This window comes from Pseudoxanthomonas sp. P4_B2 (assembly GCF_056402315.1).
Map to the genome: position 1 here is coordinate 594,312 of NZ_JBFUHQ010000002.1, position 55,954 is coordinate 650,265.

Genomic DNA, 55,954 nt, shown 5'->3' on the forward strand with positions numbered 1-55,954 from the left:
CTACAGGCGCGATGCCGCACGTGGTTCCGGTGATGCTTGAAGCGGGTTATTCCATTAACGCAGATACATTCAAAAGGTATTGCGCTTCAAGCGATCAACGCGAAGCCAGCTGCTGGGCCAGGGTAGCGGCACCGACGGCCACGATCTGCACGTCTTCCACCGACGGACGCACGGTCACGACCGGCATATCGACGATGCGAGCGGTGTTGTCGGCCAGGAAATAGGCCACGTCTTCAGCGGCAGGGCGTACCGTCACGGTGGCCAGATCGACGATCTTGTGCGACTGGTAGTACACCGCGTCTTGGAACGACGGGCGAACCGTGACGGTCGGCATGTCGACGATGGGGTTGGAAACCGGGGCGGAGGCCTTGGCGTTGGCTTCGGCATAGGACTGGCTGGAGATCAGCATGGAGCCGGCGCAGACGGCGAACAGGGCGGCGGCGGTCAGCGGGAGGAAGGTCTTGGTGTTCATGGTGTTGTGCCTCTTTAGTGTCGTTGTTGGGTGGTGTGGTAGTAATGTAGTACACCTAATCAGATCGGTCAAGTAGAACTTGCATTTGCAGTTCTTTTATTCAGCTATCAGTCAGATTCGATTGGGTCGGTTGTGCTTGCAGAGTAGTAATGCAGACGCCGTGCCAACTTTAAGTTATTGATTCAATTGAACTTGAGTTCAAGAAACTGGTGTCCGTCCGTCCGCCCGGGTGTCCGGTGGGTGACCGGATCGTTGTCAATGACGCTCGATCCCGCCGCATGTGACCCCCTTCTACGGACGAAGGAAAATCACCCGGCCAGCTTTCTGGACAGTGGTTGTGATGCGCTTCAGGGAGAAAAGGTTGAACGCAGGGGCCGAATCCGCGTCACCAGGGCAGGGTTTGTCCTTGCCAATCCAGGAAAGCGCCGGAGTCCTGCGCTTTCAGCCCGCCGATCACTTGCAACAGGCCGTGGGCCGATTCCTGCGGGCTGAGCGCGGCGCGGTCGGTGCCCATGTCGGTGCGCACCCAGCCGGGATGCAACGCCACCACCACGATGCCGCGCGGTACCAGCGCTCGCGCCAGCAACGAGGTCGCCATGTTCTGCGCGGCCTTGCCGATGGCGTAGCTTGGGGTGCGGAATTCTTGATGCGAGCCGGTCTGGCGCAGGCCGATCGATCCGATCTCCGAGGAGATGTTCGCTACGCGCGCTCCGTCCGCAAGTTGTGGAGTGAGGGTCTGCACCAGCAGAAACGGCCCCAGGGCATGGGTGCGGAAGCTGGTTTCCAGGTCGGCGGCCTGCACCTCGCCGTAGCGCTCGCCGCCGCGCAACACGCCGGCGTTGTTGATCAGCAGGTCCAGCGGTTCGCCTTCGGTCAGCAACGGCAATTCGCGGGCCAGCGCTGCATGGCTTTTGGGTTCGGCCACGTCCAGCGGCACCACGTGCAGGCGTCCGGGATATTCACCGGCCAGGGTATTGAGCGCGGTGGCCTTGCCGGGATGTCGGCAGGCAGCAATCACCCGGCCTCCCGCCGCCAGCAACTGCCGGCAAAGCTCCAGCCCCAGCCCGCGGTTGGCCCCCGTGACCAGGCTACGTTGCGCTGCCTTGCGTTCCATACCAGCACCTGCCTTACGACCATGCCTTGTGGCCTAGTGTAATGACCAGCCGTGGCCGCTAGCATCACAAGCCGACCTGCTGACCTATCTTTATATAAGGAATATCCGATGCGCCTTTCCCACCGTCCGCGTGCCGCTCTGCTCGCGGTTGCCCTGTCGACCGCCCTCACCGGACTGGTGGCGTCGCCGCAAGCCGCCCAGGCCAAGCCCGCCGGCAGCGCGCAGGTGGAGATCAAGTACGACGAATTCACCCTGCCCAACGGCTTGCGTGTGATCGTGCATACCGACCGCAAGGCGCCGGTGGTGGCGGTGAACCTGTGGTACCACGTGGGCAGCAAGAATGAGCAGCCCGGCCGCACCGGTTTCGCCCACTTGTTCGAGCATCTGATGTTCCAGGGCTCGGAAAATCACAAGGCCGAATACTTCGAGCCCTATGAACTGGTCGGCGTGACCGACCAGAACGGCACCACCAACCAGGATCGCACCAACTATTTCCAGAACGTGCCCACCACCGCGCTGGACATGGCGTTGTGGATGGAATCGGACCGCATGGGCCATCTGCTGGGCGCGATCGACCAGAAGTCGCTGGATGAGCAGCGCGGCGTGGTCCAGAACGAGAAGCGCCAGGGCGAGAATCAGCCCTACGGCCGCCGCATCAGCGCCAAGATTTTCGAAGCGCTGTATCCGGCCGGCCATCCGTACAGCTGGCAAACCATCGGTTCCATGGCCGACCTGGATGCGGCCACGCTGGACGACGTGAAGACCTGGTTCAAGAGCTGGTACGGACCCAACAACGCGGTACTGGTGCTGGCCGGCGACATCGACCTGAAAACCGCCAAGCAGAAGGTCGCCGAATACTTCGGCGACATTCCCGCCAGCGCCACCCTGGCCGACATGCCCACCAACATCCCCAAGCGCGACAAAGACACGCGCGAGACCGTACCGGACCGGGTCCCGCAGGTCCGCATCTATCGCGCCTGGCCGGTGGCCGAGCTCGGCAGTAAGGACGCGACCTTGCTGGACCTGTTCGCGCAGGTCCTGGGCGGCAGCGCGTCCTCGCGTTTCGACACGCGTCTGGTCCATCGCGACAAGATCGCCGACAACGCCAGCGCCTATGCCTGGAGCAGCGAACTGAGCGGCACCTTCTTCCTGGTGGCCACGGTCAAGGACGGCGTGGATACGGCCAAGGTCGAGAAGACCCTGGACGAGGAACTGCAACGCCTGATCAGCGAAGGTCCGACCGCCGAGGAACTCGAGCGCGCCAAGGTCACCACCCGGGCCAGCTTCGTGCGCGGCATCGAACGCATCGGCGGTTTCGGCGGCAAGTCCGACGTGCTGGCCCAGTGCGCCGTCTATTCCGGAAGGCCGGACTGCTACAAGACCGATCTGGCCGACATCGATGCGGCTACCCCAGCCAGCGTGCAGGCGGTGGCGAAGAAATGGCTGGGCGTCGGTTCACACACGCTGGTAGTGCAGCCCAGCGAAACCCCGGCTTCGTCGCTGCCGGAAACCGTGCAGGCGGCGCCTGCCAGCAAGCCCGCGGAAGTACCCGCAGTCGACCCGAAGTTCAAGACGGTCAAGACCGACATCGACCGCAGCACCGGCGTGCCGAAAACCACCCGCTTCCCCGCACTGAAGTTCCCCGCGCTGGAACGCGCCACGCTCTCCAACGGTATGCAGGTCGTGCTGGCCGAACGCCATGAGACGCCGGTGGTGCAGTTGTCGGTGGAATTCCCCGGCGGCTACACCGCGGACCTGGGCAAGAAGCTGGGCACCGCCAACTTCACCATGCAGATGCTCGACGAAGGCGCCGGCGCGTACAGCGCGCTGGAGCTGGCTGCACGCCAGGAGGATTTGGGTGCGCAGATCGGCGTCGGCGCCGGGCTGGATTACGCGGCCGTCGGCTTGTCCGCGCTCAGCGACAAGCTGCCCGAGTCGCTGGACCTGCTGGCCGACGTGCTGCGTCGTCCGACTTTTTCCCCGGAAGAGATGGAGCGCGTACGTGCGACTTGGATCGCCGGCATCAAACAGGAGAAGGCGCGGCCGCAGACCGCGGCGATGCGGATCATGCCGCCGCTGCTCTACGGCGAAGGCCATCCGTACGCCATTCCGTTTACCGGTAGCGGCACCGAGGCCTCGATCGCCTCACTGAGCCGCGACGATCTGGTCGCCTTTCACGACAACTGGCTGCAGCCGGACAAGGCCCGCATCGTGGTGGTCGGCGACACCACCCTCAAGCAAGTTCTGCCGTTGCTGGAGCAGCGCTTCGGCGACTGGAAAACGCCGACGGGCGCACCGGCCCTGCCGTCCATCTCTCAGGTCGCGGCGCCCACGGCCAACCATGTCTATTTGATCAATCAAGCGGGGGCAACCCAGTCCAACGTCTACGTCGGCCAGTTGGTTCCGCCGACCGGCGACGCCGGCACCATCGACTTCGACTTCGCCAACGGCGTGCTGGGCGGCGAATTCACTTCGCGCCTCAACAGCAACCTGCGCGAGGACAAGCATTGGGCCTACGGTTCCTACAGCAACGCCAGCAACACCCTGGGCCAGCGTCCGTGGTTCGCCTCGGCTGCGGTACAGACCGACAAGACCGCCGACTCGATCAAGGAGCTGCGTTCGGAAATCACCGCGTTCGCTAGCGGCCAGAAACCAGCCACCGCCGCCGAGATCGCCAAGATCCGCGCCAGCAACACGCTCAGCCTGCCCGGCGGCTACGAAACCGCATCGGCGGTGCAGGGCCAGATCAGCAGCAATCTGCGCTACGGCCGTCCGGACGACTACATCGTCCAGTACAAGGCCCGCAACGACGCGATGACCATCGCCGAGGTACAGGCCGCGGCCAAGACCCTCGTTCCCGGTTCGCTGATGTACGTGGTGGTGGGCGACCTGTCCAAGGTTGAGGCGCCGGTACGCGCCCTCAACCTGGGCGAAGTCAGCGTGCTGGACTCCGACGGCAAGCCGGTAAAACCTGCGAAGTAAACTCCTGCCCCCTCCCTTGCGAAGCAGGGGAGCTCGAAGCCGCCTTCGGGCGGCTGAGGGGGAGGGGTTGCTCTTGATTTTGCTTTTGCGGGCTTTTGTTCTTCAAACTTCCGCCAAACGCACTCTCTCCCAGCCCCTCTACTGCCACGGGGCAAGGGAGGAGACCAGCGTGGCTTCCTCCGAAGTTCAGAACTCTCGCCACATACTCCAACGCGCACCCCCGCAAACAGGATTCCCCCATGCGTCTGCCTTTGATCGCAATTTCCCTGATCCTGACCGTTTCCGGCTGTACTTGGGTGCAGATGGCTCCCGAAGCCAGCGGTGTGCGCGTGATCGCGGCCGGCGCCGCCCCTGCGGGCTGCGAGAAGCGCGGCGAGGTTTCGGTTTCGGTCAAGAACAGCGTGGTCTTCTACGAGCGCAACGCCTTGCGCGTGCGCGACGAACTGGAAACCCTGGCCCGCAACGAAGCTCCTGGCATCCAGGCCAATACCGTGCAACCGCTGGCCGATCCGGTCGACGGCGAACAGCGTTTCGCCGCCTACCGCTGCGCCAGCAGCTGACCTCTAAGAGCCGGCCCTGCCCGCAAGCTCTTCTTGCCGGGTAGGCGGGAAAAGCTCGCGGGCAGGGCCCGGTCCTACAGAGGCGCACTACGGCCTAGCGCCCAAAGGTGCGATAAGACACGGAAGCCGGTACCCTTGTCGCCCCTTCGGCCAGCCTCGGCGCTCACTTAGATGCTCTTCCAGAACGTCTCCATCGCGGGACTGGCGCATATCGATGCGCCGCACACCCTGACTTCCAAAGCCATCAACGAACAGTTGAAGCCCACCATGGACCGTTTGGGCATCCGCACCGACGTGCTGGGCGACATCGCCGGCATCCACGCCCGCCGCTTATGGGACGACGACCAGCAAGCTTCCGACGTGGCCACCCTGGCCGCGCGTCTGGCGCTGGCAGACGCCGGCGTGACCGCCGATCAGATCGGCCTGCTGGTCAACACTTCGGTCAGCCGCGATTTTCTGGAGCCGTCCACCGCCAGCATCGTGTCCGGCAACTTGGGCATGGGCGAGGACTGCCAGAACTTCGACGTCGCCAATGCCTGCCTGGCCTTCATCAACGGCATGGACATCGCCGCCCGTATGCTGGAACGCGGCGAGATCAACTACGCCCTGGTCGTGGATGGCGAAACCGCCAATCTGGCCTACAAGATGACCCTGGAGCGCATGCAGTCGCCGGACGTCACCGAAGAACAATTCCGCAACGAATTGGCCACCCTGACCCTGGGTTGCGGCGCCGCGGCCATGGTCATGTCGCGCAGCGAGCTGACCCCGGACGCACCCCGCTACAAGGGCGGCGTGACCAAGGCCGCGACCCAGTGGAACACCCTGTGCCGCGGCAACCTGGACCGCATGGTCACCGATACCCGCATGCTGCTGATCGAAGGTATGAAGCTGGCGCAGAAGACTTTCGGCGCGGCTAGGGTTGCGTTGGGCTGGGTGGTGGACGAGCTGGACCAGTTCGTTATCCATCAGGTCAGCCAGGTGCATACCCAGGCGTTCATCAAGGCCTTCGGCATCGACCCCAAGAAAGTGCTGACCATCTTCGGCGAGCACGGCAACATCGGACCGGCCAGCGTGCCGATCGTGCTGAGCAAGCTCAAGCAGCTGGGCCGGCTGAAAAAGGGCGACCGCATCGCGCTGCTGGGCATCGGTTCGGGTTTGAACTGCTCGATGGCCGAAGTCGTCTGGTAAGACGGCGGACCAGTATTCCTCGGGGCCGGTTCGCCGGCCCTTTCATTTTCTGCGGTAGGTCGCGATGAATCTCCCCGGCTATCCCTTCACGCCCAAGCGGTTCGAGGTGCGTCCCGGCCTGTCGATGAGTTATCTCGACGAAGGTCCGCCCGAGGGCGAAATAATAGTGATGCTGCACGGCAATCCGTCGTGGAGTTATTACTGGCGCAACCTGGTATCGGGGCTCAGCGACCCAGCCCTTGCGAAGCGTTACCGTTGCATCGTTCCCGACCACATCGGGATGGGCTACTCCGACAAGCCCGACGACCGCGACTACGACTACACGCTGCAATCGCGCATCGACGACCTCACCGCGCTGCTCGACCACCTTGGCATCGCCGGCCCGGTGACGCTGGCCGTGCACGACTGGGGCGGCATGATCGGCTTCGGCTGGGCGCTGACCCATGCCGCGCAGATCAAGCGGCTGGTGATCACCAACACCGCTGCCTTTCCGTTGCCGACGGCGAAGAAGATGCCGTGGCAGCTGTCGCTGGGTCGCCACTCCAAATTCGGCGCTTTCGTCATCCGCGCCTTCAATGCGTTTTCCAGCGGCGCCTCCTACCAGGGCGTAGAAACGAAAATGCCGGCCGACGTACGCCGTGCCTATGTGTCGCCCTACAACAATTGGGCCAACCGCATCAGCACGCTGCGCTTCATGCAGGACATCCCGCTGCATCCGGGCGACAAGGCATGGGCGCTGGTGGAAGCGGCCGGGCAGCGCCTGCCGCAGTTCGCCGACCGTCCCGCATTCATCGGCTGGGGGCTGCAGGATTTCGTGTTCGACAAGCACTTCCTCGCCGGTTTCACGAAAGCCCTGCCCAGCGCACAAGTGACCGCGTTCGAAGACGCGGGCCATTACGTGCTGGAAGACAAGCAAGCCGAGCTGGTGCCGGCAATCCGCAATTTCCTCGATACGCACCCGCTGGCATGAGCCGGATCTGCAACATCGCCGCCACGCTCCCGCACCTTGCGCGCGAGCGGCCCGAGCAGATCGCAATCCGCTGCCCCGGTTCGCGCGGCAGCGACGGTTTCGGCAAATACGATGTCGCCCTGACCTACGCCGAACTCGACGCGCGCAGCGATGCGATCGCCGCGGGCCTGGCCAAGCGCGGCATCGTCCGCGGCACGCGCGCGGTGATCATGGTGCGGCCGTCGCCGGAGTTCTTCCTGTTGATGTTCGCATTGTTCAAGACCGGCGCGGTGCCGGTGCTGGTCGATCCCGGCATCGACCGCAGCGCGTTGAAGCAGTGCCTGGACGAAGCGCAGCCGGAAGCCTTCATCGGCATTCCGCTCGCGCACATCGCAAGACTGGTACTTGGTTGGGCACGCAGCGCGAACAAACTGGTCACAGTGGGTTCGCGCTTCGGCTGGGGGGGAACCACGCTGGCCAAAATCGAGCGCCTGGGCGCGGGCGCAGGTGCGCAGCTTGCCGACACCCAGCCCGACGAAGTGGCCGGTATCCTCTTCACCAGCGGGTCCACCGGCGTGCCCAAGGGCGTGGTCTACCGGCACCGCCATTTCGTCGCCCAGATCGAACTGTTGCGTAACGCCTTCGGCATGCAGCCAGGCGGCGTCGATCTGCCGACGTTTCCTCCATTCGCCCTGTTCGATCCTGCGCTGGGACTGACTTCGATCATTCCCGACATGGATCCGACCCGGCCCGCCAGCGCGGATCCGCGCAAGCTGCTGCACGCGATCCGAACGTACGGGGTGACCCAGTTGTTCGGCTCGCCCGCGCTGATGCGTGTACTGGCCGATCACGGCGAGAACCTCGTGGGCGTGCAACGCGTCACTTCCGCCGGCGCCCCGGTGCCGCCGGAAGTGGTGGAGAAGATCCGCGCGCTGCTGCCCGACGAGGCGCAGTTCTGGACCCCCTACGGCGCCACCGAATGCCTGCCGGTCGCGGTGATCGAAGGCCGCGAACTGCAAAGCACCCGCACAGAAACCGAGCGTGGCGCAGGCACCTGCGTCGGCCGCCCGGTCGCGCCTAACCAAGTGCGCATCATCGCCATCGACGATGCGCCGATAGACCAATGGACGGACGGATTGCTCGTCGTCGACGGCGGAGTGGGGGAGATCACGGTGGCGGGCCCCACCGCGACCGACAGCTACTTCAACCGCGAATCGGCAACGCGCGCCGCGAAGATCCGCGAATCGCTACCCGATGGCGGCGAACGCGTAGTGCATCGCATGGGCGATGTGGGCTATTTCGATGCGCAAGGCCGGCTGTGGTTCTGCGGACGCAAGACGCAGCGTCTGGAGACAGCGGACGGCCCGTTGTACACGGAACAGGTCGAGCCCATCTTCAACACGCACCCTGACGTGAAACGAACCGCATTGGTTGGCGTCGGCGTGCACGACCGGCAAGAGCCAGTGCTCTGCTACGAACTTCAGCCGGGCGTTTCAGCTGACCATCGCGCCAGGGTCGTCGATGCGCTGCAGGCAATCGCGGCAGGTCATGCGCACACAGTAGGCATCCAACGATTCCACTGCCATCCGGCCTTCCCCGTCGACATCCGCCATAACGCGAAGATCGGGCGAGAGAAGCTGGCAGTGTGGGCGGCTAGCCAGAAAAACATCTGACGATGCAGCGCTTTCGCCCCCTCCCTTGCGAAGCAGGGGAGGGTTGCACTTGATCTTGCTTCTGCTTTGCTGCGGAATAGTCAACCAAGATAAAAAGCCAAGGCAGGACGCCATGGATGCACTTCGCCAAAGAGCACGCAAGCTCCGTAACTCGGCCACGGACGCCGAGCGCCACCTCTGGCAGCATCTCCGACTGAAACAACTGGGTCGCTTCAAGTTCAGAAGACAAGTTCCGATAGCGGGCTATATTGCTGACTTCCTATGCCACGAGTTGAAGTTGATCGTGGAATTGGATGGCGGTCAGCATGCCGAACAATCTGCGTACGATAAGCAGAGGACTCTTGTGTTGGAAGCTGAAGGTTATCGAGTCTTACGGTACTGGAATGACGATGTGTTACTGCGGACTTCCTATGTGCTTGAGGATATTCTGAGGACTTTGGAATTGACCCATAGCAAAAGCAAGATCAAAGGCACCCCTCCTCAATCCTCCCCTGCGCTTCGCGCAAGGGAGGAGGCTGACAGCAACAGCAACAGCAACAGCAACAGCAACAGCAACAGCAACAGCAACAGCAACAGCGAAGGCAACGACTAATGAAGATTCTGGTCACCGGCGGTGGTGGTTTCCTCGGACAGGCGCTATGCCGCGGCCTGATCGACCGCGGCCATCGGGTCATCAGTTTCAACCGTGGCCATTATCCGGCGTTGGCCGCGCTCGGCGTTGGCCAAGTGCAGGGCGATCTGGCCGACGCGCATGCGCTGATCCATGCGGCCGATGGGGTGGATGCGATATTTCACAACGCAGCCAAGGCCGGTGCGTGGGGTAGCTATAAAAGTTACTACTCGGCCAACGTGATCGGCACGCAGAACGTGCTCGATGCCTGCCGCACGCACGGGATCGGCAAGCTGGTCTACACCTCCACGCCCAGCGTCACCCATCGCGCTACCCATCCGGTCGAAGGCGGCACTGCCGATAACGTGCCGTATGGCGAGGACTTCCAAGCGCCTTATGCCGAGACCAAGGCCATCGCCGAGAAAGCGGTACTCGCCGCGAACAGCGCTGCGCTCGCTACCATCGCCCTACGCCCGCGCCTGATCTGGGGTCCGGGCGACCAGCAAATTCTGCCGCGCCTGATCGAACGCGCCAAAGCCGGACGCCTGCGCATCGTCGGCGATGGCAGCAATCGCGTCGACACCACTTATATCGACAATGCCGCACAGGCGCACTTCGACGCGTTCGAGCATCTCGCGGTCGGTGCGGCCTGTGCGGGCCGGGCTTACTTCATTTCCAACGGCGAACCCAAGCCGATGGGCGAATTGCTCAACGCGCTGCTGGAGGCCGCCGGCGCACCACACGTGGAAAAGCATCTCTCATTCAAGGCCGCCTATCGCATCGGCATGGTGTGCGAGACGCTGTGGAAAATATTGCCGCTGAAAGGCGAACCGCCGATGACGCGCTTTCTCGCCGAGCAACTCAGCACCGCGCACTGGTACGACATGGCGCCTGCCACGCGCGACTTCGGCTATCGGCCGCGGGTGAGCTTTGACGAGGGCCTCACAAGGCTGAAGCGCGCGTTGAAATAAAGGCGCCGCCATCACCTGAAAGCAACCTTTGCCTGCCGATGATAATCGTGTCGCCAATCCGGCGCGTCGATCAACGGAGGACACCATGCTGAACTACGCCATCATCTTTCTAGTCATCGCGGTCATTGCCGCCGTGCTCGGCTTCAGCGGCATCGCTGGCGCCGCCAGCAACATCGCCTGGATCCTGTTCGTCGTGTTCCTGATCCTGGCGGCGGTTACGTTCTTCCGCAAACGCGTCTGAGCCATTCGCGAGGGGCGGCCGTGGCGCGTCCTGCTTGACGACGCGCCACGGCCTGCCGCGCCAGCCGGTTAGAATGCCGGCATGGCGACTTCTCCTTTCGACTCCCTCAAACCGCTGGCGGGCCGTGCGCTCGAAGCTGCGCTCAACCGCGCCCTGGCGCTGGATCCCGACACGCGCGAGGCGTTGAAGCCGCTGGATGGCCGCAAGATCGCGCTCTCCCTTGAGGCCCCCGCACTGGCATTGCAGATCGACGTAGTCGGCGAGCGCCTGCGAGTGGGGCCGGTCGAGTCGTCGCAAGAGCCCGACTTGGCCGTGCGCAGCACTCTGGGCGGTTTGTTGGCGCAGCTTCCGGCTTTTATGGGAAATGCGCTGCGTAAGGACAACGCCGTGCCAGTCGGACGCGTGCGCGTTTCGGGAGATGCGGAACTCGCCCGTCGCCTGCAAACTCTGGCCGAGCGTTTCGATCCGGATTGGCAGCAGCCGTTCGTTGCCGTGTTCGGCGAAATCGTCGGCGTGCAGATCGCCCACGCCGCGCGTGGCGCATTGCGCCAGCTGCGCAGTGTGGGCGGGAACCTGGCCCAGAACGCGGCCGAGTTCGTCACCGAGGAATCGCGCGATGTGGTCGGTCGCGCCGAACTCAATGCCTTTCACGACGATGTCGATGCCTTGCGCGACGATGTGGAGCGTCTGCAGGCCAAGGTAGACCGCTTGCGTGGGAGCGTTGCGTGAGGGCCGCGCTGCGTGCGAGCAAGATCGGACGCGTGCTGCTGCGCTATCGGCTGGACGACCTGTTCGAAGACACGCCGGCTGAGCGCTGGTTGAAACTGGCGCGCCCGTTCGTGCCGCGCGCGTCTGCTTCCATCGCCGCGCAGTCGCGCGGCGCGCGTCTGCGTCTGGCGTTGCAGGAGCTCGGCCCGATCTTCGTCAAGTTCGGACAAATCCTGTCCACTCGCCGCGACCTGGTGCCGCCAGACGTGGCCGACGAGCTGTCGCAGCTTCAGGATCGGGTCAAGCCGTTCGACGGCGAAACCGCACGCACCATCGTGGAACAGGCATTGGGATTGCCGATCGGAGAGGCGTTCGAGACCTTCGACACCACTCCGCTGGCTTCCGCTTCCATCGCCCAGGTGCATGCGGCGACGCTGGCGGGCGGGCGCGAAGTGGTAGTGAAAGTGCTGCGCCCGAAGATCGAGAAGCAGATCGCCGCCGATATCTCCTTGCTCAGCTCGATCGCCGCACTGGTGGATCGCGCGCACCCCAGCGCCGACAAGATCCGCCCACGCGAGATCGTCGCCGAGATCGAGACCACGCTGGCCGCCGAACTCGACCTGCAGCGCGAGGGGGGCAACGCCAGCGTGATGCGGCGCATGTGGCTGGATTCGGACGACCTGTACGTGCCCGAGATCGTCTGGAGCCACACCGCCGAGCGCGCGCTGACCATGGAGCGGGTGCGCGGCATTCCGTCCGACGACATCGCCGCGCTCGATGCCGCCGGTATCGACCGCAAGGCGCTGGCGGCCAAGGGCGTGCGCGTGTTCTACACGCAGGTGTTCCGCGACAACTTCTTCCACGCCGATGCGCACGCAGGCAACATCTGGGTCGACGACGATCCGGCGCGCAAAGCCAATCCACGCTTCATCGCGCTGGACTTCGGCATCATGGGCCAGCTGTCGCAAGAAGATCAGTACTATCTGGCCGAGAATTTCATGGCCATCTTCAATAAGGATTACCGGCGCATCGCCGAACTGCACGTGGAAGCGGGCTGGATGCCGGCCACGGTGCGCATCGACGAGCTGGAAGCGGCGGCGCGTTCGGTGTGCGAGCCGTATTTCACCCGTCCGCTTTCGGAAATTTCTCTGGCCGAAGTGCTGGTGAAGCTGTTCCGCACCGCGCAGAAGTACGAGCTGACCCTGCAGCCGCAGCTGATCCTGCTGCAGAAGACCTTGCTCAACATCGAAGGCGTCGGCCGCCAACTGGATCCGCAGCTCGACATTTGGGCCGTGGCCAAGCCGGTGCTGGAACGCATCCTGTTGGAGCGCTACAGCCCGCAGCGCGCCGTGCAGGAACTGCGTAAGCGGTTGCCGGAAATCATGACCCATGCGCCCGACATGCCGCGGCTGGTGCACGCCTGGCTGAAGCAGCAGGTGGAAGGCAAGCACGAGCTCGCGTTGCGTTCGCGCGATCTCAACGAGCTGGCCCAGACCATGAAGGGCATGCAACGGCGCATCGTCGCCGCGATCCTGGGCACCGGCCTGTTGATCGTCGCGGCAGTGCTATACGGCTTCGAAGCCGGTGGGCCAAGCCTCATGTCGGTCCCCGCCTCGTCCTGGATCGCCGGTATCGGCGGTCTTTGGGCCTTGTTGGCGGCGTGGCCGCGACGCTGATCGTTTGCCAAGGCTAAGCAGCGGGACGCTCTGCCGGCAACGGAAAATCACCGTTACCTCCGTACCATGGGTATAGCATTGCCCACCCCGTCCGATGGGATCATAGCGATGACCCAGGCGTCCTTCGAGATCGTGTTTTCCGCGCATTCGTTCGGGTTGATGGCGCGGGTCACCGGCGAGGCCACATTCGAGAATACCGTGGCTTATTGGCGCACCATCGTGGCCGAATTGGACAAGCGGCCCTCGTCGGCGCTACTGCTGATCGACGAGATGACCGGCACCCCGTTGTCCGAAGAGCACTGGCGACAGCTGGTCGAAATGATGAAGGGCGGGCCGCTGGAACGGTTGCGGATCGCGCACGTCAAGCCGATGGGGCTGGAACGAATCGAGTATTGCGAGATATTCGCACTGGAAGCCGGCATGCACGCGCGCGTTTTCACCGACCAGACCGAAGCGATCATATGGTTGCGGCATGGCCTGAGCTAGCCGTCGGCGCCGGTCGACGAAGCCTGTAGAAACGAAAGAAGAGGTGCGTTACTTGGCCGTAGCCGGAGTAAGCTGCGCCGCCTTGGCAAAGTCGCCGCATCCAGACCGGAGAACCTGTGCAAGAAACGACCTTGGCGCTGCCGACGCTGTTTTTCGACGAATGGCTGGCGGTGATCGATAAGCCGGCCGGACTGATGGTCCACGACAGCAAGCTCGCGCGCGGCGAAACCGATTTCGCTGCCGATCGTCTGCGCGAGCAGTTCGGCAAGCCGATCTTCCTGATCCACCGGCTGGACCGGGCCACCAGCGGTTGCCTGCTGCTGGCATTCGATCGCGAAACCGCTGGCGCGCTGGGCAAGGCGTTAATGACGCAGGAGGTGGACAAGGAATACCTCGCCGTTTGCCGCGGCTGGCCGCAGGAAACTTTCACCGTCGACCATGCGCTCGATGGCGGACCTGGCAAGCCGGAAAAAAAGCCCGCGGTGACGCATTTCACCCGTTTGGCGACCGGAGAGCTGCCGGTCCCTTCGGCCGGGTTCGAAACCTCCCGCTATGCCCTGTTGCGTTGTGCGCTGGAAACCGGGCGCTTCCGCCAGATCCGCCGGCACCTCAAGCACGCTTTCCATCACATGATCGGCGACACCAGCCATGGCGATGGCCGCCACAATCTGCAGTTCCGGATGCGCGGCGTGCATCGCATGCTGCTGCATGCTTCGCGGCTCTCGTTCACGCACCCGGCCAGCGGCGAACGCATCGCCGCGGCGGCCCCATTGGATGCGGAATTCCGCAAGGCCTACGCCCTATTCGATTGGGACGAAAAAATCTTGTAGGAGCGACGTAAGTCGCGAAACTGAAAGTCCCTGGCCTCGCGACTTACGTCGCTCCTACAAAAGCGGCGATCAGCCCACCTTCAGCGCTGCCAGCACCATCAAGGCGCTAGCGCTGGCGAATCCGACCAGCCACACCAGGCTACGCAGCGCCTGCACATTGGCCAGGTAGAAAACGCCGTGCAGCACGCGTGCGATGACGAAGACGATGGCCAGCAGATTGATGGTGCCGACACCGACGCCGGCCAGTTGCGCCATCAGCACGCCGGCGACGAAGACGGGAAAGGATTCGAAGCCGTTGAGATGCGCGGCATGGGCGCGATTGGAGCGGGGATTGGTCTGTTTGGCCTGCCAGTCGCGCGGATCGCGGTTGTTGTAGCGTTCGCCGGACTTCTTGGCGACCGACACCCACACATAGGGCAGCAGGGCGGCGATCAGGATGCACCAGTAGGCGATGGACATGTTTTTCTCCTCAAGGTTGCGCCATAGCCTAGCCGAAGCATCCGCAAAAAGAGACGGCGCCTTGCGGCGCCGTCTGTGTAGCTCTTCGCCTTGAAGGGGAGCGCTTAAAGCTTCACTTAGCCGGCGTAGCCGCCGGCTTGGCCTTCAACATCGCGTCGCGCGCGCTCTTGAACGGATTGCCGGAATACCAGTTCGGCCAACGCTCGCCGTTGGCTATTTCCAGGCCTACGCCATAGACGGCGGACAGTTCGTCCATGGTGCCGTCCAGCTTCCAGGTCGCTGCGTCGTACTGGTCGCCGGGCTTGTGATAGCGGTTCTCGTTGTAGTCCTTGGCCGCCGCTTCGCCCGCGGCCTTGCCGCCCTCGATCAGATCGTCGCCTGCGTCCACGTATAGCGCCGGTACGCCCGCCTTGGCGAAGTTGAAGTGATCCGAGCGGAAATAACTGCCGGCTTCCGGACGCGATTCCGAATGCAGCGTGCGGCCCTGCTTCTCGGCGATGGGCTTGAGGATATCCTCAAGCTCCGAACTGCCCATGCCGACCACGGTCATGTCGCGAGTCTTGCCGGCAACGCCCATCGCATCGAGATTGATGACGGCAACGGTCTTGTCCAGCGGCACCATCGGGTGCGCCACGTAGTATTTGGAACCCAGCAGGCCCGATTCCTCCAGCGTCACCGCCAGGAACACCACCGAACGCTTGGGCTTGCCGACCTTGGCGAACTGCTCGGCGATCTCCAGGATGCCAGCCACGCCGGTCGCGTTGTCCACGGCGCCGTTGTAGATGTTGTCGCCGGTTTCGTCCGGGTGCTTGCCCAGGTGGTCCCAGTGCGCCATGTACACCACCGCTTCATCGGGCTTCTCGCTGCCAGGCAGGATGCCGACCACGTTGCGCGACTGCTTCTCGGTGCTGGTGCTCTTCAGGTCCACGCTCATCTTCGCCGGCAGCGGCACGGCTTTGAAGCCGCGCTTGTTGGCGTCGGCGCGCAGCTTGTCCAAGTTCAGGCCGGCGTCGGCGAACAGGGCCTTGGCCTGGTCGCCGGTGATCCAGCCCTGCAGCGGCACGCGCGGCGTCGGATCATCGGCTGCGCGCAGGTCGTACTGGGCGCCCGACCAGGAATTCTTCACCACGTCCCAGCCGTACGACGCGCCTTCGGTGTCGTGGATAATCAGCGCGGCGGCGGCGCCTTTGCGTGCGGCTTCTTCGAACTTGTAGGTCCAGCGCCCGTAATAGGTCATGCGCTTGCCTTCGAACAGCGATTCGTCCTTGGCGTGGAAACCCGGGTCATTGACCAGCATCACCACGGTCTTGCCCTTGACGTCGAGGCCGGCGTAATCGTTCCACTTCTGTTCCGGCGCGTCCACGCCGTAACCTACGAACACCAGATCGCTGGCGTCGATCTTCACTTCCGGCTGGCCGGTACGCGTGCCGATCACCATGTCGCTGCCGAACTTCAGCGTGTGCGCCTTGCCCTTGACGTCGATGGTCATCGCCGTGTTTTCGTCGGCGGTGGTTTCCATCATCGGCACGGTCTGGAAATAGCTGTCGCCGTTGCCCGCCTTCAGGCCGATGCGTTCCATCTGCGCCTGGATGTACGCCACTGTCTTGTCTTCGCCGGGCGTGCCGGGGCCGCGGCCTTCGAACTCATCGGAAGCCAGCGTCTTCACCAGTTCGGAGAAGTCGGCCGGATTGATCTCGGAAGAGAAGGCGTGTGCGGGTGCTGCAGGTGCGGCTGGCGCAGCAGGTTCGGGTGCCGTGGTTTCAGGCGTCTCGCGCTTGCAGGCCGACAACGCGGCGAGCAGGGCGAGGGACAATAGAAGAGGGGAGCGCATCCGGGATTCCTCATTTCAGGAACCCCGGATTCTAACGCTTATGGCCCGGCGTGGTCGTGCGCGGGTTGGTCAGTCCTTGGGAGCGGTCGGGCCGTCGAAAGATTGCGCGGTGGCGCCGGTGACCGCGCCGATCTTCGCGCTCTTGTGCACATACAGCTTGACCGGGCGCTCGAAGATCAGGGTGCCTTCCACCACGGCGTTCGGGCCGATGATGATGCGCGGGTCGCGTTTGGGTTCGATGTTGAACATGCCCCGCGACTTCTGCACGCGCAAGCCGCCGCGCACATGCGAATCGACGCCGACGGTGATGTCGCCGCGGACGGTTTCGATGCCGCCGCCGATCTGGGTGGCGACCAGGCCGATCGCGCCGTTCACGGTGGCCACGCCATCCTTCACCTTGCCGCCGCGATCGACGAAGATGCTGCCGTTCACCGTTTCCACGCCGCCATTGACGGTGACGTCACGCTCCAGCTTGATGCCACCGTTGACGGTTTCCAAGCCACCGGTGACGGCCTTATCGTCCACCGCGATGCTGCCGTTGACCGTGCTGGCTTTATCGGTGGTCGCGCCGCCGTTGATGCGGATGCTGCCGTTGACCGTTTCCAGATCGCCATAAGTCTGGCCGGCTTCGGCGGTGATGCTGCCGTTGACCTTGGAGACGTCTTCGGCGGCGAAAGCGGGGCCGGCGCTCAGCGCCACGGCCAGGAACAGTGCGGTGCGTACTCGGGACATGGTTTTTTCCTGTCTGGGTGTGATGGCTGTGATGCGCCGGGCGGGACGAAGGTTTAAACCCTGTCTGGTTGCTTGCGCGTGAGGACAGAGGGCAAGCATCCATTGCACCACGCTTCGCTACAATCCTCACCTGCCTGAAGTCATCGCTGCCCCTCATCGGCCGCCCTTATCGGAGTTCCCCCCGTGTCCGCATCCCCCGCACGCCCCAAGCCCGTCGTCCTGCTGATCCTCGATGGTTGGGGCCACCGCGAAGAAACCGCCGATAACGCGCTGGCGCAGGCCACCCTGCCCAACTGGCAACGCCTGCTGGCCACTGCGCCGCATACGTTGATCCATACCGAAGGCCGCCATGTGGGCCTGCCGGAGGGGCAGATGGGCAATTCCGAGGTGGGGCACATGAACTTGGGCGCGGGCCGTATCGTCTATCAAGATCTGACCCGTATCGATGCGGCGATCGAGGACGGCAGCTTCTTCGAGAATCCGGAACTGGTCGGCGCCTGCGAAGACGCCAAGGCCGACGGCCGCACCCTGCATGTGTTCGGGCTTTTGTCGCCGGGTGGCGTGCACAGCCATCAGACCCACATCTTCGCCATGCTTGAGCTGGCCAAGCGCCAGGGCGCGCCGCGCGTGGCCGTGCATGCGTTCCTCGACGGGCGCGACACGCCGCCGCGTTCGGCCGAAGCCAGTCTGCAGGCATTGCAATCGGTATGCGACCAGCTGGGCAACGCCCATATCGCTACGATCAGTGGCCGCTATTACGCGATGGATCGCGATAAGCGTTGGGACCGCTTGCGCCTGGCCTGGGACGCCATCGTGGAAGCGAACAGCGAACAGCATGCCGCCGACGCGCTATCCGCGCTGCAGTCCGCGTACGCGCGCGGCGAGAACGACGAGTTCGTGCTGCCCACGGTGATCGACGGCGCGCAACCGATGCGCGATGGCGACGCAGTGGTGTTCATGAATTTCCGCGCCGACCGCGCGCGCCAGATCACTGCGGCGTTCGTGTCCCCGGGCTTCGATGGGTTCGAGGCGCGCCGGCCGAAGCTCTCGCGTTTCGTCTGCCTGACCGAATACGACGCCAAACTGCCGGCGGCCGTCGCCTTCGGGCCCGACGATCTGAGCCATACGCTGGGCGAATTGCTGGCCGATGCCGGCCTGAGCCAGCTACGCATAGCCGAAACCGAGAAATACGCGCACGTCACTTTTTTCTTCAGCGGCGGACGCGAAGAGCCTTTCGCTGGCGAGGAACGCATCCTGGTGCCCAGCCCGAAGGTCGCCACATACGATCTGCAACCGGCGATGAGCCTGCCCGAACTCACCGGCAAACTCGTCGAAGCCATCGGTTCCGCGCGCTTCGACGTGATCGTGTGCAACATCGCCAATCCGGACATGGTGGGCCATAGCGGCGATCTGCAGGCGGCGATCCTGGCCGCGCAGGCGGTGGACATTGCGATTGGCGCTGTGGACGCCGCGGTGCATGCGCAACAAGGCGCGCTGATCATCACCGCCGATCACGGCAACCTGGAAATGATGCGCGACCCAGTCACCGGACAACCGCATACCGCGCATACCGTAGGTCCGGTGCCGCTGGTGTATGTCGGCGCCCGTAAGGCGACGCTGCGCGCGGGCGGCGCCTTACGCGATGTGGCGCCGACCCTGCTCGACTTGCTGGGCATGCCGCAGCCTGCGGAAATGACCGGCCGCAGCCTGTTCGACCACGCCGGATGAGGCCTCGTTTCGTCCTGGCCTGTCTTGCGTTGGCGCTCGGCCTGACGGTCGTTGCGCCTTCTCCCGCACAGAGCCAGCGCGAAGCCGAGAAGAAGCTGCAGAAGCTGCGCGGCGAGCTGAAGAGCATCGCCCAAGAACGCCGCAAACTGGAGGACGCACGCGGAGAAGCGGCCCGCAAGCTGCGCGAGGCCGACGAGCAGGTCGGAAAATCCAGTCGCTCCCTCAACGACACCGAAACCGCGCTCAAGCGCGAAGAAGCTGCGCTCGCGCAATTGCAGCAGCAACGAGACGAGATGCGTGCGCGCCTGGACCGACAGCGCCAACAACTGACCGCGCTGGTGCGCGCTTCCTACCAACTGGGTGGCGATGCGCCGTTGAAGGTGTTGCTGTCGCAGGACCGGGTGGCCGATGCGAATCGCGCACTGGCCTACCATCGCTACATACAAAGCGACCGTGCGCAGAAGATCGCAGCGCTCTCCACTGAACTCAAGGCGCTGGATGAGGTGGAACGCGAGATCGCCGCGCGCCGCGCGCAGCTCGATGCCACCCGCAACCAGCAACGCGCCAAGGTCGCCGCGCTGGCGAAGGACCGCAAGACCAATGCCGCGCTGACCGCCGATCTAGACGAGCGCTACAAAGACCGAAGCGCGCGCGAGAAAGCGCTGGGCCAGGATGCGCGTTCGTTGGAAACCCTGCTGGCCAACCTGCGCGCTGCCGCCGCACGCGCCGAGAGGGAGCGCCGCGCCGAAGCCCGTCGATTGGCGGCGCAAGCGGCCGCGGAGAAGAAAGCCGCGGCCGCTTCGCCACGCAGTGCCGGCGATAAAACGGCGACGGCCACGCACACGCCGCGCCCTGCCGTGGCCAATGCGCCAGCGCTGAAAGTCGGTGGCCTGGGCTGGCCGCTGTCGGGCAACCTGCTCGCGCGTTTTGGCGGTCGCATGCCCGACGGACGCACCAGTTCCGGTGTGCTGATCGGTGCGCCGGCCGGCAGCACGGTTACCGCGGTGGCCGACGGCAGCGTGGTGTTTTCCGAATGGATGACCGGCTACGGCCTGATCCTGATCATCGACCACGGCAACGGCTACATGAGCCTGTACGCGCACAACGAAAGCCTGCTGCGCGACGCCGGCGACCGGGTCAAGCGCGGCGACGCGCTGGCCAAGGTCGGCACTTCTGGCGGCCAGGGCACGCCGGCGCTATATTTCGAACTGCGCCGCAATGGCCAACCGGTGGATCCTTCCTCCTGGCTGCAGCGCCGCTGAATCGCCAGGCCTTGGGGAGCGGCGGTTAAACGCGGGTTTACGGCCGCTTCGCGCATAATCGGTGGAAACTTCGCGCACTGGTGCGGGGTCGATCCTTAGAAGCCTCCCCGGAGCGATTGCATGCGTTTCCCCCTGGTCCTGTTGTTCGCTTTGTGCTGCATGCCCGCCTTCGCCCAGGAGACGGAAAAAGAGCCGCCGCTGGCCGCTTCCAGCGACGACCCCGATGCGGCCGAGACCGCGCCTTCGAAAGTGCCGCTGGACGAGATCCGCCGCTACGTCGCGGTGTACAACGCGGTCAAGGACGCCTACGTCGAGCCGGTGGACGACAAGAAGCTGATGCATTCGGCCATCCGCGGCTTGCTGCTGGACCTGGATCCGCACAGCACCTATTTCGACAAGGAAGATGCCGAGGCCTTCGACGAACAGGCCACCGGCGCCTACGACGGCGTGGGCGTGGAGCTGCTGCAGCAGCCCGATAACACCTTGCGCGTGATTGCGCCCATCGACGACACGCCTGCGGCCAAGGCCGGCATCAAGTCTGGCGATGTGATCATCGCCATCGACGGCAAGCCGATCAGCGGCGAAGACGGTATGGAACCCTTGCGCGGCGAGCCGGGTTCGAAGCTCACCCTGACCATCGCGCGCGAAGGCAAGCCGAAACCTTTCGACGTCACCCTGACCCGCGAAACCATCCGCGTCGCTAGCGTGCACAGCCGGGTGCTGGAGCCGGGCTATGGCTACGTGCGCATCAACAGCTTCCAGGCCGACACCGGCGCCGATTTCCAGAGCAACCTGGACAAGCTGCAGGCAAATGGAAAGTTGAAGGGGTTGGTGCTGGACTTACGTAGTAATCCAGGCGGCCTGCTGATTTCTGCGGTGCAGGTGGCCGACGATTTGCTGGCGAAAGGCAACATCGTCAGCACACGCGGACGCATCGCGATCAGCGATTCCAAGTTCGACGCCACGCCTGGCGATCGTCTGCAGGGCGCTCCCCTGGTCGTGCTGGTCGATGCGGGTTCGGCGAGCGCCGCTGAAGTGCTGGCCGGCGCGCTGCGCGACAACAACCGGGCGCGCGTGGTCGGCAGCCGCACTTTCGGCAAAGGCTCGGTGCAGACCGTGCTGCCGCTGGACAACGGCGACTCGGTGAAACTAACCACCGCGCGCTACTACACGCCCAGCGGAAAATCGATCCAGGCCAGCGGCATCGTGCCGGATGTGGTGCTCAAGCCGGACGCGCCCGCGACCAAGGAATCATCCGCTCCCTACGACTACAGCGAAGCCACCTTGCCCGGCCATCTGCGCGGCGACGACGAAGGCGCCGAAGGCTACAGCGCCGGCGACGTGCTGGACGGTGACAAGCCGATCAATGCGGCGCTGGCGGAACTGAAGAAGAAGATTCCGGTCGCGGCACCGACAGCGTCCACCAAGCCCTGAACCGCAATCGGTGGGAGCGGCGGATGTCGCTCCCCCGCTGTATCAGCGCGGCTTGGAAGGCAACGGAAATGGCGTCACCACCCGTTCGCCGCTCTCCGCATCGCGGATCACCGATTGGCCCTTACGTTCCACTTCCTCGATACGCACAATGCTCTGCATCGGCAGATGCAGCACTTTGGTGCCGGCGAACTCATCGCGCAGGCGCTCCTCGGTCGGGTCCACCACTATGCCGTCGTGCACATCGAACACCAGTTCCCCTACCTCGGTGAAACCCCACAGGCTGCTGGCCGCGACATGTCGGCCATACAGTTGGTAGATCTTGCCGTGGTTGAGGAAAGTGATTTTATAGAGGGACTTGGCCATGGACCGATTATAAGAGTCGGTTGTCGGTCGGTGGCTTTTGGCGGGCAAAAGCGGACGGGCGCCACAACGGCCGTTCAGTACCCTTGCCGCTTGCGCAAACGCCGCGCGATCGCCGCGCGCACGAACAGCGCGAACACGATGCCGAACAGGAAACCGGCGATATGCGCCGACCACGCCACCGCGCCGAAGGCGGGACCGATGTAGGCGAAGATCACCTGCAGCAGCGCCCAGATACCGATCAACAGCGATGCGGGCGCCTTCACGAATTCCAGGAACAGCCCCAGCGGCACCACCACGCCCAATTTAGCGCGCGGAAACAGCGCCAGATAAGCGCCGATCACCGCCGAGACCGCCCCGCTCGCACCGATGATCACCCGGTCCGGGGCGCCGATCGCCAACACCGCGGCCAGATTGGAGAAGGCCCCGCCCAGCAGGAAAAGAATCAGGAACCGCCATGGACCCATGGTGCGTTCCGCGGGCAGACCGAAGATCAACAGAAATACCAGATTGCCCAGCAGGTGCGCCCAGTCCGCATGCAGGAACAGGGCGGTGAACAGGCGCAGGGCGCTGCCGTCGCGGATGGCAGCCATCCAGTCCTGAGGCGAGGACAGGCCGCCGGACAAGGCGCCCCAATCCAGCAACAAGCTGTCGTGGGCTGCGACCGGTCGTGTCGCCGCCCACAGGAAAGCCACCCACAGCACCGCGAACAGAACCGGTGTGGCCCAGCGCAGGGCAGGTTTCTTACGCGAAGGGAGGGAAACGAACATGGCGGGAATGTACCCGTTCCTCAAACTGAGCGCTGCCAGTGACTTGCATCACAACCATGAACCCAAGTCTAACCAGCAGGGTCGTGGATTGTTAGCTTTTGGTTATACCCTGAATGTATACTGCATACGGCGTCGTATGTCGGGAGGGGATTCCGGCACGTGGTAGCAGGGCTAATCATTGTCCTCGAACGACGCAGTGAGCTTTTTCCCACGTCCTTCCGGAGCAGAGAAATCATGGAATTCGTAAGCAAAGTAACCCGCATCTCAGCGTTGGCCCTCGGCATCGCCGGCGCCCTCGCTTGTGGCCAGGCCCAGGCCTCGGCTTTCCAGCTGAAAGAAAACAGCGTCAAGGCCCTGGGCCGTGCCACCGCCGGCTCGGCTTCGGCCAAGGGCGACGCCTCGGTCGTGGTCAACAACCCGGCCGTCATGTCCACCTTCACCGAGAAGACGGTGCAGGCCGATCTCACCGCCGTCGACCTGTCGTTCAACTTCAGCGGCGGCGGCACTGCCGCGGCGGGCAGCCCGCTGGCGCGTCCGCTCACCGGCGGCGACGGCGGTAATGCGGGAGGCGTGAGCGTCGTGCCGGCGATGTCCTTCATTCTGCCGCTCAGCGGCAGCTTCGAGGACCTGACCTTGGGCGCCATGATCAGCGCGCCGTTCGGCCTGAAGACCGACTACGAAAGCGACTGGGTCGGTCGTTACCACGCGCTGGAATCGGACGTGAAGCTGGTCGACCTGACCCTGGCCGCTTCGCTTGCACTGGGCGACCATTTGTCGGTCGGCGCTGGTTTGGTCTATGAGCGCGCCGATGTGACCCTGTCCAACGCAGTCGATTTCGGTTCGGCCATCTGCCGCATCAACATCGCCGCCTGCATCACCCCCAGCCCGGCGACTGCTCCGTATGGTCCGCAGAAGAATGATGGTCTGGCCAAGATCCACGGTACCAACAATGGCCTGGGCTGGATCGTCGGCCTGAACTTCCGCCCGACCGACAACCTGTCGCTCGGTTACTCGCACCGTTCGGAAATCGACCACGATCTGCGCGGCACGGCCGAATTCACCGTTCCGGGCAATGTGCGCGCGCTGCTCGGCAACGCGGTGTTCCTGCCGACCGACGGCGGCGGCGCCAAGCTCACCACGCCGAGCATCGACATTTTCAGCGGCACCTGGCAGACCAACGAACGTCTGGCGCTGATGGCCGAAGTGGCGCGCACCGACTGGCATTCGCTGCAGGAAATCCGCATCGAATTCGACAACCCGCTGCAGGCCGATTCGGCCGAAAACTACAACTGGAAGGACAGCTGGTTCTATTCGGTCGGCGGCGAGTACGCGTTCAGCGACAAGTTCACCTTCCGTGCCGGCGTGGCCCGCGACGACTCCCCGATCAGCCGTCCGCACCGCACCCCGCGCATGCCCGATCAGGACCGCATGTGGTATTCGCTGGGCCTGACCTGGAAGGCGACCGAAAACTTCGAACTGAGCGCCAGCTACGTCAAGATCGACCTGGTCGATACGCCGGAAGTGGATCTGCTGTCTTCCAGCGGTTCGCGCCTGGTGGGCGAATACGACGGCGGCGCCGATCTGTACGGCGTCTCCGCGCAGTACCGCTTCTGATCGCAACGGCATCGCATCAAGAAAAACCCCGCTACGGCGGGGTTTTTTTATGCGGCGATCTCTCTCATGTATGCAGGCGCATCTGCACCTGATTGCGCCCCAGCCGCTTGGCCTCGTACAGGGCCTGGTCGGCGATCCGCATCAGCGCCGGAAATACCTGCGGTTCGCGGGAAGCGCCCACGCCCGCACTGACCGTCACCCTCACTTTTACCAGCGAATCGCGCGCGGTGAACTCCAGCGCCGCCACTTCGATGCGGATGCGTTCGGCCATGTGCCGCGCGCTTTCGGCGCTGCTGTCGGGCAGCACCACCACGAATTCCTCGCCGCCGATCCGCGCGAACAGATCGTCGCTGCGGATGCAGGCGCGCACGGTATCGGAGAAGCCCTGCAGCACTTCGTCGCCGGTTTCGTGGCCATGCACGTCGTTGATGATCTTGAAGTGGTCCAGGTCCATCGCGATCACGGCCAGACCCTTGCCGATGGGGACGGCATCCACATGCGTACGCAATTCGCTGCTCAAGCCGCGCCGGTTGAGGGCGCCGGTCAGCGGGTCGAACAATGCGCTCAGCCGTAGGGATTCGCTGGCGCGGAAACTGGTCAGCATGAGCATGCAGAAATTGAGCAGGAACCAGATCGAGAGATCCAAGTTGACCCAGGCATCGTTAGGGCCGTACTGACTGGCGAACGCATGCAGCAGGTCCTGTGCGTACAACATCAGCAGTACCGCGCAACCCAGCATCATCATGCGTGCGGGCACGCGGTCGGGCGCGGTGTTGAGATGGCGCAGCTGCGCGATCACCAGCGACAGCACCAGCACTTCGGTGGCGCTCATGGCCGCGCCCTGCGCATCCACCGTGCCCCAGAACCACCAACCCGCCAGCGACAGACCCAGGCACAGCGGCATCAGCGCCCATTCGTAGGCGCGCAACGGACGTTGGCCGACGAACTGCATCATCGACCAGGCCAGGCCTACCAGTCCCGCACAGGCCAGAAGGCCGCCGAGGCCCGCGGTCCAGTACGCCGAATGCCATTCGCCCGAGCGTTCAAGTTCCTGGGTGGTGCCGTCGAGCATGGCGGCGCCCAACGAATACACCAAATGGGCCGCGCCCCACAGAGCGATGCCGCGCAGACCGCGCGAAATTCGTTCCAGGTACCAGAACAGGCCCAGTAACACGACCGCAAGACCGCAGTCGCTCAGCAGCAGGTTGTAGAAGTCGGTGGTCATTGCCGCCGATAGTATCGGCGGTTATGGCTAACCGTCAGTGCTGCGCCGATATCGACCCGCAAGCCGCCCAATGCGGCCAAGCAGATTCGCGGCCTTAGTCGCCCAGGGTCAGCAGCGAGGCGTTGCCGCCTGCCGCCGTGGTGTTCACGGTGACGGTCTTCTCGGTGGCGAAACGGGGCAGATAGTGCGGACCGCCGGCCTTGGGACCGGTGCCCGACAGACCCTGGCCGCCGAACGGCTGCACGCCGACCACCGCGCCGATCTGATTGCGGTTGACGTAGACATTGCCCACCTTCACCCGTGCCGCGATGCGGTCGATGGTTTCGTCGATGCGCGAATGCACGCCCAGGGTCAGGCCGTAACCGGTGGCGTTGATGGCGTCGATGACCTTGTCCAACTCCTCGCCCTTCCAGCGCACCACGTGCAGCGCCGGGCCGAAGACTTCCTTGTGCAGCTGATCCAGCGAATGCAGCTCCCAGGCGCCGGGCGCGAAGTAGGTGCCGTGAGCGACGGAAGCATCCGTATGCGCGCGCTTGATTGGTTTCGCTTCCCGGTCCATGCGCGCGGCATGGTCTTCCAGCAGCTTCAAGGCATCGGCGTCGATCACCGGACCCACATCAGTGGAAAGCAGGCCGGGATCGCCGACCTTCAATTCGTCCATCGCCCCGGCCAGCATGCTAATCACCTTGTCGGCGATGTCTTCCTGCACGAACAGCACGCGCGCGGCCGAGCAGCGTTGTCCTGCGGAGGTGAAAGCCGAACCGATCGCGTCCTTGACCAGTTGTTCCGGCAATGCGGAGGAGTCGGCGATGAAGGCGTTCTGGCCGCCGGTCTCGGCGATCAGAACCCCGATGGCCGCGTCGCGCGCGGCCATCGCGCGGTTGATCGCGCGCGCGGTGTCGGTGGAACCGGTGAAGGCGACGCCCGCCACGCGCGGATCCTGGGTCAGCGCCGCGCCGACCACAGCGCCGTCGCCGGGCAGGAACTGGACCACGTTTTCCGGCACCCCGGCTTCGTGCAGCAGCTTCACCGCGGCGTGGCCGATCAGATTGGTCTGCTCGGCCGGCTTGGCGATCACGCTGTTGCCAGCGGCCAGCGCCGCGGCGACCTGGCCCAGGAAGATGGCCAGCGGGAAATTCCATGGACTAATGCAGACGAACACGCCGCGTCCGTGCAGTTGCAGTTCGTTGGATTCGCCGGTCGGTCCGGGCAGGCGTTCGGGCGCGCCGAACTGCGCGCGCGCCTGCGCTGCGTAGTAACGCAGGAAGTCGACCGCCTCGCGCACCTCGGCCACGCCGTCGGGGATGGTCTTGCCGGCTTCCTTCACGCATAACGCGATGTATTCGGGCATGCGCGCTTCCAACAAGCTGGCAGCGTGTTCCAGGATCGTCGCGCGGCCGGCGGCCGGCGTGCGGTCCCAGCCCGGTTGCGCGGCGACCGCGTTCTGCAGGGCTTTTTCGACGATGGCGCTGTCGGCCGCATGCCATTCGCCGATGGTCTGGCGGCGGTCGGCGGGGTTGGTCACCGGCAGCGCGCGGGTGGACAGCACTGCGCCGGGCACCAGCGGCGCGGCGCGCCAACCGTGCGGACCGGCCTGGTCGAAGGCGGCGTTGACCTGCTCGGCGAGCGCGCGCAGGTCCTGATCGTTGGCGAGGTTGGCGCCCATGGAATTCTTCCTGTTGGTGCTCAGGCTCGGCGCCTGGTTCTGAAAAAGTTGCGCCGGCAGCGGGATGCGTGGGTGCGGAATGGAGTCGAACGCGGACACAGTTTCCACCGGGTCGCGGATCAGATCTTCGATGGCGACGTTTTCATCGGTGATGCGGTTGACGAAGCTGGAGTTGGCGCCGTTCTCCAGCAGGCGTCGGACCAGGTACGGCAACAGATCTTCGTGCGAACCCACCGGTGCGTACACGCGGCAAGGGACGCCCAGGCGGTCGGCGGGAATCACTTCGGCGTAGAGATCGTCGCCCATGCCGTGGAGTTTTTGGAATTCGAAGTGCGGCTTCCCTTCTCCCTCCGGGAGAAGGTGCCCGTAGGGCGGATGAGGGCGTGGACTCTCCGCTTGCGATGCAGTTTCCGTGGGCTGGAATTCTCCCGCCCTCATCCGCCCCTTCGGGGCACCTTCTCCCGGTGGGAGAAGGGAAAGGGCGCGAATCGCGGCAATCGTCTGCGCATTGTGGGTAGCGAACATCGGATACAAGGCATCGATGTTGGCGAACAGGCGCCGCGCATTGGCCAGATACGACACATCGGTATTGGGCTTGCGCGTGAACACCGGATAGCCCGGATGTCCTTCCACCTGAGCGCGTTTGACTTCCGCATCCCAGTACGCGCCCTTGACCAGGCGCACCGGCATGCGCCGGCCGACGCGTCGGGCCAGGTCGGCGAGGAAGTCGATCACATACGGCGTGCGCTTCTGATAGGCCTGCACGGCCAGGCCATAGCCTTCCCAGCCGTCCAGCGATTTGTCCGAGAAAGTGGCTTCGATCAGGTCCAGCGAAAGTTCCAGGCGGTCGGCTTCTTCGGCGTCGATGGTGAAACCGATGCCGTAGGACTTGGCCAACTGCGCCAGCTCCAGGATGCCCGGGGCCAGTTCGGCCATGACCCGGGCGCGCTTGGCATGTTCGTAGCGCGGATGCAGCGCGGACAGCTTGATCGAGATGCTGGGGGCGGCGAAGACATCGGCGAAGGGCCCCGTCTTTCCTATCGCATGGATTGCCTTGCGATAGGCCTCCAGGTAGCGTGCGGCATCTTTCGAAGTCAGCGCGCCTTCGCCCAGCATGTCGAACGAATAACGGTAGTTGGCGTTGTCGCCCTTGCGCGAACGGGTCAGCGCCTCGGCGATCGTCCGCCCCATCACGAACTGGTGGCCCATGATGCGCATGGCCTGGCGCACGGCCAGGCGGATGACCGGTTCGCCCACGCGGCCGACCAGGCGCTTGAACGCGCCGCGCACATCATGGCGGGTCAGGTCGTTCAGGCTGACCAGCTTGCCGGTCAGCATCAGCCCCCAGGTCGAGGCGTTGACCAGCACCGAGTCGCTTTCGCCCATGTGCTTGCGCCAGTCGGCGTCGCCCAGCTTGTCGCGGATCAGCTTGTCGGCGGTGTCCTGGTCGGGGATGCGCAGCAGCGCCTCGGCCACGCACATCAGCAGCACGCCTTCCTCGCTGCCCAGGTCGTACTGGCGCATGAAAGCCTCGATGGCGCCCTGATCCTGCGCGCGGGCGCGGACCCGGCTCACCAGATCGGCGGCGAGCGCTTGAGCCTTGGCCTGGTCTTCGGCGGGCAGGCGGGCCTGCTCCAGTAATTCGCGCACATGTTCAGTTTCGTCGCGCATCCAGGCCGCGGTAATAGCGCGGCGCAGGGGCGTCGGTTCGCCCGGCAGTTCGGAGGACAGGATCGGTGCGTCGGCGGCGGGGCCGCTGGCGGCTTGGGGAATGGCGGTCATGAGGCCCGCAGAGTACGTGTCGGAGCCGCCTAGTGTAGTGCGTGGCGAACCTGCGAGAACCCCCTTCGGCTTGCCGCAATGCGGCACGGGAGCTACCATTTAGTGGTTTTCCGCGACAGCTACGGCGCGGTGGCGACATGATCGAAGTGGTTCCGTCTTTCCCGGTTGGGCATGGCGCGCAGCTCAGCCTGCGACCGCCCCGGGCGTTGACGGCCCACCAGTTCAGGGCGCTGTTCGCCGTGCTGGCCGGGACGATGTGGTTGGTGGCCAGCGCAGGCTGGCTCGCCGGCAATGTGTTCGCGCCGGCCTTCGCGCTGCTGCACAGCGCGATCGTGGCGGCAGCGCTGCGTTGGTTGTGGCGCAGCGGCGAACGCGGCGAATGCATCACCATCGATCCGGAGGTGGTGGAGGTCAGCCGCAGCGCCGGAAACGGGGCCGAGGCACAGCCGATATTCCGGGCGCATCCCTATTGGGTGCGTCTGCGTATCGAAGAGGAAGGCGAAAGGATTTCGCTGGTTTCCAGCGGCAGGCGGGTCGAGGTGGGCAACTTCCTCGGACCGGCCGAACGCCGGGAGCTGGCAAGGCAGTTGCAGGATTTACTGGCGGCGGCAAGCCGCTACCGATGACGCACAAGGGTCTAGGCAATGACGCAAGCGAAAGGTTTCTTCAAGCGGGTCACGCGGTCTTTGGGTGCGGCCTGCGCATTGTTGCTGGCGCCGGCTCTGGCCTGGGCGCAATCGGCCGATCCCAAACCCTGGCAGCTCAACATGGGCAGGGGCGTCACCACGTCCGCGCAGCACGCCTACGACGCGCACATGGTGGCGCTGTGGGTCTGCGTGGTGATCGGCATCATCGTGTTCGGCGCCATGGCCTACGCCATGGTCAAGTTCCGCCATTCCAAGGGCGCAGTCGCGGCGCAGTTCAGCCATAACACCACCGCCGAAATCATCTGGACGGTGATCCCGATCCTGATCCTGATCGTGATGGCCTGGCCGGCCACGGCCAAACTGATCGCCATGTACGACACCCGCGATTCCGAGATGACGGTGAAGATCACCGGCTACCAGTGGATGTGGAAATACGAATACCTGGGCCAGGATGTCGTGTTCACCAGCCGCCTGGACCGTGAATCCAACCGCATCCGCCAGAGCGGCACGCGGCCAACGGTGGCGGCCAATCCGCACTACCTGCTCGATGTCGACAACCAGCTGGTGTTGCCGGTCAACACCAAGATCCGTTTCGTCATCACCGCCGACGACGTGATCCACGCGTGGTGGGTGCCGGCGCTGGGCTGGAAGCAGGACGCCATTCCGGGAATCATCAACGAGGCCTGGACCGACATCCAGACCCCCGGCATCTATCGCGGCCAGTGCGCCGAACTGTGCGGCAAGGACCACGGCTTCATGCCGATCGTGGTGCGCGCGGTGTCGAAGGAAGAATTCAAGCAGTGGATCGCGTCGCGTAAGCCGGCCGCGCCTGCGCCTGCGGCCACCCCTGCTGCTGCGCCGGTAGAAGCCGCACCTGTCGAGGCTGCGCCCGCCGCCGCACCGGTCGAAGCCGCTCCCGCCCCCGAACCCGCCAAGGCTTGATCGCGTCGAACCGACGCTGATTCGTCCACGCCATCCGCATTTCACTAGCACCGATTTTCTGAGGTAACACCCCATGGCCTATTCCGAAGTCGCCCACCATGACGATCACGGCCACAAGCAAGGCTTCGTCGAGCGTTGGTTCTTCTCGACCAATCACAAAGACATCGGCACGCTGTATCTGATCTTCAGCTTCGTCATGTTCCTGATCGGCGCGGCCATGTCGGTGATGATCCGTCTGGAGCTGATGACCCCGGGCCTGCAGTACGTGAAGCCCGAGTTCTTCAATCAAATGACCTCGATGCATGCGCTGGTGATGATCTTCGGCGGGGTGATGCCGGCGTTCGTCGGCCTGGCCAACTGGATGGTGCCGCTGCAGATCGGCGCGCCGGACATGGCCCTGCCGCGCATGAACAACTGGTCGTTCTGGATCCTGCCGTTCGCCTTCACCATGCTGCTGCTGACCCTGGTGCTGCCAGGCGGCGGACCGGCCGGCGGCTGGACGCTATACCCGCCGTTGTCGCTGCAGGGCGGCTACAACGTGGCCTTCACCGTGTTCGCCATCCACATGATGGGTGTCAGCTCGATCATGGGCGCGATCAACATCATCGCCACCATCCTCAACATGCGTGCGCCGGGTATCGACCTGCTGAAGATGCCGATCTTCTGCTGGACCTGGCTGATCACCGCGTTCCTGCTGATCGCGGTGATGCCGGTGCTGGCCGGCGCGGTGACCATGCTGCTGACCGATAAATTCTTCGGCACCTCGTTCTTCAATGCGGCCGGCGGCGGCGACCCGGTGATGTTCCAGCACATCTTCTGGTTCTTCGGACATCCGGAGGTCTACATCATGATCCTGCCGGCGTTCGGTATCGCCAGCGAGATCCTGCCGACCTTCAGTCGCAAGCCGCTGTTCGGCTACCAGGCCATGGTCTACGCCACCGCGTCGATCGCTTTCCTGTCGTTCATCGTGTGGGCGCACCACATGTTCACGGTGGGCATGCCGCTGGGCGGCGAAATCTACTTCATGTTCGCGACCATGTTGATCGCTATCCCCACCGGGGTGAAGGTGTTCAACTGGGTCAGCACCATGTGGCGCGGTTCGCTTTCGTTCGAAGTGCCGATGTTGTGGGCGATCTCGTTCGTGATCCTGTTCACCATCGGTGGCTTCTCCGGGCTGATGCTGGCCATCGTGCCGGCGGACTTCCAATATCACGACACCTATTTCGTGGTCGCGCACTTCCATTACGTGCTGGTCACTGGAGCGCTGTTCGGCATCATCGCCGCGGTCTACTACTGGTGGCCGAAATGGTCGGGCCGCATGTACAGCCAGTTCTGGGGCAAGGTGCATTTCTGGTGGACGATGGTGTTCGTCAACCTACTGTTCTTCCCGCAGCACTTTCTGGGCCTGGCCGGCATGCCGCGCCGCATCCCGGACTACAACCCGGTGTTTGCGGACTGGAACCTGATCAGCTCGATCGGCGCGTTCGGCATGTTTGTCACTCCGTTCCTGATGGCGGCGATCCTGTTGAGCTCGCTGCGTAGCGGCGCCAAGGCCGAAGCGCGCGCCTGGGAGCACGCGCGCGGACTGGAATGGACGGTGCCTTCGCCGGCGCCGCACCACACCTTCACCACGCCGCCGGTGATCCGCCCGGGCGACCTGGCCCACGACGACGTGACCCACTGATCCGCCATGACCACGCCGCTTCGCCCTACTGACGACTTCACCGCGCGCCGCAAGCGCGCGGTGCGCACGGCGTTGGTGATAGGCGCGATAGCGGTGGCGATCTATATCGCCTTCATCCTGTCCGGCGTGGCCGCGGCATGAGCGCCAACAAATCCAACGCGGCCGGACTGTTCAAGCTGGTGGGCGTGTCGCTGGCCGCCTTCGCCTTCACTTTCTCGCTGGTGCCGCTGTATCGCATCGCCTGCGAGAAGGTTTTCGGCATCCGTCTGGAACAGGGCCCGGGCGAAGCCCAGGCCGCAGCGCTGGCACCGAAGGCACGCACGGTGACCGTGCAGTTCGATGGCGGCGTGAACTCGAAACTGCCGTGGGCGTTCCATCCGGAACAGCTGACCATGCAGGTGGTGCCGGGCGAATTGAACGAAGCGCTGTACTTCGCGCGCAACGACAGCAAGAACACCATTGTCGGCAGCGCCGTGCCCTCGGTCGCGCCGTCGCGCGCCTCGGGCTACTTCACCAAGACCGAGTGCTTCTGCTTCACCGCCCAGACCCTGCAGGCAGGCGAAACCCGCGACATGCCGGTGCGTTTTATCGTCGACCCCAACCTGCCGGCTGACGTGAAAACCATCACCCTGTCGTATACCTTCTTCCGAAACGATGCCTTGACCGCGCGACTCGGCGCGGCCAAGACAGCGCATACGCCGCTCGCGGCGCCGTAAGCAACCCAATAATCCGCAATCGATCGCACCACATCACAGCATCAGGATCAGGAAAGACCCCGCCATGGCCCAAACGCATTCGCCGGACGCCAACGTCTACTACGTACCGCATCACAGCAAGTGGCCGTTCGTGGGCTCCATCGCCATGTTCACCACCATGCTGGGCGTGGCCAGCTGGCTCAATGAGACGGTGTGGGGAAAGTGGGCGTTCTTCGCCGGCATCTTCATGCTCTGCGCCACGCTGTTCATGTGGTTCGGCGACGTGATCCGCGAATCGATCACCGGCAGCTACAACAAGCAGGTGGACGTGTCGTTCCGCATGGGCATGGTGTGGTTCATCTTCTCCGAGGTGATGTTCTTCGGCGCGTTCTTCGGCGCACTGTTCTATGCGCGCAACCTGGCGTTGCCGTGGTTGGGCGGCGAAGGCGATGGCGTGATGACCAATGCGCTGCTGTGGGATGGGTTCAGCGCGGCTTGGCCGACCTCGGGTCCGGCGCAAGTGGGCGGTGCGTTCCAGACCATCCCGGCCTGGGGCCTGCCGTTGGTCAACACCCTGATCCTGTTGAGCTCGGGCGTAACCCTGACCATCGCCCACCACGCGCTGAAAGCGGCCAACCGCACGCAGGTGCTGATCTGGCTGGGCCTGACCGTGGTGCTGGGCGGTCTGTTCTTGACCTTCCAGGCGGAGGAGTACATCCACGCCTATAAGGAATTGAACCTGACTTTAGGTTCGGGCATCTACGGCTCCACCTTCTTCATGCTGACCGGCTTCCACGGCGCGCACGTGTTCCTGGGCACGCTGATGCTGCTGATCATGTGGCTGCGCGTGCTCAAGGGCCATTTCACCAAGGACAACCATTTCGCCTTCGAAGCGGCCGCGTGGTACTGGCATTTCGTCGACGTGGTGTGGCTGGGCCTGTTCCTGTTCGTCTACGTGCTCTGATGCATTTCCTTCTCCTTCGGGAGAAGGTGGCGCGCAGCGCCGGATGAGGGAGTGGACTCTCAGCTTGTAGTGGACGTCCAGCACGTCGGTTCCGAATCTGACGACTGCGCCCCCCGTCTGGAATCCTTCCAGACTTCTAACTTGCACTAACGCGGATAGGCCATTCCCTCATCCGCCCTGCGGGCACCTTCTCAGCTCTGCACACCCTTCGGGCGCCGGTGGGAGAAGGGGAAAACATCAGCCGCCAATCCCATGCGGCTTGATCACTCCGGTATAGATGCCCAGCGCCACCAGCAGGATCAGCGCCACCGAGAACGCGATGCGCCGGGTCAGGGCATTGACGGTACGCTTGCTCTGGCCCTTGTCGACCAGCAGGTAATACAGGCCGGCACCCAGGTTCCACAGGATCACTATCAGGAACGCGATGATCAGCAGGGTTTTCAGCGAGTCGTTCATGGTGCTTTCGTCCGGCGGTGAGCGCGCAGTATTAAGGCCCGCATTATCGCAGGCGCGAGATAAGCGCGCGTGAGTCGGCCCAGAGGACGTCTGTTCGGCTGGAGCCTCGCCTTGCTGGCGATGGCGCTGTTCTGCAGCCTCGGCGTCTGGCAGTTGGATCGCGCCCAGAAGAAAAAGGCGATGCTGGCCGAATCGCGAAGCGTTCTGGCCGTACGCAAGCCGCTGCCGTTGCGCTCTGCTGCGGATCCGTTGCGCAGGGCCGCCTACGACTGGGCGCAAGGCGAGGGCCGTTTCACCGAGGCACCTGCCGTGCTGCTCGACAACCAGACCCGCGAAGGCCGTTCCGGAGTGCGCATCTATCGCGTGTTCCAACCGGCTGCCGCGGCCGCACCGCCTTTGCTGGTGGAGCTGGGGTGGCTGCCGCTTGCGGGCGATCGCAAGCTTCCCCGGATCGAATCCTTTTCCGGCACCTTGCAGGTGACTGGCCTGCTGGCGCCGCCGCCGTCCGCGGGTCTCGCCAGTGCGATCGCTTCGCCGCAGGCCGATGGCAATCTGTTGGCGACCAGCCTCGACCATGCGGTGCTGTCGAGCGCGCTCAAACTGCCGACGCTCGCTCCGCGCGTGCTGCGCCTGGATCCCGCGCTCAAGGTCGGCTACCTCCGCGACCTGGATATCCTTCCCAACACCCTGCCGCCCGAACGCCACCTCGGCTACGCGGTGCAATGGTTCGGGCTGGCGTTGACCGTGCTCATCACCGCTTTGGTGCTGACCTTGCGCAAGCGCGAGAGGCGTTCGAAGGCGGCGTAGAGCCGCTGCGCATGAGAAAATGCCGCCTATGAATTCGAATCCCCCTCTTCCGAGCTCCTCCGAGGCGGCACGGATCCGCCGCGGACGCTGGATCCTGGTGCTGATCTTCCTGCTGTTCTTCGGCACCATCTTCGGTGCGGGCGTGCTGCGGTTCAGCGGCTGGCAGCCGCAGGGCACCAAGGCCCATGGCGAGATGCTGCGTCCGGCGGTGGATGCGCGCGCGGTGGTGCCCAAGCTCGCGGATGGCAGCGACTACGCGTGGCAACCGGCCGAACGCATGTGGCGGATCGTGGTCGCGCCGCCGGCCCATTGCGCCAGCGAGTGCCTGAAGCTGGCCAAAGACCTGGACGTGGTGTGGCAGCTGTTCGGCAACAACGCCGACCATGTGGAAATCCTGTGGGTCGGCCCGCGTCCCGCTGGCTCGCCCAATACCGCGTCGTTGCGCCAGTTACAGTCGACGCCCGAGCTGCTGGCCGCGTTGCCGCGCGTGAACGATCCTGCGGGCGTGCCGGTCTACGTGATCGATCCCAACGGCTTCGTGATCCTGCGTTACGCGCCGGGGACCGATCCGGGTTTCATCCGTACCGACGTTTCCAAATTGCTGAAATTGATCTGATGAACCTGTTAGCGCGACCCGCCGTATACAAGCCTGCTCTATACAGGCACTTTCACCGCTTCGCCTGGCTCGCCGTCGCGCTGACGCTGTGCGTGGTCGTATTCGGCGCTTTCGTGCGCCTGTCCGATGCAGGATTGAGTTGTCCGGACTGGCCGACCTGCTACGGCCGCGCCGCGTGGCCGCAGGCCGCCAGCGAAGTGAACGATCATGCCGCCAGCGCCATCCGTCCCTTCGAAACGCATAAAGCCTGGCGCGAGCAAGTGCATAGGATGCTGGCCGGTTCGCTGGGCGTGCTGGTGCTGCTGCTGGCGGTGCTGGCCGCGCGCAAGCGCCGCTACGGCATCGCCCAGATCGCCGTCGCCTCGCTGCTGGTGGTCGCCGCGATTCCGCTGTACATGCGCGGCGAACATGGCGCGGCTTCCGCGCTGGCGATCCTCGGCGAAACCTTCCTGCTGTTCGCCGCGCTGCGCTGGTCCAATACGGATCTCGCCCGCACGGGTGCATTGACTCTGGCGGTGATCATCTTCCAGGCCCTGCTGGGCATGTGGACGGTGACCTGGCTGCTCAAGCCCATCGTGGTCATGGGTCATCTGTTGGGCGGACTGACCACCTTCGCCTTGCTGACGTGGATGGCGTGGCGCGCGATCGGCCGCCCGATCATCGTCGTCGAAGCCGGCATCCTGAAGCGCTGGGTCATCGCGGGCCTGCTGTTGCTGGGGCTACAGATCGCGCTCGGCGGCTGGGTCAGCGCCAACTATGCGGCCCTGTCGTGCGGCGCGGGCAGCTGGTCGGCCGACAACTTCCCCAAGTGCGTGGGCCAGTGGTGGCCGCCGCACGACTTCCGCGAAGGCTTCGTGCTCTGGCGCGGCGTCGGAGTGGACTACGAAGGCGGCGTGCTGGATGGCGCCTCGCGCATCGCCATCCAGATGGCGCACCGCATCGTCGCAGTCGTCCTCGCCTTGTACCTGCTGACGTTCGCCGTGCGGCTGTTGTACACGCCGGGCATGCGCAGTTGGTCCACTGCATTGATCGTGCTGGTCGTCGCCCAAGTCTCGCTGGGTATCCTCAACGTCAAGCTGGCCTTGCCGCTGCACGTGGCGGTGGCGCACAACGCCGGCGCCGCGCTGCTGTTGTTCGTGCTGGTCTCTTTGCTGGCGCGTTTGCGCAAGCCGGAATAGCGATGTCGGTCATCCGCCAGTACTGGAGCCTCACCAAGCCGCGTGTAGTCGCGCTGATCGTGTTCACCGCGCTGGTGGGCATGTTGCTGGCCATCGACGGCATGCCGGACGCGCAACAGCTGAAGCACGGCGCGCTCGGTTTCCTCGGTATCTGGCTGGCGGCTTCCAGCGCGGCCGCGATCAACCAGATCCTCGATGCGCGCATCGACGCGAAGATGGCGCGTACCTCGTGGCGTCCCCTGGTCGTCGGCCAGCTGAAGCCGTGGCAAGCATTGGTGTTCGCGCTGGCGTTGGCCGCCGTCTCGATGACGGTGCTGGTGGTGTGGGTCAACACGATCACTGCCGTGCTGACCTTCGCCTCGCTGATCGGTTATGCGGTCGTCTATACCGTGTTTCTCAAGCGTGCCACGCCGCAGAACATCGTCATCGGCGGCGTCGCCGGCGCCGCACCGCCGTTGCTGGGCTGGGCCTCGGTCACCGGTATGACCGGCGAATGGGACTGGCCGTATGCGCTACTGCTGGTGCTGATCATCTTCGTATGGACGCCGCCGCATTTCTGGGCACTGGCCATCTTCCGTCGCGACGACTACGCGCGCGCGTTGGTGCCGATGCTGCCGGTGACCCACGGCGTGACCTATACGCGCTGGCAAATCCTGTTCTACACGGTGCTGCTGGTCGAGGTCACTGTGTTGCCCTGCATCTTCGGCATGAGCGGGTTCTTCTATCTGGGCGGGGCGCTGGTGCTGGGTGCGGTATTCCTCTGGTACGCGTGGCGATTGCTGGACCCGCCGGACGAATTCTTTCCGATGCGCGTGTTCAACTATTCCATCGTCTACCTGATGGCGCTGTTCGCGTTCCTGCTGGCCGACCACTGGCTGATGCCGTTGCTGCAGCCGGCGGCCCTGATCGAGTTCGCGCCGGGCTGAAACGGCCACCCGGCTATGCCGGGAACGACCTCATTTCCGGTCGCCCAGCAGATACTCCTGCCAGAACCGTATCGCCGCCGCGCCGTAGTAGTCGTTGTTGGTCTTCTTCTTGAAACCGTGTCCCTCGTCGGCGAACATCAGGAACCACACCGGCTGCCCGTTGCCGCGCACCGCCTTCACGATCTGCTCGGCTTCGGTGTACGGCACGCGCGGATCGTTCCTGCCTTGCGCGACGAACAGCGGCGAGGTGATTTTCCCGGCGTTGTTCAACGGCGAGATACGGTCGAATACGGCCTTCATTTCCGGCAGGCGCTCGTCGCCGTATTCGGCGCGTCGCAAGTCGCGCCGATAGCTTTCGGTGTTGTTGAGGAAGGTACCGAAATGCGAGATGCCGACCGTCTCCACACCGGCGCGGATGCGGTCGCTGTAATGAGTCAGCGAAGCCAGCACCATGTAGCCGCCGTAGCTGCCGCCGGTAACTCCTATGCGGTTCGCGTCGAGTTCGGGTTGAGTCGCTATCCAATCCAGCAGCGCGCCGATGTCTTTGACCGAATCCTCGCGCTTTTCCGCGTTGTCCAGGCGCAGATAGGTCTTGCCGTAGCCCGACGAGCCGCGCACGTTGGGCACCAGCACGGCAACGCCCAGTTCGTTGGCCAGAAACTGATAGTTGGGATTGAATGTTGGCAGCGACTGGCCTTCCGGCCCGCCGTGAATGCTGATGATGACCGGGAGTTTTCCGCCCGCCGCTGCGCTGGCGGGCTTGTAGTAGAACGCCGGAATGGTGCGCCTGCTTCCCTTCGAAGTGTCGCCGTCCACCTGGTCGAAGGTGGGAAAACGCACCAGCGTCGGTGCGATGAACTTCGACGCATCCAGTCCGCCGATCTCGCTGCGCGTCCAGCGCGCGAGCTTAACGCCGTGCAGGTCGACCACATAGATATCGCTGGGCGAAGTCGCGGTGTTCATCTCCAGAGCCAGATGTTTGCCGTCCGGCGAGAAAGAGATGCCGCCAACCGCGCCCACCGGCAACTCCGGAAGCTTCACCGGTCGGTGATCGGGCAGCGAAAGCACGTGCAGCTTGTCGATCCCATCCTCATTGGTGACGAAGGCCAGATGCTTGCCGTCTTCGGCGATTTCCAGTCCGTCTACGTCCCAGGGAATACCGCCGCTCAGCCGCTCGAACTTGCCGGCTTCCGGATCGTGGAAGCGCAAGGTCTGGAATTCGCTGGGCTTGCCGTCAAAGGGTTCATCGGAGACGAAGTACACGGACTTGCCGTCCGACGCGAACTTGAAACCGGCGAACGCCGCCTTGTCGCCATCGACGGGAAACAGGTCCAGCTTGCCCGTAGTCAGATCCACCACGCCGGGGTAGGACTCGTTCGCCGACACGTATTTCATCACCAGCAGGCGCTTGCCATCCGGCGAGAAATCCATCGCGCTCCAGCTGCCGCCCGCCGTCACCAGCGGATGCGAGGTGCTGGCGCGGGTGTCGCGCACCCACACGTCGCGGTCCGTGCCATTGCGTGCGTTGCTGGTGTAAGCCAGCAAGCCGCCGTCGCGGCTCATCGTCGCGCTGTCGTTTTGGGTGCGTTTGCCATCGGTTAGCAGCGTGATGGAGCGAGTCGACTCGTCGAACCAATACAGCTGCGAGAATTCGTCGCCGCCTTTGTCCTTGGCGAAGACGAAGCCTTCGCGCCACGCTTCGGCCGGCGACGGCGTCAGTCCCGAAACGGGCTCCGGGTAGAACGTCAGCTGTTCGCGCATCCCCATCGGTTGGCATACGCGATGCGCCTGCGTGGTCTCGGCGAAGCGAGTGCTGATCAGCAGGCAGCCTTCCTTGGTCCAGCCGGCCAGGCTGGCGCCGCGGGTGTTCTGGTAGCGGTTGAGTCGCTCGATCAGATCGGCCGGTATTTCGGGAATATTTTCGCTGATGCGGTTGCCCACTTCCTGGCGTTTCACCTCGGGCGCGCCTTGTGCCGAAGCGGGCAGTGTGGAAAACAACAGCAGGCCGGCGCAAAAAGCGCAGGAAATAGGGCGCATCGTGGCTCTCCGGGAATCGAGGCCTGACTGTAACCCGCCCAACGCGCCCAAGCTCGTGACTAATGTCATGTCTTGTAAAGCCGAGCTCGCTCGGCTGCTCTAGGCACTGAATCAAAAAGCAGCCGAGCAAGCTCGGCTCTACAAAATCGCCCCGCTCAACCGCGTCCTATCCGTGCCTGCAGCAGGGCGCGTAATTCGTATTTGTCGGCTTCGTCCAGTCCGCCATCGCGGTTCTTGGCCTGCAACTCCTCGATGCGCTGCTCTACCGTCTGTCGTTCCAGCTGCACCACCGCGTCCAGCAACTCCATGCGCCAGATCGTTTCATTGCCGGGCAATGCATGCGACGCCAGCTTCTGTAGTGGAATCAGCTCATCGCGTTCGGCGAAATGCTGGAGCAATGCGCCGGTGGTGATCTCTGGGCGCGAATGCACTAGCGAAAGCAATTCCACCAATAACTCCACCCCGGGTTGCTTCAGGTCCTTGAAGCCATAAGGCGGCTCCAGCGACAAACCAAGCGACGGTTGCTGCAACAGCACCGAGATCGCGCCGCGCACCAGGCTGCGTCTTTGCGTGGCCGCCGGAGCGCGCGACACGGGTTTGGGTTTTTCAGGTAACGCAGCCTGTTGTTGCACGCCCACGCCGGTAATCTCGCCCAGGCGCTGCCGCATCAGGTCGCCGAAGGCGCCGTCGGGAATCTGCGCCAGCAGCGGTTTGGCGCGCTCGGCCAATCTTGCCTTGCCGTCCAGCGTCGAAAGCTTCACGTCCTTGCCCAGTTCGTCGTAGAAGAACTGCGACAGCGGCGTGGCTTGCTGCAGGCGCGTATCGAAACCCGCCGCGCCTTCGCTGCGCACGATGCTGTCCGGATCTTCGCCATCGGGCAGGAACAGGAAGAACGCCTGGCGTCCGTCCTTCATGCGCGGCAACACCGACTCCAGCGCCTTCCAGGCGGCGCGCTGGCCGGCGGCGTCGCCATCGAAGCAGAAATACACGTCCGGCGAATTGCGGAACAACAACTCGGCATGATCGGGCGTGGTCGCCGTGCCCAGCGTCGCGACGGCTTGCGTCACTCCGTACTGGAACAGCGACACCACGTCCATGTAACCCTCCACCACCACCAGTCGCTCGATCTTCTGGTTGGCTTGCCGAACCTGCCACAGACCGTAGAGTTCGCGCCCTTTGTGGAACAGCGGCGTTTCCGGCGAATTGAGGTATTTCGGACCGTCGTCCTTAGCCAGCACGCGACCGCCGAAGGCGATCACCCGGCCGCGACGGTCGTGGATGGGGAACATCACGCGGTCGCGAAATTTGTCGTAGACGCGGCCATTGTCGCTCCTGGACAGCATGCCGGTCTTGTCCAGCAGTTTGATCCGGCGTTCGTCGGTACCCAGCGCATCTTTGAGCGCGGAAAACCCATCCGGCGCATAACCGATGGAGAACTGCGCGCGGATGCTGTCGTCTACGCCACGCTGGTCGAGGTAAGCCTTTGCTTTCTCGTTGCCCTCCAACTGCCGTTGGAAGAACTTCGCCGCCGCGTCCAGCGCCGCGTACATGTCGCGACCGTCGTCGGTCTCGTTCCGTTTTTGGGTTTCCTTGGGCACTTCCATGCCCACGCGCTTGGCCAGTTCGTCGACCGCATCGAGGAATTCCAAACGGTCGTAGTTCATCAAGAACGAGATGGCGGTACCGTGCGCCCCGCAACCGAAGCAGTGGTAGAACTGCTTGGTCTGCGACACCGTGAACGACGGCGAACGCTCGTCGTGGAACGGGCAGCGCGCCGAATACTCCTTTCCCTGCCGTTTCAACGGCACGCGCGTGCCAATCACCTCGACGATGTCGGTGCGCGCCAGGAGGTCGTCGATGAAAGCGTCGGGGATGCGGGCCATGGAACGACTAGGATGCCATGCAAGGGCAGGCGAAGGACTATTCAGCCAGGGGAGGCTCGGATGGCCTGGCTTTTCCGGCGCGCGGCAGCGGCAGTTCGGCTGCTTCCAGCGTCGTCCGGGCCCGGGCGCGTTCGTCGATCACGGCCGTGAGCAGCGCGCCGACGAAGAACACCACCGTCGCGTAATAGATCCACACCAGCAGGATTACCAGCGCACCGGTCGACCCGTACGCGCTGCCCGGGTCGGCCTGCGCGATGTACAGGCCGATCAAGTAGCGGCCGCCCGTGAACAGCAGTGCGGTGATCGCCCCGCCCATAAAGGCCTGGCGCCAGCGCACATGACGGTCGGGCAGGTAGTGATACAGGAAGGCGAAGGCGACCACGTAGACCGCCAGGCTCGCGGTGGTGCCGATGGCCGGCAAGAGGGAAGGGACATTGGCGAACATGACCTGCAGCACCGTGCTCAAAGTCATCGATACCAGCAGCAGGAAGCCCAGGGCGAAGATCACGCCGAAGGAAAAGATGCGCTTGCGCAGCCAGGCCATCAGCGTTTCCAGGCGCTGCGCGTCGGTGCGAAAGATGAGATTCAAGGCGGCCTGCAGCCGTGCGAACACCGCCGTTGCGCCGACGAAGAGCAGCAACGTGCTCCACAGGCCCGCCAGCGAACCGACGCTGGGCCGTGCCCGCGCGTTGTCGATGATGGTATCGGCGATGGTTTCGGCCTCAGCCCCCGCCAGTTGCCCGACCTGGCGAATCAGTTCGTCCTGGGCGGTCGGATACAGCGACGCCGTCAGCCATAGCAACAGCACTAGCAGCGGCGCCAACGACAACACGGCATAGAAGGCGAGCGATGCGGCCTGCGTCATCAGGTCGATCTCGATGAAACGGGTCACCAGCGCGACCGGCAAACTCTGCTGCAAGCGTTGCAGATGGCGTTTGATCTTGTCGGGGGAAGGCTTATGCATGCGGTTAGGATGCGTTACGACGCGTCGAGCATGCCAACGGGAAAGTTCGAGGCTTGTGAGCGAGAAGTGAAGCCTCAGTCTTCGTGGTGGCCACGCGCGGCCAGTGCCTTGAGCGCATCGCCGGTGACGCGCTGCACGGTCCACTCATCCAGCGGCGACGCGCCGAGTTCGCGATAGAAATCGATGGCGGGCGTGTTCCAATCCAGCACCGACCACTCGAAGCGGCCGCAGTCCCGTTCCACCGCCAGTTTGGCCAGGTGGATCATCAAACGTCGGCCCAGGCCCAGGCCGCGGTACTCGGGCCTGACGAAGAGGTCTTCCAGGTAGAGACCACGCTTGCCGACGAAGGTGGAGAAGTTGTGGAAGAACAAGGCGAAGCCGGCCGGCTGGCTGTCGACTTCGGCGATCACTACTTCCGCGGCGGGATGATCGCCGAACAATTGCGTCGCCAGCGTAGTTTCGTCTGCCACGGCTTCGTGGGCGAGCTTTTCGTATTCGGCTAACTCGCGGATGAAAGCAAGGATTTGAGAGATGTCGGCGACTTGCGCTTGGCGCAAATGGATTTCCGGTGTGGAGCTGTGAGTGGGAGTCATCAAACTACCTGGCATACACTGGTTTTCCTTCTCCCATCGGGAGAAGGTGCCCGTAGGGCGGATGAGGGAATGGCATGTCCGCTTGTAATGGAGTTGGATAGGAAGTCACTGACATTCCCTCATCCGGCGCTTCGCGCCACCTTCTCCCGAGAGGAGAAGGAAAGCAATCAGCCCGCGAACTTCTTCTTCACCAGCGCCGAGACCAAGCCCATGTCGGCCTGACCCGCGAGCTTCGGCTTCAGCACGCCCATCAGCTTGCCCATGTCGGCTGGACCGGTAGCTCCGGTTTCAGCGACAGCGGCGTCGATAGCGGCCAGGATTTCGGCTTCGCCCAGCTTGGCCGGCAGATACTTTTCGATCACCACGATCTCGGCGCGTTCGATGGCGGACAAGTCTTCGCGGCCAGCGGCGTCGAATTGGCTGACCGAATCCTTGCGCTGCTTGACCATCTTTTCCATCGCTGCGATCACGGCGGCATCGTCCAGTTCGATGCGCTCGTCCACTTCGCGCTGCTTGATGGCCGCATTGATCAGGCGCACCACGCCCAGCGTTTGCTTGTCGCCGCTCTTCATCGCGGCCTTCATGTCTTCGACCAACTGCTGTTTCAGTGACATGTGGAATCTCCTAGAGCTAAAAACACAAAAAGCCGGCTACGCTCGCGCGTGCCGGCTTCTGGCGAAGCGACGCGGCTCAGTAAAGGCGCTGGCGCTTGGTGACGTCGCGCGAGCTGCGACGCAGCTGACGCTTCACCGCGGCAGCGGCCTTGCGCTTGCGTTCCTGGGTCGGCTTCTCGTAGAACTCGCGCTTGCGGGTTTCGGCCAGAACACCGGCTTTTTCGCAGGTACGCTTGAAGCGACGCAGAGCAAACTCAAAAGGCTCGTTTTCGCGGACTTTGACGCTGGGCATGGAATCTCCGGGACACAAACAACCGGGTCAGTCCCGGCGAGCCGCGTATGATAACGGCAGCCCGGGTCCGCCTGCAACCCGCCTGGGCGCTGGATTACCGCTTCCGAGCCCCCATTTCGAGTCCCATGCGCGTCCTTGGCATTGAAACCTCTTGCGATGAAACCGGTGTGGCCGTCTATGACACGGCCCTGACGGGCAGTGCCGGCCTGCGTGCCCATGCGGTCTACAGCCAGATCGCCCTCCACGCCGAGTACGGTGGCGTGGTGCCGGAACTGGCCAGCCGCGACCACGTCCGCAAGCTGTTGCCGCTGGTCAGACAGATCCTGGCCGAGGCCGATCTGAAGCTGGAAGACCTCGGCGGGGTGGCCTATACCGCCGGTCCAGGACTGGTCGGTGCCCTGCTGGTCGGGGCGGGGGTGGCCCGCTCCCTGGCCTGGGCGTTGGAGATCCCAGCGGTGGCCGTCCACCACATGGAAGGTCATTTGCTGGCTCCTTTAATGGAAGACGACCCGCCGGCAGCGCCGTTCGTGGCCTTGCTGGTTTCCGGCGGCCACACCCAGCTGGTGGCGGTGGACGCCATCGGCAGCTACCGGTTGCTGGGCGAAACCCTGGACGACGCGGCCGGGGAGGCCTTCGACAAGACCGCAAAGGTCATGGGCCTGCCGTATCCAGGCGGTCCGCAGCTGGCCGCCCTGGCAGAGACCGGCAGGCCGGGCGCATACAAGTTCTCCCGGCCGATGACCGACCGCCCGGGCCTGGATTTCAGTTTCAGTGGTCTGAAGACCCAGGTGATGCTGGCTTGGCGCGACAGCGACCAGTCCGACATCACCCGTGCCGATATTGCGCGTGGTTTCGAGGATGCGGTGGTGGACACGTTGGCGATCAAGTGCCAGCGCGCGCTGGACGCGGCGGGCAGCGACACGCTGGTGATCGCCGGCGGCGTAGGCGCCAACAAGCGTCTGCGCGCGAAATTGCACGACATCGCCGGCAAGCGCGGCGGCCGCGCCTGCTTCCCACGCCCGGAGTTGTGCACCGACAACGGCGCGATGATCGCCTTCGCTGGTGCGTTGCGGCTGGAGGCCGGTCAGCATGAGACCGCCGCTGTAAAAGTCACGCCGCGCTGGGACATGGCGACGTTGCCGGTGGTGCGGGATGGCAAACTGGAGTCGCAACCGTAGTGGCGAAAAAATAGACGTCGTCATCCCAGCGAAAGCTGGGATCCATTTTGATTTTGTTCTTGCGTTGAGCTCTCCTTCAAACGAACGGCTAACAGCAAAGTCAAGATGGATCCCAGCTTTCGCTGGGATGACGAGCAAAAAGTTACGCTCCTCCCATTCCCCATTCCCCATTCCTCATTCCCATCCAATGGACAAAGTCTTCATAGAAGGTCTGGAAATCGACGCCCTGATCGGCATCTACGACTGGGAGCGGCGCATCCGCCAGACCCTGCGCTTCGACCTGGAAATGGGCTTCGACAATCGCAAGCCCGCGGCCAGCGACGACATCGCCGATACGCTCAACTACAAGGCGGTCAGCAAGCGGCTGGTCGAATTCGTCTCGCAATCCGACTACGGCCTGGTGGAAACCCTGGCCGAGCGCTGCGCGGAAATCGTATTGGCCGAATTCGGCGTGTCCTGGCTGCGCCTCAAGCTCAGCAAGCCCGGTGCGGTGCGCGGCGCGGTGGCGGTGGGTGTGATCATCGAGCGTTCGCGCCCCTGATGGGCAAGGCCTACCTGAGCCTGGGCAGCAACGTGCGGCCGGAGGCGAACCTGGCGTCGGCTCTGCGCGCGCTGCACGAAAGATTCGGCGCCTTGCTGATCTCGCCGATCTACCGCACCACCGCGATCGGTTTCGACGGCCCTGATTTCCTGAATGCCGCCGCCATCCTCGATTCGGATCTGGACGTGTACGCGCTCAACGATTGGCTGCACGCGCTGGAAGACGCGCATGGCCGCGACCGTAGCGGCCCGCGTTTCGGCGATCGACCGCTGGATATCGACATCGTCTTCTACGACGACCTGGTGACCGCGGGGCCGGGCAACCCCGGATCGGGTCCGAGGCAGGCTCTGCGCCTGCCGCGTCCAGAGTTGAAGCACGCCTTTGTGCTGAAGCCGCTGGCCGAGATCGCGCCCGGCTTCGTCGATCCTGTCTCGGGCAAGACCTTGGCCGAGCTGTGGGCGCAGTCGCCGGAACGCGGCCTGCCGTTGACGGCCGTGGAATTGCCGTCCGGCGCCTGACGGTCACTTCCGCCGCGCAGGCGGCGTCCAGATGACTTCCGGCAGCTTGCGGCAGGTGCCCGCAGGCCGCACGCTATCCACGTCAACTTGGGGAAGGAACATGCTCGATAAATTTTCGCGTAGCTGGGAACTGGTCAAGGCCAGCGCAAGCGTTCTGCGTTCGGACAAGGAACTGATGCTGTTCCCGCTGATCTCGAGTCTGGTCACGCTGGTGGTGATGGCCACTTTCATGATCCCCGTGTTCGCGCTGCGCATCTTTGAGAATGGCGTCGGTGTGGGCGGCGCTGTGGTGGGCTTTTTGTTCTACTTCTGCCAATACAGCGTGATCATCTTCTTCAACTGCGCGCTGGTCGGTGCGGCGATGATCCGTCTCGACGGCGGCGACCCCACTTTGCGCGACGGTTTCGATGCGGCGAAATCGCGCCTGCCTTCGATCCTCGGCTACGCGGCCATCGCCGCGACCGTCGGCGTATTCCTGCAGGCGTTGAAGAGCGAGGACAACTTCATCGTGCGCCTGATCGGCAGCGGCCTGGGCGTGGCGTGGACGTTGGCGACCTTCCTGGTCGTGCCGGTGCTGGTCAGCCGCGACATCGGCCCGGTCGATGCGTTGAAAGAGAGCGTCACCCTGCTCAAGCGCACCTGGGGCGAGAACGCCATCGGCAACGTGGGTATCGGTGCGGCGTTCGGGCTGATTACCTTCGCCTTTCTGCTGCTCGGTGCGGGTCTGACCTTCCTCGCGTTTCAGGCATCGCCGGTGCTGGCGGTCGGGGTGGGGGTGGTGTTCGTGGTCGGCGTGCTGCTGCTGGGCGTGTACCAGGCGGCGCTGAGCGGCATCTATTCGGCCGCGCTGTATCGCTATGCGGTGTCGCGCGAAGCGCCAGCGGCGTTCCAGGGCGCGATGCTGGAAAACGCGTTCAAGCCGAAGGGCTAAGTCGCCGAGCCGATGTGATCAGCCAGCCAACGTGCGTCCGCCGTCCAGGTGGATCACCTGACCGGTGGTATAGGTCGCATCGCGCAGCAGCCAGCGCACCGCTTCGGCGATTTCCTCCGGCGTGCCGGTGCGCGCCAGCGGTGTGCGTCCGAGCATGGTTTGTTTGGCGGTGTCGCTATGGTCCTGCTCGGGCCACAGGATCGCGCCCGGCGCGATCGCGTTGACGCGTACTTCCGGCGCAAGTTCCAACGCCAGCGATTGGGTCGCCATCAACAGCGCGGCCTTGGCCATGCAGTAGACGGTGTGTCCGGCCAACGGTTTTTCGGCGTAGATATCGACCAGATTGACGATGGCGCCATGCGAGACCTTCAGGTGCGGTGCTGCCGCCTGGGCGAGGAAGAAGGGCGCGCGCGCATTGGAGGCGAACAGCTCGTCCCACTGCTGCGGCGTGGTGCTGCCGATGGTGGTCGGTCGGAAAGCGGAAGCGTTGTTGACCAGCGCATCGAGCCGTCCGAAGTGGCCGACCGCCTTGGCCACGAGTTCGGGCAGGCGGTCGAATTCGGACAGGTCGGCCTGCAAGGTCAGCACGCTGTGCCCGCGAGTCGATTCAAGTTCGGCCGCCAATGCCTGCATTTCCGCCGACGAGCCGCGGTAGTGCAGGGCCAGGTCATAACCCGCTGCATGCAGATGTCGCGCGATGGCCGCGCCGATACGGCGAGCGCTGCCGGTGATAAGGGCGACGGGTGTCGATGCGGACATGGAATTCCTGAAGATGAAGGCCAAAGACATTGGCGTCTCCTGGCATTGTGTCTCCAATCCAGCACCGCGGGCCAATGCTTGACGGCCATCCCGGTTCCGGGCATGTTGCAATGCATCACCTGCGAGGAGGCACGCTCCGGCGCAGGACAACGGAAACGGAGCGAATGGACTGGGCGAAGTACCGCACTACCACTTTCGACGAGCTGATCCAGGCTGACGGCCAGCCACGACCGGCGGCGCGCCGTCTGGTCGAATATCTAGGCGGCCTGTCCGGCCGCGAGATCGCCGAACGCCAGCTCGCCGCTGATGTCATCGCCCGGGTCATGGGCATCACCTTCACTGTGTATTCCGATGGCCGCAACGTGGATCGCACGCTGCCGTTCGATCTGATCCCGCGCGTCATCCCGCGCACCGAATGGCAGCGCACCGAAGCCGGCCTCAAGCAGCGCATGCGCGCGCTGAACCTGTTCATCGGCGACATCTACGGCAGGCAGCAGATCGTCAAGGACAAGGTGTTTCCGGCGATGCTGCTGAAGGACTCGGTCAATTTCCGCCCGCAGTGCGTGGGCGTGAAGCCGCCGCTGGGCGTGTGGGCGCATATCTGCGGCTCGGACCTGGTACGCGACGGCGATGGCACCTTGTACGCGCTGGAGGACAATCTGCGTATTCCCAGTGGCGTGTCCTACATGCTGGAAAACCGCATGGTGGCCAAGCGGGTGTTTCCGGAACTGTTCGAGACCAGCTCGATCCTGCCGGTGGACGAATACCCTTCACAGCTTTACGACACACTCGCGGCATTGTCGCCACGTCCAGGCGACTCGCCGACCATCGCCTTGCTGACGCCGGGCGTGTTCAACAGCGCCTATTTCGAACACGCCTATCTGGCCCAGGCGATGGGCATCGAACTGGTGGAAGGCAACGATCTGTTCGTGGCCGACGACGACTGCACCTACATGCGTACCGTGTACGGCGCGCAGCGCGTTGACGTGATCTACCGCCGCGTGGACGACCTGTTCATCGATCCGGAAGTGTTCCATCCCGAATCGGTGCTGGGCGCGCCGGGCCTGATGCGCAGCTGGCGCGCCGGCAAGGTCGCGTTGGCGAATGCACCGGGCGCGGGCGTGGCCGACGACAAGGTGGTGTTCGCTTACGTGCCGAAGATGATCAAGTACTACCTGGATGAGGATCCGATCCTGCCCAATGTGCCCAGCTATCTCTGCCACAACGCGAAGGAGCGCAAGTACGTGCTGGAGAACATCGAAAAATTGGTGGTGAAGCCGGCCAACGAATCGGGCGGTTACGGCATGCTGATCGGTCCGCGCTCGACCAAGCGCCAGCGCGACAAGTTCAAGAAGCTGATCGAAGCCGATCCGCGCAATTATATGGCCCAGCCGACGCTGTCCCTGTCGACGGCGCCTATCGTCACCGATGAAGGCCCCTCGCCGCGGCATCTGGATCTGAGGCCTTTCGTGCTGTCACGCGAGGACATCTACGTCACCACCGGCGGGTTGACGCGGGTGGCGATGGAAGCAGGATCGTTGGTGGTGAATTCCTCGCAAGGCGGTGGCGCGAAGGATACGTGGGTCGTAGATCTGGATGAGGAGGCCGACTGATGCTCTCTCGCGTCGCCGACAATCTCTACTGGTTCAGCCGCTACGTGCGCCGCGCCGAGAACACCGCGCGCCTGGTTGGTGTCGGCAGCCTGCTGCAGCTGGACCTGCCACGTTCGGTGCGTTTCGCCTGGCGGCCGATGGTCGATACGGTGGGCGCAGGCGATGCCTTTGCCGAACTGTTCCCGAGCACCGGCGACGATGCCAGCGACGCCGAGGTGGTGCGCTTCCTGCTGCTGGACGAACGCAATGCGTCCTCATTGCGCAGTTCAGTCGATAACGCGCGTGAGATCCTGCGTGGCATCCGCGACACCCTGCCGCAGGAAGTGTGGGAAGCCATCAACGATCTGTATCTGTACATCGACGCCAATGGCGAGCGCGGTGTGAGCCGGCGTTATCGCATGGAGTTCATCGCCCGCATCGCCGATGGTTGCCTCAAGGTTTCCGGGCTGCTCACCGCGAACGTGAGCCGCGATATCGGCTTCCAGTTCCTGCGCCTGGGCACGGCCATCGAACAGGCCGACATGACCACGCGCATCATCGATGCCGGTGCGTCCGGGCTGGTGACGCCGCGCAACGAGGACGATCGCGAGGCTTTCCAGAACATGCAATGGATGGCGGTGCTGCGCTCGCTGGCCGCCTACCAGATGTATCGGCGCCATGTGCGCCAGCGCGTCAGCGCCGAGCATGCGCTGCGCTTCCTGCTGCAGAACAGCGAATTCCCGCGCAGCGTGCAATTCTGCCTGGCCCGCGCGCAGAGCGTGCTGCCCACCATGCCGGCGCGTCCCGGCGTGGACCGCGGTTTGAACAGGGTGGTCGGACTGATCCGCAATGCCGACCCGGCGCACCTAGCGGTGAAGAATCCCGCCGATTTCATGGACGAGATTCAGGTGCATCTGGGCACGTTCCACGCGGCGCTGGCGGACGGCTATTTCTGCGGTTAGGCGATCGCACGGGATTAGCGTACGACCCGTTTGCCGATTTCCGCCACGAATTCGTCGGTATCGGCCCGCCCTGCGTTGCTCAACAAGATGATCGTGGTGTCATCGTCCAAGAAGCGGTACAGCTGCGTCTGTGCGCCCATGATCCGCCCCGGACGTTTGGCGACCCGATGCTTGCGGCCGTTGATCTTGGTTTCGTAGACCCAAAGGCCGTCGCCGTAGTCGTCCAGGCCTGGGCGGGTCATCAACGCAAGGGTTGTCGGCTGAAGCAGCCGGCCCGCGAATAGCGCGTCGGAGAACTTCGCCAAGTCGCGCACGGTGGAATACATCGCGCCAGCGGCATACCAGTTTTCCGGATACACCGGCAGATCGTTGGACAGGGTTTTCAGATCATCGCGGTAGAAATAGCTGTCGGACAGTCCTTCGACGATGTCGTTGTGGCGCAGCATGCCGGTGTCGGCCATGCCGAGGGGAACGAGCAGGCGTTCCGCCAACACCTGCTCGAACGGTTTCGCGTACATCTTCTCCACGATCTTGCCGAGGAGGATGTAGTCGCCGTTGTTGTATTCGAACACCGTGCCGGGCGTGTGGATGAGTTTTCCGCTGCAGAATTTCTGCACCAGCTGGTCGCTGGTGTAGGGCGTCTGATAGGCGGGTAGCCCGCCGGCGAGGGCGGCTTCCATGCTGCCTACCTGATCGAAATTTTCTAGACCCGAGGTATGGTTCAACAGTTGCTGCACGGTGACCTTGTCGGCCGCTTCGCCGCGGTATTCGGGAAGGTATTGGCCGATGACCCCGTCCAGGTCGAGTCTGCCGGCTTCCTGCAACTGCAGGATCAGAACGGCGGTGAACGTTTTGGTGATGGATGCGATCCGGTATTTGGTCTGCGGCGTGTTGGCTGCCTTGAACGGCAGGTTCGCCAGCCCGAAGCTTCGCTCGTAACGGATCTTGCCGCCCGTTTCCACCAGGATCGTGCCATTGAAGTCGTGCGTTTGGGCATAGGCGGCGATGAACGGGCCCAGGTCTTGCGGCATCGTCTGCGCCAGTACGGCCGCAGGCGACCAGGCAAGCGACAGTGCCAGCAATCGGAAAAGTGTCCACGGGAACGAAAAAATCTGACGACGGGCCATGAGGGAATCCCCTGGATTGGACGGCCCGGCAGGATAGGCAGGTTCACCCCGTGTGTCGTATGCAATCCGACGAAAACCCGAAAAGGCCGACGAACCCTTGAGCCGGCGGTGCGGACGGGCCGCGGGTTATTGCTGTTGCTGCCCCGAAGCGTCACCCGGATCGGGTCGCGGCGCCACGCGGCGTGGCGGCAACGGGGGCAGCGCACTGGCCTGCTCTTCCGGCGCACGCGGCGGCTCCCATGGGAAGCGCGGCAGGCTGTGCACGGCGGCTTCGAGTTTTCGCGACCAGGTCTCGTGGATTTCCGAATACAGCGGCGTATCGCCTTCCATGCGCATCTTCTGGGTGATCTTCAGGTCGCCGGCGCGTATCAGGGCGATATCGATAGGCAGACCCACCGACAGGTTGGAACGGATAGTGGAATCCAACGACACCAGCGCGCAGCGTGCGGCGTCTTCCAGCGTGGTCTGCGGACGCAAGATGCGGTCCAGGATGGGCTTGCCGTATTTCGATTCGCCGATCTGCAGGTACGGCGTCTCCGGCGAGGTGGCGATGCAGTTGCCCAGCGGATAGATCATGTACAGGCCCGGCCGTTCGCCGGCGATCTGCCCACCCAGGATCAAGGTGGACTGCACGCTGACGCCGCTCTGCTGCGCCTCGTCCTTCATTTTGACTTGGCTGGCCACCAGTACCTCGCCAACGTATTCGGCGACCTCGTACAGATGGGTGAAAGTGCGCAGGCTGCGGCTGGCCGCGGGATCCTCGGCATCACGCATCAGGCGCGAAATGGTCAGCTGCGTGGTCGCCAGGTTGCCCGCCGACATGATCACGAACACGCGATCGCCCGGATACTCGAACACGTGCATCTTGCGGTACACGCGCACGTCGTCGAACGAGGCGCTGGTGCGCGTATCCGCTGCGAAGACCAGGCCTTCGTCCGTTTCTATGCCGACGCAATAGGTCATGTGGCCGTTTGTGCTGCCATTGTGCTGTGCATCAATGATTCTATGCGGGCCATCCACGCTTGGCTAGCGCCGCCGCCTGCCGCGTAAGATGTGACGCTCGATTCTCTTTATTCCTCCTACATGGCAGATCTTCCCACGCCCGATCCGGACGCAGCCCACCACAGCGAAGGGTTGGCGACGGCGATCCGCAACGAAATCGCCGGATCCGGCGGTGGTATTCCGTTTTCGCGTTTCATGGAGCTGTGCCTGTACGCACCGGGTCTGGGCTACTACAGCGCAGGCAGCGCCAAGTTCGGCGCCGCCGGGGATTTCGTCACCGCGCCTGAACTCGGCCCGTTGTTCGCCGGTTGCGTCGCCACCGCCGTGGCGCCGGTGCTGCAGCAACTGGGACCGGAAGCCGAGTTCCTGGAAATCGGCGGCGGCAGCGGCGCCTTCGCCGAGATCATGCTCAAGCGCCTGCTGGCGATGGATGCGTTACCGGCGCGCTATGCGATCCTCGAACCTAGCGCGGACCTGCGCGAGCGCCAACGCGAACGCCTGGGCCGCAGCCTGATTCCGCCGGTGTTCGATCTGGTGGAATGGCTGGATGGTCCTCCGGAGCAATCCTGGAACGGAGTGCTGTTCGCCAATGAAGTAGTCGATGCGTTGCCGACCCCGCGCTTCACCCTGCGCGATGGCGAAGTGTTCGAAGAAGGCGTAGCGCTGGAGGAAAACGGCCGCTTCGTGCGCAGTGACCGACCTGCCGATGCGCTGCTGGCGGCGGCGGTGCGCCATCTCGAGCGCACCTTGGGCGCGCCTTTCCCGGACGGCTATCGCTCTGAACTCCTGCCTCAGCTGCCTTACTGGGTGCAGGCGGTCATGGGCGGACTGCAGGCAGGTGCGATGCTATTCGTGGACTATGGTTATCCGCGCCGCGAGTTCTACCAGCCGCAACGTGACCAAGGCACGCTGCGTGCCTTCTACCGTCACCAGACCCATAACGATGTTTATGCCTGGCCCGGGTTACAGGACCTCACCGCATCGGTCGACTTCACCGCCCTGGCCGAAGCGGGCACGCATGCCGGCTTCGATTTGACCGGCTACTGCACCCAGGCCAGCTTCCTGCTGGGCAACGGTTTGCCGCAATTGCTGCAGGAGGCCGAAGCGCGCGCCAGCCAGGTGCAGTTGCAACACCTGCGCAATGAGGCGAAGCAACTGACCTTGCCCAGCGAAATGGGCGAAAGGTTTCAGGTCATGGGATTCGCGCGCGAGGTGGAGTTCGGAACCGCCTTCCTGACCGGCGACCTGACGTGGCGTCTGTGAGGATGAAACCGCTCCGGCATCCGCGACTATGGATGGCCCTATGGTCGCTGGCCATCCTGCTGGTGATAGCAGTCTGTCTGCTACCGTCTTCCGATCTGCCCGATCTGCCGGACAACAGCGACAAGATCGAGCATCTGCTCAGCTATTTCCTTCTGGCATCCGGCGCGGTGCAGTTGTTCCTGCGCGGCCGTACGTTGTGGCTGGCCGCGATGGGGCTGGTGGCGCTGGGCATCGGCATCGAGGTAGCGCAGGGCGCATTCACCAGCGACCGCTCCGCCGATCCTTTCGATGCATTGGCCAATACGGTGGGCGTGCTGTTGGGCATGGCCACGGCGCTGACGCCGTGGCGCGATCTTCTGCTGTGCATGGAAAAACGTTTGCGCTGGTAGGCGAGCGGCGATTTTTCTGCGGTTTTATCGCGGTTTCAGCGTCACCCGGTCCAGCACCCACATCGTCGGACGCGTGTCGCCGGTGAAGAAGATGCACAGGTTCTGCAATCCGTTGGTCGCTTTCAACGGCGCTTTCAGAGTTAAGAAGCCATCGGCGTCCGGTGCGGCCGGCAACGGCACCGTTGCCAGCACTGCGCCGTCGCAACCCGCGCGGATTTCGAGTTCGCCGTTCGCACTCTTCGCGGGCTTGAACTTGCGCGCGGGTTCGTCGTGCGCCAGCTGGAAATAGTACGGCAGGCGTCCGGCGCGCACTTCGATGGAAGCGATGCCGTCGAGATCGGCGGCTTTCCACTCCCAGCACGGATTGAAGATGTCCGCGTTGAAGACGGCACGTTTGCCCTCGGCCGGGCCATCGTCCTCCAGGCGCAGCATCAGCGCACCGGTGCACATCGCCAGCTCTTCGTCGCTGCGGGTCAAGAGTGAGGCCGCGTCGATCTTTCGAGTCGCAGCTTTCGTCAGCGGTTTTCCGTCGACGAATACCGAGGCGCGTAGTTCTGCGGGCAATGCCAGCGAGAAGGGGCCTTTGTAGGCAGCCGAACCAGAGGAAGGCTCGCTGCCGTCAGTGGTGTAACGGATATCCGGATAGCCCAACGAATTGGACAGGCTGACCTCCACGCTGCTGCGCTTGCGGTCTTCAGCCACCGCACTGCGCACTTCGAACGGCGTCTGCGCGTAGCCGATGCCCATCGCCTGGTAACGCTGTAGCTGCGCAGGCAGGCGGGCGACGAAGCCGTCCCAGTCCTTCTTCTGCGCGGGCGACCATGCGGTTTCAGCCAGCGCGGCGATGCGCGGGAAAACCGCATGCTGCACGCGCGCGAAAGTGCGCATGTGCTCGGTCCATACGTTGGCCTGCAGGCCCAGGATGTGCGAGCGCTTGTCGGCGGCCAGCGCCGCAGGAACCGGCTCGAATGCGTACATCTGTTTGAGGGGGATGGTCGCCGGACGCCCGGGCGGTTCATTGGGTGAATCGGTTTGCAGGTAATCGAAGTACAGCTCCGACGAAGGCGACAT

Annotated in this window: 53 protein-coding genes and 1 pseudogene (1 of these 54 running past the window's edge); 34 read left to right on the forward strand and 20 right to left on the reverse strand. The window is 64.0% G+C overall.

The window, feature by feature from the left end; translation table 11 throughout:
• Positions 1-94: 94 nt before the first annotated feature.
• Entirely contained in the window at positions 95-472 is a 378-nt protein-coding gene (locus AC1DTQ_RS07175) for a hypothetical protein (protein ID WP_477848825.1), read from the reverse strand.
• A 385-nt stretch (positions 473-857) separates the two neighbouring features.
• Entirely contained in the window at positions 858-1,586 is a 729-nt protein-coding gene (locus AC1DTQ_RS07180) for an SDR family oxidoreductase (RefSeq protein ID WP_477848826.1), read from the reverse strand.
• Positions 1,587-1,694: 108 nt separating this feature from the next.
• Here AC1DTQ_RS07180 and AC1DTQ_RS07185 point away from each other — a divergent pair, with 108 nt between their 5' ends.
• From AC1DTQ_RS07185 to AC1DTQ_RS07240, 12 genes are all read left to right on the forward strand, one after another.
• On the forward strand, positions 1,695-4,568 hold the full coding sequence (locus AC1DTQ_RS07185) for a M16 family metallopeptidase (RefSeq protein WP_477848827.1): 2,874 nt from the start codon (positions 1,695-1,697) through the stop codon (positions 4,566-4,568).
• Positions 4,569-4,807: 239 nt separating this feature from the next.
• Positions 4,808-5,128 carry a DUF4156 domain-containing protein gene (locus tag AC1DTQ_RS07190; protein WP_477848828.1) on the forward strand — a complete coding sequence of 107 codons (321 nt, stop codon included), beginning with the start codon at positions 4,808-4,810 and terminating at the stop codon, positions 5,126-5,128.
• Between the two features lie 171 nt (positions 5,129-5,299).
• A complete protein-coding gene (locus AC1DTQ_RS07195; RefSeq protein ID WP_477848829.1) occupies positions 5,300-6,316 on the forward strand; it encodes a 3-oxoacyl-ACP synthase III in 1,017 nt (338 codons plus the stop codon).
• 64 nt (positions 6,317-6,380) lie between these two features.
• A complete protein-coding gene (locus tag AC1DTQ_RS07200; protein ID WP_477848830.1) occupies positions 6,381-7,286 on the forward strand; it encodes an alpha/beta fold hydrolase in 906 nt (301 codons plus the stop codon).
• On the forward strand, positions 7,283-8,938 hold the full coding sequence (gene oleC / locus AC1DTQ_RS07205) for an olefin beta-lactone synthetase (protein ID WP_477848831.1): 1,656 nt from the start codon (positions 7,283-7,285) through the stop codon (positions 8,936-8,938). The genes AC1DTQ_RS07200 and oleC overlap by 4 nt, the downstream gene beginning before the upstream one ends.
• A gap of 49 nt (positions 8,939-8,987) precedes the next feature.
• A complete protein-coding gene (locus AC1DTQ_RS07210) occupies positions 8,988-9,530 on the forward strand; it encodes an endonuclease domain-containing protein (RefSeq protein ID WP_477848832.1) in 543 nt (180 codons plus the stop codon).
• Positions 9,530-10,519, forward strand: a complete 990-nt coding sequence (gene oleD / locus AC1DTQ_RS07215; RefSeq protein WP_477848833.1) for a 2-alkyl-3-oxoalkanoate reductase — start codon at positions 9,530-9,532, stop codon at positions 10,517-10,519. The genes AC1DTQ_RS07210 and oleD overlap by 1 nt, the downstream gene beginning before the upstream one ends.
• An 85-nt stretch (positions 10,520-10,604) precedes the next feature.
• Positions 10,605-10,760: a DUF1328 domain-containing protein gene (locus tag AC1DTQ_RS07220; protein WP_477848834.1), complete on the forward strand. Its 156-nt coding sequence runs from the start codon at positions 10,605-10,607 to the stop codon at positions 10,758-10,760.
• Positions 10,761-10,841: 81 nt separating this feature from the next.
• Positions 10,842-11,489, forward strand: a complete 648-nt coding sequence (locus AC1DTQ_RS07225) for a ubiquinone biosynthesis accessory factor UbiJ (protein WP_477848835.1) — start codon at positions 10,842-10,844, stop codon at positions 11,487-11,489.
• Positions 11,486-13,144, forward strand: a complete 1,659-nt coding sequence (gene ubiB, locus AC1DTQ_RS07230) for a ubiquinone biosynthesis regulatory protein kinase UbiB (protein WP_477848836.1) — start codon at positions 11,486-11,488, stop codon at positions 13,142-13,144. The genes AC1DTQ_RS07225 and ubiB overlap by 4 nt, the downstream gene beginning before the upstream one ends.
• Before the next feature lie 108 nt (positions 13,145-13,252).
• Complete coding sequence (locus tag AC1DTQ_RS07235) at positions 13,253-13,630, forward strand: hypothetical protein (RefSeq protein ID WP_477848837.1); 378 nt, start codon at positions 13,253-13,255, stop codon at positions 13,628-13,630.
• Between the two features lie 116 nt (positions 13,631-13,746).
• Positions 13,747-14,460 (forward strand): pseudouridine synthase, encoded by a 714-nt coding sequence (locus tag AC1DTQ_RS07240; protein ID WP_477848838.1) that lies wholly within the window; start codon positions 13,747-13,749, stop codon positions 14,458-14,460.
• Between the two features lie 69 nt (positions 14,461-14,529).
• On the opposite strand, the gene AC1DTQ_RS07245 is transcribed toward AC1DTQ_RS07240, so the two are convergent.
• The 3 genes from AC1DTQ_RS07245 to AC1DTQ_RS07255 all read right to left on the reverse strand — a co-directional run bounded on the left by AC1DTQ_RS07245 (position 14,530) and on the right by AC1DTQ_RS07255 (position 17,482).
• Entirely contained in the window at positions 14,530-14,919 is a 390-nt protein-coding gene (locus AC1DTQ_RS07245; RefSeq protein WP_477848839.1) for an MAPEG family protein, read from the reverse strand.
• Between the two features lie 112 nt (positions 14,920-15,031).
• Positions 15,032-16,750 (reverse strand): M28 family metallopeptidase, encoded by a 1,719-nt coding sequence (locus tag AC1DTQ_RS07250; RefSeq protein WP_477848840.1) that lies wholly within the window; start codon positions 16,748-16,750, stop codon positions 15,032-15,034.
• Positions 16,751-16,819: 69 nt separating this feature from the next.
• On the reverse strand, positions 16,820-17,482 hold the full coding sequence (locus tag AC1DTQ_RS07255; RefSeq protein WP_477848841.1) for a DUF4097 family beta strand repeat-containing protein: 663 nt from the start codon (positions 17,480-17,482) through the stop codon (positions 16,820-16,822).
• Positions 17,483-17,665: 183 nt separating this feature from the next.
• Between AC1DTQ_RS07255 and gpmI the strand changes: the two genes are divergently transcribed.
• The 3 genes and pseudogenes from gpmI to AC1DTQ_RS07270 form a co-directional block, all read left to right on the forward strand.
• A complete protein-coding gene (gene gpmI, locus AC1DTQ_RS07260) occupies positions 17,666-19,210 on the forward strand; it encodes a 2,3-bisphosphoglycerate-independent phosphoglycerate mutase (protein WP_477848842.1) in 1,545 nt (514 codons plus the stop codon).
• Positions 19,207-20,472 (forward strand): murein hydrolase activator EnvC family protein, encoded by a 1,266-nt coding sequence (locus AC1DTQ_RS07265; protein WP_477848843.1) that lies wholly within the window; start codon positions 19,207-19,209, stop codon positions 20,470-20,472. The genes gpmI and AC1DTQ_RS07265 overlap by 4 nt, the downstream gene beginning before the upstream one ends.
• A 120-nt stretch (positions 20,473-20,592) precedes the next feature.
• Positions 20,593-21,900: pseudogene (locus tag AC1DTQ_RS07270) on the forward strand (S41 family peptidase); the annotation flags it as partial.
• A gap of 48 nt (positions 21,901-21,948) precedes the next feature.
• Here the strand turns inward: AC1DTQ_RS07270 and AC1DTQ_RS07275 are convergent.
• Both AC1DTQ_RS07275 and AC1DTQ_RS07280 read right to left on the reverse strand, forming a co-directional pair.
• Positions 21,949-22,269, reverse strand: coding sequence for a DUF1820 family protein (locus AC1DTQ_RS07275; protein ID WP_477848844.1), 321 nt, complete (start codon positions 22,267-22,269; stop codon positions 21,949-21,951).
• Between the two features lie 74 nt (positions 22,270-22,343).
• Positions 22,344-23,036 carry a rhomboid family intramembrane serine protease gene (locus AC1DTQ_RS07280; protein WP_477848845.1) on the reverse strand — a complete coding sequence of 231 codons (693 nt, stop codon included), beginning with the start codon at positions 23,034-23,036 and terminating at the stop codon, positions 22,344-22,346.
• 234 nt (positions 23,037-23,270) lie between these two features.
• Here AC1DTQ_RS07280 and AC1DTQ_RS07285 point away from each other — a divergent pair, with 234 nt between their 5' ends.
• Positions 23,271-24,650 carry an OmpP1/FadL family transporter gene (locus AC1DTQ_RS07285; protein ID WP_477848846.1) on the forward strand — a complete coding sequence of 460 codons (1,380 nt, stop codon included), beginning with the start codon at positions 23,271-23,273 and terminating at the stop codon, positions 24,648-24,650.
• A 64-nt stretch (positions 24,651-24,714) separates the two neighbouring features.
• Here AC1DTQ_RS07285 and AC1DTQ_RS07290 read toward each other — a convergent pair whose 3' ends face one another.
• Together AC1DTQ_RS07290 and putA are read right to left on the reverse strand one after the other, a co-directional pair.
• Positions 24,715-25,875: a GGDEF domain-containing protein gene (locus AC1DTQ_RS07290; RefSeq protein ID WP_477848847.1), complete on the reverse strand. Its 1,161-nt coding sequence runs from the start codon at positions 25,873-25,875 to the stop codon at positions 24,715-24,717.
• A 94-nt stretch (positions 25,876-25,969) separates the two neighbouring features.
• On the reverse strand, positions 25,970-29,323 hold the full coding sequence (gene putA / locus AC1DTQ_RS07295) for a bifunctional proline dehydrogenase/L-glutamate gamma-semialdehyde dehydrogenase PutA (protein ID WP_477848848.1): 3,354 nt from the start codon (positions 29,321-29,323) through the stop codon (positions 25,970-25,972).
• A 137-nt stretch (positions 29,324-29,460) separates the two neighbouring features.
• Between putA and AC1DTQ_RS07300 the strand changes: the two genes are divergently transcribed.
• From AC1DTQ_RS07300 to AC1DTQ_RS07325, 6 genes are all read left to right on the forward strand, one after another.
• Positions 29,461-29,949: a DUF2244 domain-containing protein gene (locus AC1DTQ_RS07300; protein ID WP_477848849.1), complete on the forward strand. Its 489-nt coding sequence runs from the start codon at positions 29,461-29,463 to the stop codon at positions 29,947-29,949.
• An 18-nt stretch (positions 29,950-29,967) separates the two neighbouring features.
• Positions 29,968-30,912 (forward strand): cytochrome c oxidase subunit II, encoded by a 945-nt coding sequence (gene coxB / locus AC1DTQ_RS07305; protein WP_477848850.1) that lies wholly within the window; start codon positions 29,968-29,970, stop codon positions 30,910-30,912.
• 73 nt (positions 30,913-30,985) lie between these two features.
• Positions 30,986-32,596 (forward strand): cytochrome c oxidase subunit I, encoded by a 1,611-nt coding sequence (ctaD, locus tag AC1DTQ_RS07310; protein ID WP_477848851.1) that lies wholly within the window; start codon positions 30,986-30,988, stop codon positions 32,594-32,596.
• 6 nt (positions 32,597-32,602) lie between these two features.
• Positions 32,603-32,737 (forward strand): hypothetical protein, encoded by a 135-nt coding sequence (locus tag AC1DTQ_RS07315; protein WP_477848852.1) that lies wholly within the window; start codon positions 32,603-32,605, stop codon positions 32,735-32,737.
• On the forward strand, positions 32,734-33,312 hold the full coding sequence (locus tag AC1DTQ_RS07320; protein ID WP_310092589.1) for a cytochrome c oxidase assembly protein: 579 nt from the start codon (positions 32,734-32,736) through the stop codon (positions 33,310-33,312). Before AC1DTQ_RS07315 ends, AC1DTQ_RS07320 begins: the two co-directional genes overlap by 4 nt.
• A gap of 64 nt (positions 33,313-33,376) precedes the next feature.
• Positions 33,377-34,255: a cytochrome c oxidase subunit 3 gene (locus AC1DTQ_RS07325; protein WP_477848853.1), complete on the forward strand. Its 879-nt coding sequence runs from the start codon at positions 33,377-33,379 to the stop codon at positions 34,253-34,255.
• Between the two features lie 237 nt (positions 34,256-34,492).
• Here AC1DTQ_RS07325 and AC1DTQ_RS07330 read toward each other — a convergent pair whose 3' ends face one another.
• On the reverse strand, positions 34,493-34,711 hold the full coding sequence (locus AC1DTQ_RS07330; RefSeq protein WP_093289811.1) for a twin transmembrane helix small protein: 219 nt from the start codon (positions 34,709-34,711) through the stop codon (positions 34,493-34,495).
• A gap of 69 nt (positions 34,712-34,780) precedes the next feature.
• Here AC1DTQ_RS07330 and AC1DTQ_RS07335 point away from each other — a divergent pair, with 69 nt between their 5' ends.
• The 4 genes from AC1DTQ_RS07335 to AC1DTQ_RS07350 are packed head-to-tail and all read left to right on the forward strand — an operon-like array spanning position 34,781 to position 38,238.
• Positions 34,781-35,518, forward strand: coding sequence for an SURF1 family protein (locus tag AC1DTQ_RS07335; protein ID WP_477848854.1), 738 nt, complete (start codon positions 34,781-34,783; stop codon positions 35,516-35,518).
• A gap of 28 nt (positions 35,519-35,546) precedes the next feature.
• A complete protein-coding gene (locus AC1DTQ_RS07340; RefSeq protein WP_477848855.1) occupies positions 35,547-36,134 on the forward strand; it encodes a hypothetical protein in 588 nt (195 codons plus the stop codon).
• On the forward strand, positions 36,134-37,312 hold the full coding sequence (locus tag AC1DTQ_RS07345) for a COX15/CtaA family protein (protein WP_477848856.1): 1,179 nt from the start codon (positions 36,134-36,136) through the stop codon (positions 37,310-37,312). Before AC1DTQ_RS07340 ends, AC1DTQ_RS07345 begins: the two co-directional genes overlap by 1 nt.
• 2 nt (positions 37,313-37,314) lie before the next feature.
• On the forward strand, positions 37,315-38,238 hold the full coding sequence (locus tag AC1DTQ_RS07350; RefSeq protein WP_477848857.1) for a heme o synthase: 924 nt from the start codon (positions 37,315-37,317) through the stop codon (positions 38,236-38,238).
• 30 nt (positions 38,239-38,268) lie between these two features.
• Here the strand turns inward: AC1DTQ_RS07350 and AC1DTQ_RS07355 are convergent, their stop codons facing one another.
• The 6 genes from AC1DTQ_RS07355 to rpsU form a co-directional block, all read right to left on the reverse strand.
• The gene (locus tag AC1DTQ_RS07355; protein ID WP_477848858.1) at positions 38,269-40,275 is read right to left on the reverse strand and encodes a S9 family peptidase; all 2,007 of its coding nucleotides are present in this window, start codon (positions 40,273-40,275) and stop codon (positions 38,269-38,271) included.
• Between the two features lie 155 nt (positions 40,276-40,430).
• Complete coding sequence (dnaG, locus tag AC1DTQ_RS07360) at positions 40,431-42,158, reverse strand: DNA primase (protein WP_477848859.1); 1,728 nt, start codon at positions 42,156-42,158, stop codon at positions 40,431-40,433.
• Positions 42,159-42,195: 37 nt separating this feature from the next.
• Positions 42,196-43,122 (reverse strand): YihY/virulence factor BrkB family protein, encoded by a 927-nt coding sequence (locus AC1DTQ_RS07365; RefSeq protein ID WP_477848860.1) that lies wholly within the window; start codon positions 43,120-43,122, stop codon positions 42,196-42,198.
• A gap of 74 nt (positions 43,123-43,196) precedes the next feature.
• A complete protein-coding gene (locus tag AC1DTQ_RS07370) occupies positions 43,197-43,715 on the reverse strand; it encodes an N-acetyltransferase family protein (protein ID WP_477848861.1) in 519 nt (172 codons plus the stop codon).
• Between the two features lie 167 nt (positions 43,716-43,882).
• Entirely contained in the window at positions 43,883-44,329 is a 447-nt protein-coding gene (locus AC1DTQ_RS07375) for a GatB/YqeY domain-containing protein (RefSeq protein WP_477848862.1), read from the reverse strand.
• Positions 44,330-44,405: 76 nt separating this feature from the next.
• The gene (rpsU, locus tag AC1DTQ_RS07380) at positions 44,406-44,621 is read right to left on the reverse strand and encodes a 30S ribosomal protein S21 (protein WP_002808376.1); all 216 of its coding nucleotides are present in this window, start codon (positions 44,619-44,621) and stop codon (positions 44,406-44,408) included.
• A gap of 125 nt (positions 44,622-44,746) precedes the next feature.
• Here rpsU and tsaD point away from each other — a divergent pair, with 125 nt between their 5' ends.
• The 4 genes from tsaD to AC1DTQ_RS07400 all read left to right on the forward strand — a co-directional run bounded on the left by tsaD (position 44,747) and on the right by AC1DTQ_RS07400 (position 47,789).
• Entirely contained in the window at positions 44,747-45,799 is a 1,053-nt protein-coding gene (gene tsaD, locus AC1DTQ_RS07385) for a tRNA (adenosine(37)-N6)-threonylcarbamoyltransferase complex transferase subunit TsaD (RefSeq protein WP_477848863.1), read from the forward strand.
• Between the two features lie 187 nt (positions 45,800-45,986).
• Positions 45,987-46,340: a dihydroneopterin aldolase gene (gene folB / locus AC1DTQ_RS07390; protein ID WP_477848864.1), complete on the forward strand. Its 354-nt coding sequence runs from the start codon at positions 45,987-45,989 to the stop codon at positions 46,338-46,340.
• Entirely contained in the window at positions 46,340-46,858 is a 519-nt protein-coding gene (gene folK, locus AC1DTQ_RS07395; RefSeq protein WP_477848865.1) for a 2-amino-4-hydroxy-6-hydroxymethyldihydropteridine diphosphokinase, read from the forward strand. Before folB ends, folK begins: the two co-directional genes overlap by 1 nt.
• A 100-nt stretch (positions 46,859-46,958) precedes the next feature.
• Positions 46,959-47,789, forward strand: a complete 831-nt coding sequence (locus AC1DTQ_RS07400; protein ID WP_477848866.1) for a DUF6159 family protein — start codon at positions 46,959-46,961, stop codon at positions 47,787-47,789.
• 18 nt (positions 47,790-47,807) lie between these two features.
• Here the strand turns inward: AC1DTQ_RS07400 and AC1DTQ_RS07405 are convergent, their stop codons facing one another.
• Positions 47,808-48,578: a pteridine reductase gene (locus tag AC1DTQ_RS07405; RefSeq protein WP_477848867.1), complete on the reverse strand. Its 771-nt coding sequence runs from the start codon at positions 48,576-48,578 to the stop codon at positions 47,808-47,810.
• Positions 48,579-48,712: 134 nt separating this feature from the next.
• Here AC1DTQ_RS07405 and AC1DTQ_RS07410 point away from each other — a divergent pair, with 134 nt between their 5' ends.
• Together AC1DTQ_RS07410 and AC1DTQ_RS07415 are read left to right on the forward strand one after the other, a co-directional pair.
• The gene (locus tag AC1DTQ_RS07410; protein WP_477848868.1) at positions 48,713-50,161 is read left to right on the forward strand and encodes a circularly permuted type 2 ATP-grasp protein; all 1,449 of its coding nucleotides are present in this window, start codon (positions 48,713-48,715) and stop codon (positions 50,159-50,161) included.
• Positions 50,161-51,102: an alpha-E domain-containing protein gene (locus tag AC1DTQ_RS07415; RefSeq protein ID WP_477848869.1), complete on the forward strand. Its 942-nt coding sequence runs from the start codon at positions 50,161-50,163 to the stop codon at positions 51,100-51,102. Before AC1DTQ_RS07410 ends, AC1DTQ_RS07415 begins: the two co-directional genes overlap by 1 nt.
• Positions 51,103-51,116: 14 nt before the next feature.
• On the opposite strand, the gene AC1DTQ_RS07420 is transcribed toward AC1DTQ_RS07415, so the two are convergent.
• Both AC1DTQ_RS07420 and AC1DTQ_RS07425 read right to left on the reverse strand, forming a co-directional pair.
• Entirely contained in the window at positions 51,117-52,229 is a 1,113-nt protein-coding gene (locus AC1DTQ_RS07420; protein WP_477848870.1) for a serine hydrolase domain-containing protein, read from the reverse strand.
• 126 nt (positions 52,230-52,355) lie between these two features.
• Entirely contained in the window at positions 52,356-53,192 is an 837-nt protein-coding gene (locus AC1DTQ_RS07425) for a proteasome-type protease (protein WP_477848871.1), read from the reverse strand.
• 120 nt (positions 53,193-53,312) lie between these two features.
• On the opposite strand from AC1DTQ_RS07425, the gene AC1DTQ_RS07430 reads away from it, so the two are divergent.
• Both AC1DTQ_RS07430 and AC1DTQ_RS07435 read left to right on the forward strand, forming a co-directional pair.
• Positions 53,313-54,494: a class I SAM-dependent methyltransferase gene (locus tag AC1DTQ_RS07430; protein ID WP_477848872.1), complete on the forward strand. Its 1,182-nt coding sequence runs from the start codon at positions 53,313-53,315 to the stop codon at positions 54,492-54,494.
• Positions 54,495-54,526: 32 nt separating this feature from the next.
• Positions 54,527-54,883 carry a VanZ family protein gene (locus tag AC1DTQ_RS07435; RefSeq protein ID WP_477848873.1) on the forward strand — a complete coding sequence of 119 codons (357 nt, stop codon included), beginning with the start codon at positions 54,527-54,529 and terminating at the stop codon, positions 54,881-54,883.
• 24 nt (positions 54,884-54,907) lie between these two features.
• Here AC1DTQ_RS07435 and AC1DTQ_RS07440 read toward each other — a convergent pair whose 3' ends face one another.
• Positions 54,908-55,954, reverse strand: the end of a protein-coding gene (locus AC1DTQ_RS07440) for a family 20 glycosylhydrolase (protein WP_477848874.1). The gene runs 1,263 nt beyond the window's last position; the window shows 1,047 of its 2,310 coding nt (coding positions 1,264-2,310); its start codon lies beyond the right edge, outside the window — the gene reads right to left on this strand; the stop codon is at positions 54,908-54,910.

Bases quoted from the DNA above. Each gene is read 5' to 3' on its own strand.
- AC1DTQ_RS07400 (WP_477848866.1), top strand. From the start codon at position 46,959: ATGCTCGATAAATTTTCGCGTAGCTGGGAACTGGTCAAGGCCAGCGCA.
- AC1DTQ_RS07370 (WP_477848861.1), bottom strand. From the start codon at position 43,715: ATGACTCCCACTCACAGCTCCACACCGGAAATCCATTTGCGCCAAGCG.
- AC1DTQ_RS07190 (WP_477848828.1), top strand. From the start codon at position 4,808: ATGCGTCTGCCTTTGATCGCAATTTCCCTGATCCTGACCGTTTCCGGC.
- AC1DTQ_RS07300 (WP_477848849.1), top strand. From the start codon at position 29,461: ATGATCGAAGTGGTTCCGTCTTTCCCGGTTGGGCATGGCGCGCAGCTC.
- dnaG (WP_477848859.1), bottom strand. From the start codon at position 42,158: ATGGCCCGCATCCCCGACGCTTTCATCGACGACCTCCTGGCGCGCACC.
- AC1DTQ_RS07415 (WP_477848869.1), top strand. From the start codon at position 50,161: ATGCTCTCTCGCGTCGCCGACAATCTCTACTGGTTCAGCCGCTACGTG.
- AC1DTQ_RS07430 (WP_477848872.1), top strand. From the start codon at position 53,313: ATGGCAGATCTTCCCACGCCCGATCCGGACGCAGCCCACCACAGCGAA.
- AC1DTQ_RS07330 (WP_093289811.1), bottom strand. From the start codon at position 34,711: ATGAACGACTCGCTGAAAACCCTGCTGATCATCGCGTTCCTGATAGTG.
- ctaD (WP_477848851.1), top strand. From the start codon at position 30,986: ATGGCCTATTCCGAAGTCGCCCACCATGACGATCACGGCCACAAGCAA.
- AC1DTQ_RS07420 (WP_477848870.1), bottom strand. From the start codon at position 52,229: ATGGCCCGTCGTCAGATTTTTTCGTTCCCGTGGACACTTTTCCGATTG.
- folB (WP_477848864.1), top strand. From the start codon at position 45,987: ATGGACAAAGTCTTCATAGAAGGTCTGGAAATCGACGCCCTGATCGGC.
- AC1DTQ_RS07250 (WP_477848840.1), bottom strand. From the start codon at position 16,750: ATGCGCTCCCCTCTTCTATTGTCCCTCGCCCTGCTCGCCGCGTTGTCG.
- AC1DTQ_RS07175 (WP_477848825.1), bottom strand. From the start codon at position 472: ATGAACACCAAGACCTTCCTCCCGCTGACCGCCGCCGCCCTGTTCGCC.
- AC1DTQ_RS07410 (WP_477848868.1), top strand. From the start codon at position 48,713: ATGGACTGGGCGAAGTACCGCACTACCACTTTCGACGAGCTGATCCAG.
- AC1DTQ_RS07180 (WP_477848826.1), bottom strand. From the start codon at position 1,586: ATGGAACGCAAGGCAGCGCAACGTAGCCTGGTCACGGGGGCCAACCGC.
- AC1DTQ_RS07325 (WP_477848853.1), top strand. From the start codon at position 33,377: ATGGCCCAAACGCATTCGCCGGACGCCAACGTCTACTACGTACCGCAT.
- AC1DTQ_RS07185 (WP_477848827.1), top strand. From the start codon at position 1,695: ATGCGCCTTTCCCACCGTCCGCGTGCCGCTCTGCTCGCGGTTGCCCTG.
- AC1DTQ_RS07275 (WP_477848844.1), bottom strand. From the start codon at position 22,269: ATGGCCAAGTCCCTCTATAAAATCACTTTCCTCAACCACGGCAAGATC.
- AC1DTQ_RS07200 (WP_477848830.1), top strand. From the start codon at position 6,381: ATGAATCTCCCCGGCTATCCCTTCACGCCCAAGCGGTTCGAGGTGCGT.
- oleD (WP_477848833.1), top strand. From the start codon at position 9,530: ATGAAGATTCTGGTCACCGGCGGTGGTGGTTTCCTCGGACAGGCGCTA.
- AC1DTQ_RS07255 (WP_477848841.1), bottom strand. From the start codon at position 17,482: ATGTCCCGAGTACGCACCGCACTGTTCCTGGCCGTGGCGCTGAGCGCC.
- AC1DTQ_RS07285 (WP_477848846.1), top strand. From the start codon at position 23,271: ATGGAATTCGTAAGCAAAGTAACCCGCATCTCAGCGTTGGCCCTCGGC.
- AC1DTQ_RS07265 (WP_477848843.1), top strand. From the start codon at position 19,207: ATGAGGCCTCGTTTCGTCCTGGCCTGTCTTGCGTTGGCGCTCGGCCTG.
- AC1DTQ_RS07195 (WP_477848829.1), top strand. From the start codon at position 5,300: ATGCTCTTCCAGAACGTCTCCATCGCGGGACTGGCGCATATCGATGCG.
- AC1DTQ_RS07340 (WP_477848855.1), top strand. From the start codon at position 35,547: ATGAATTCGAATCCCCCTCTTCCGAGCTCCTCCGAGGCGGCACGGATC.
- rpsU (WP_002808376.1), bottom strand. From the start codon at position 44,621: ATGCCCAGCGTCAAAGTCCGCGAAAACGAGCCTTTTGAGTTTGCTCTG.
- AC1DTQ_RS07280 (WP_477848845.1), bottom strand. From the start codon at position 23,036: ATGTTCGTTTCCCTCCCTTCGCGTAAGAAACCTGCCCTGCGCTGGGCC.
- AC1DTQ_RS07320 (WP_310092589.1), top strand. From the start codon at position 32,734: ATGAGCGCCAACAAATCCAACGCGGCCGGACTGTTCAAGCTGGTGGGC.
- AC1DTQ_RS07225 (WP_477848835.1), top strand. From the start codon at position 10,842: ATGGCGACTTCTCCTTTCGACTCCCTCAAACCGCTGGCGGGCCGTGCG.
- AC1DTQ_RS07245 (WP_477848839.1), bottom strand. From the start codon at position 14,919: ATGTCCATCGCCTACTGGTGCATCCTGATCGCCGCCCTGCTGCCCTAT.
- AC1DTQ_RS07350 (WP_477848857.1), top strand. From the start codon at position 37,315: ATGTCGGTCATCCGCCAGTACTGGAGCCTCACCAAGCCGCGTGTAGTC.
- folK (WP_477848865.1), top strand. From the start codon at position 46,340: ATGGGCAAGGCCTACCTGAGCCTGGGCAGCAACGTGCGGCCGGAGGCG.
- AC1DTQ_RS07220 (WP_477848834.1), top strand. From the start codon at position 10,605: ATGCTGAACTACGCCATCATCTTTCTAGTCATCGCGGTCATTGCCGCC.
- AC1DTQ_RS07425 (WP_477848871.1), bottom strand. From the start codon at position 53,192: ATGACCTATTGCGTCGGCATAGAAACGGACGAAGGCCTGGTCTTCGCA.
- AC1DTQ_RS07435 (WP_477848873.1), top strand. From the start codon at position 54,527: ATGGCCCTATGGTCGCTGGCCATCCTGCTGGTGATAGCAGTCTGTCTG.
- coxB (WP_477848850.1), top strand. From the start codon at position 29,968: ATGACGCAAGCGAAAGGTTTCTTCAAGCGGGTCACGCGGTCTTTGGGT.
- AC1DTQ_RS07355 (WP_477848858.1), bottom strand. From the start codon at position 40,275: ATGCGCCCTATTTCCTGCGCTTTTTGCGCCGGCCTGCTGTTGTTTTCC.
- putA (WP_477848848.1), bottom strand. From the start codon at position 29,323: ATGACCGCCATTCCCCAAGCCGCCAGCGGCCCCGCCGCCGACGCACCG.
- tsaD (WP_477848863.1), top strand. From the start codon at position 44,747: ATGCGCGTCCTTGGCATTGAAACCTCTTGCGATGAAACCGGTGTGGCC.
- AC1DTQ_RS07365 (WP_477848860.1), bottom strand. From the start codon at position 43,122: ATGCATAAGCCTTCCCCCGACAAGATCAAACGCCATCTGCAACGCTTG.
- oleC (WP_477848831.1), top strand. From the start codon at position 7,283: ATGAGCCGGATCTGCAACATCGCCGCCACGCTCCCGCACCTTGCGCGC.
- AC1DTQ_RS07235 (WP_477848837.1), top strand. From the start codon at position 13,253: ATGACCCAGGCGTCCTTCGAGATCGTGTTTTCCGCGCATTCGTTCGGG.
- AC1DTQ_RS07345 (WP_477848856.1), top strand. From the start codon at position 36,134: ATGAACCTGTTAGCGCGACCCGCCGTATACAAGCCTGCTCTATACAGG.
- AC1DTQ_RS07315 (WP_477848852.1), top strand. From the start codon at position 32,603: ATGACCACGCCGCTTCGCCCTACTGACGACTTCACCGCGCGCCGCAAG.
- AC1DTQ_RS07290 (WP_477848847.1), bottom strand. From the start codon at position 25,875: ATGACCACCGACTTCTACAACCTGCTGCTGAGCGACTGCGGTCTTGCG.
- AC1DTQ_RS07375 (WP_477848862.1), bottom strand. From the start codon at position 44,329: ATGTCACTGAAACAGCAGTTGGTCGAAGACATGAAGGCCGCGATGAAG.
- AC1DTQ_RS07405 (WP_477848867.1), bottom strand. From the start codon at position 48,578: ATGTCTTTGGCCTTCATCTTCAGGAATTCCATGTCCGCATCGACACCC.